Annotated in this window: 49 protein-coding genes, 2 rRNA genes and 1 pseudogene (2 of these 52 cut by a window edge); 29 read left to right on the forward strand and 23 right to left on the reverse strand. The window is 57.0% G+C overall.

Annotated features, from left to right (window positions below; translation table 11 throughout):
• A protein-coding gene (locus tag FTW19_RS23910) for a sensor histidine kinase (RefSeq protein WP_147650071.1) crosses the window boundary here: on the forward strand, positions 1-1,034 show its 3' portion. The gene continues 400 nt to the left of window position 1, outside the view; the window shows 1,034 of its 1,434 coding nt (coding positions 401-1,434); the start codon falls outside the window, past its left edge; it ends in the stop codon at positions 1,032-1,034.
• A 130-nt stretch (positions 1,035-1,164) separates the two neighbouring features.
• Here FTW19_RS23910 and FTW19_RS23915 read toward each other — a convergent pair whose 3' ends face one another.
• The 3 genes from FTW19_RS23915 to FTW19_RS23925 form a co-directional block, all read right to left on the reverse strand.
• Positions 1,165-2,790, reverse strand: coding sequence for a Na+/H+ antiporter (locus FTW19_RS23915; RefSeq protein WP_147650072.1), 1,626 nt, complete (start codon positions 2,788-2,790; stop codon positions 1,165-1,167).
• 510 nt (positions 2,791-3,300) lie between these two features.
• Complete coding sequence (locus FTW19_RS23920; protein WP_147650073.1) at positions 3,301-4,323, reverse strand: sugar phosphate isomerase/epimerase family protein; 1,023 nt, start codon at positions 4,321-4,323, stop codon at positions 3,301-3,303.
• A 129-nt stretch (positions 4,324-4,452) separates the two neighbouring features.
• Positions 4,453-5,250, reverse strand: coding sequence for a tetratricopeptide repeat protein (locus tag FTW19_RS23925; RefSeq protein ID WP_187143154.1), 798 nt, complete (start codon positions 5,248-5,250; stop codon positions 4,453-4,455).
• A 712-nt stretch (positions 5,251-5,962) separates the two neighbouring features.
• Here FTW19_RS23925 and FTW19_RS23930 point away from each other — a divergent pair.
• From FTW19_RS23930 to FTW19_RS23995, 14 genes and pseudogenes are all read left to right on the forward strand, one after another.
• Positions 5,963-6,337 (forward strand): hypothetical protein, encoded by a 375-nt coding sequence (locus tag FTW19_RS23930; RefSeq protein ID WP_147650075.1) that lies wholly within the window; start codon positions 5,963-5,965, stop codon positions 6,335-6,337.
• Complete coding sequence (locus tag FTW19_RS23935; protein WP_147650076.1) at positions 6,330-6,575, forward strand: hypothetical protein; 246 nt, start codon at positions 6,330-6,332, stop codon at positions 6,573-6,575. Before FTW19_RS23930 ends, FTW19_RS23935 begins: the two co-directional genes overlap by 8 nt.
• 31 nt (positions 6,576-6,606) lie before the next feature.
• Positions 6,607-6,846: pseudogene (locus FTW19_RS26525) on the forward strand (hypothetical protein); the annotation flags it as partial.
• Between the two features lie 229 nt (positions 6,847-7,075).
• Entirely contained in the window at positions 7,076-7,861 is a 786-nt protein-coding gene (locus FTW19_RS23945) for a hypothetical protein (RefSeq protein ID WP_147650078.1), read from the forward strand.
• 120 nt (positions 7,862-7,981) lie between these two features.
• Positions 7,982-9,625, forward strand: coding sequence for a hypothetical protein (locus tag FTW19_RS23950; protein ID WP_147650079.1), 1,644 nt, complete (start codon positions 7,982-7,984; stop codon positions 9,623-9,625).
• A 551-nt stretch (positions 9,626-10,176) separates the two neighbouring features.
• Positions 10,177-11,124 (forward strand): hypothetical protein, encoded by a 948-nt coding sequence (locus FTW19_RS23955; RefSeq protein WP_147650080.1) that lies wholly within the window; start codon positions 10,177-10,179, stop codon positions 11,122-11,124.
• A 4-nt stretch (positions 11,125-11,128) separates the two neighbouring features.
• On the forward strand, positions 11,129-12,499 hold the full coding sequence (locus FTW19_RS23960) for a hypothetical protein (RefSeq protein WP_147650081.1): 1,371 nt from the start codon (positions 11,129-11,131) through the stop codon (positions 12,497-12,499).
• A gap of 14 nt (positions 12,500-12,513) precedes the next feature.
• Complete coding sequence (locus FTW19_RS23965) at positions 12,514-16,164, forward strand: hypothetical protein (protein ID WP_147650082.1); 3,651 nt, start codon at positions 12,514-12,516, stop codon at positions 16,162-16,164.
• Between the two features lie 102 nt (positions 16,165-16,266).
• Positions 16,267-16,488, forward strand: a complete 222-nt coding sequence (locus FTW19_RS23970) for a hypothetical protein (RefSeq protein ID WP_147650083.1) — start codon at positions 16,267-16,269, stop codon at positions 16,486-16,488.
• Entirely contained in the window at positions 16,485-16,994 is a 510-nt protein-coding gene (locus tag FTW19_RS23975; protein WP_147650084.1) for a glycoside hydrolase family protein, read from the forward strand. Before FTW19_RS23970 ends, FTW19_RS23975 begins: the two co-directional genes overlap by 4 nt.
• Positions 16,995-17,246: 252 nt before the next feature.
• Positions 17,247-18,299: a hypothetical protein gene (locus FTW19_RS23980; protein ID WP_147650085.1), complete on the forward strand. Its 1,053-nt coding sequence runs from the start codon at positions 17,247-17,249 to the stop codon at positions 18,297-18,299.
• Complete coding sequence (locus tag FTW19_RS23985; RefSeq protein WP_147650086.1) at positions 18,299-19,708, forward strand: MBOAT family O-acyltransferase; 1,410 nt, start codon at positions 18,299-18,301, stop codon at positions 19,706-19,708. The genes FTW19_RS23980 and FTW19_RS23985 overlap by 1 nt, the downstream gene beginning before the upstream one ends.
• A gap of 285 nt (positions 19,709-19,993) precedes the next feature.
• Entirely contained in the window at positions 19,994-20,548 is a 555-nt protein-coding gene (locus FTW19_RS23990; protein ID WP_147650087.1) for a hypothetical protein, read from the forward strand.
• Between the two features lie 34 nt (positions 20,549-20,582).
• Entirely contained in the window at positions 20,583-20,891 is a 309-nt protein-coding gene (locus FTW19_RS23995; RefSeq protein WP_147650088.1) for a hypothetical protein, read from the forward strand.
• Here the strand turns inward: FTW19_RS23995 and FTW19_RS24000 are convergent.
• The gene (locus FTW19_RS24000) at positions 20,809-22,104 is read right to left on the reverse strand and encodes an acyltransferase family protein (RefSeq protein WP_147650089.1); all 1,296 of its coding nucleotides are present in this window, start codon (positions 22,102-22,104) and stop codon (positions 20,809-20,811) included. The genes FTW19_RS23995 and FTW19_RS24000 overlap by 83 nt on opposite strands.
• Positions 22,105-22,459: 355 nt before the next feature.
• On the opposite strand from FTW19_RS24000, the gene FTW19_RS24005 reads away from it, so the two are divergent.
• Positions 22,460-23,050: a hypothetical protein gene (locus FTW19_RS24005; protein WP_147650090.1), complete on the forward strand. Its 591-nt coding sequence runs from the start codon at positions 22,460-22,462 to the stop codon at positions 23,048-23,050.
• Positions 23,051-23,317 (forward strand): hypothetical protein, encoded by a 267-nt coding sequence (locus FTW19_RS24010; protein WP_147650091.1) that lies wholly within the window; start codon positions 23,051-23,053, stop codon positions 23,315-23,317.
• Between the two features lie 192 nt (positions 23,318-23,509).
• Here the strand turns inward: FTW19_RS24010 and FTW19_RS24015 are convergent, their stop codons facing one another.
• From FTW19_RS24015 to FTW19_RS24030, 4 genes are read right to left on the reverse strand one after another with little or no spacing between them, the layout of a single operon-like run.
• Positions 23,510-25,330: an FUSC family protein gene (locus FTW19_RS24015; RefSeq protein WP_147650092.1), complete on the reverse strand. Its 1,821-nt coding sequence runs from the start codon at positions 25,328-25,330 to the stop codon at positions 23,510-23,512.
• 2 nt (positions 25,331-25,332) lie between these two features.
• A complete protein-coding gene (locus FTW19_RS24020; RefSeq protein ID WP_147650093.1) occupies positions 25,333-26,520 on the reverse strand; it encodes a biotin/lipoyl-binding protein in 1,188 nt (395 codons plus the stop codon).
• A gap of 15 nt (positions 26,521-26,535) precedes the next feature.
• Positions 26,536-26,772, reverse strand: coding sequence for a YtcA family lipoprotein (locus tag FTW19_RS24025; protein WP_187143155.1), 237 nt, complete (start codon positions 26,770-26,772; stop codon positions 26,536-26,538).
• A 23-nt stretch (positions 26,773-26,795) separates the two neighbouring features.
• Positions 26,796-28,229, reverse strand: a complete 1,434-nt coding sequence (locus FTW19_RS24030; RefSeq protein ID WP_147650095.1) for a TolC family protein — start codon at positions 28,227-28,229, stop codon at positions 26,796-26,798.
• A 102-nt stretch (positions 28,230-28,331) separates the two neighbouring features.
• On the opposite strand from FTW19_RS24030, the gene FTW19_RS24035 reads away from it, so the two are divergent.
• Positions 28,332-28,931 carry a TetR/AcrR family transcriptional regulator gene (locus FTW19_RS24035; RefSeq protein ID WP_147650096.1) on the forward strand — a complete coding sequence of 200 codons (600 nt, stop codon included), beginning with the start codon at positions 28,332-28,334 and terminating at the stop codon, positions 28,929-28,931.
• Between the two features lie 380 nt (positions 28,932-29,311).
• On the opposite strand, the gene FTW19_RS24045 is transcribed toward FTW19_RS24035, so the two are convergent.
• The 4 genes from FTW19_RS24045 to FTW19_RS24060 all read right to left on the reverse strand — a co-directional run bounded on the left by FTW19_RS24045 (position 29,312) and on the right by FTW19_RS24060 (position 36,927).
• Positions 29,312-29,689 carry a DUF779 domain-containing protein gene (locus FTW19_RS24045; RefSeq protein ID WP_147650098.1) on the reverse strand — a complete coding sequence of 126 codons (378 nt, stop codon included), beginning with the start codon at positions 29,687-29,689 and terminating at the stop codon, positions 29,312-29,314.
• A complete protein-coding gene (gene exaC / locus FTW19_RS24050; RefSeq protein ID WP_281292408.1) occupies positions 29,689-31,224 on the reverse strand; it encodes an acetaldehyde dehydrogenase ExaC in 1,536 nt (511 codons plus the stop codon). Before exaC ends, FTW19_RS24045 begins: the two co-directional genes overlap by 1 nt.
• Before the next feature lie 188 nt (positions 31,225-31,412).
• Positions 31,413-34,946 carry a carboxypeptidase-like regulatory domain-containing protein gene (locus FTW19_RS24055; RefSeq protein ID WP_147650099.1) on the reverse strand — a complete coding sequence of 1,178 codons (3,534 nt, stop codon included), beginning with the start codon at positions 34,944-34,946 and terminating at the stop codon, positions 31,413-31,415.
• A 1,051-nt stretch (positions 34,947-35,997) separates the two neighbouring features.
• Complete coding sequence (locus tag FTW19_RS24060; protein WP_147650100.1) at positions 35,998-36,927, reverse strand: type I phosphomannose isomerase catalytic subunit; 930 nt, start codon at positions 36,925-36,927, stop codon at positions 35,998-36,000.
• 32 nt (positions 36,928-36,959) lie between these two features.
• On the opposite strand from FTW19_RS24060, the gene FTW19_RS24065 reads away from it, so the two are divergent.
• On the forward strand, positions 36,960-38,189 hold the full coding sequence (locus FTW19_RS24065; RefSeq protein ID WP_147650101.1) for an SGNH/GDSL hydrolase family protein: 1,230 nt from the start codon (positions 36,960-36,962) through the stop codon (positions 38,187-38,189).
• Positions 38,190-38,456: 267 nt separating this feature from the next.
• Here the strand turns inward: FTW19_RS24065 and FTW19_RS24070 are convergent, their stop codons facing one another.
• From FTW19_RS24070 to ndk, 3 genes are all read right to left on the reverse strand, one after another.
• Positions 38,457-39,086, reverse strand: coding sequence for a TetR/AcrR family transcriptional regulator (locus FTW19_RS24070; protein WP_147650102.1), 630 nt, complete (start codon positions 39,084-39,086; stop codon positions 38,457-38,459).
• A 63-nt stretch (positions 39,087-39,149) separates the two neighbouring features.
• The gene (locus tag FTW19_RS24075; protein WP_147650103.1) at positions 39,150-40,199 is read right to left on the reverse strand and encodes a hypothetical protein; all 1,050 of its coding nucleotides are present in this window, start codon (positions 40,197-40,199) and stop codon (positions 39,150-39,152) included.
• Between the two features lie 420 nt (positions 40,200-40,619).
• Positions 40,620-41,036, reverse strand: a complete 417-nt coding sequence (gene ndk, locus FTW19_RS24080) for a nucleoside-diphosphate kinase (protein WP_147650104.1) — start codon at positions 41,034-41,036, stop codon at positions 40,620-40,622.
• 120 nt (positions 41,037-41,156) lie between these two features.
• On the opposite strand from ndk, the gene FTW19_RS25960 reads away from it, so the two are divergent.
• The 3 genes from FTW19_RS25960 to FTW19_RS24090 all read left to right on the forward strand — a co-directional run bounded on the left by FTW19_RS25960 (position 41,157) and on the right by FTW19_RS24090 (position 43,073).
• Positions 41,157-41,309, forward strand: coding sequence for a hypothetical protein (locus tag FTW19_RS25960; protein ID WP_187143156.1), 153 nt, complete (start codon positions 41,157-41,159; stop codon positions 41,307-41,309).
• Positions 41,310-41,532: 223 nt separating this feature from the next.
• Entirely contained in the window at positions 41,533-42,162 is a 630-nt protein-coding gene (locus FTW19_RS24085) for a carbonic anhydrase (protein WP_147650105.1), read from the forward strand.
• Positions 42,159-43,073, forward strand: a complete 915-nt coding sequence (locus FTW19_RS24090; protein WP_246153472.1) for a bestrophin family protein — start codon at positions 42,159-42,161, stop codon at positions 43,071-43,073. Before FTW19_RS24085 ends, FTW19_RS24090 begins: the two co-directional genes overlap by 4 nt.
• Before the next feature lie 95 nt (positions 43,074-43,168).
• Here FTW19_RS24090 and FTW19_RS24095 read toward each other — a convergent pair whose 3' ends face one another.
• Together FTW19_RS24095 and FTW19_RS24100 are read right to left on the reverse strand one after the other, a co-directional pair.
• The gene (locus FTW19_RS24095; RefSeq protein WP_187143157.1) at positions 43,169-43,921 is read right to left on the reverse strand and encodes an ABC transporter ATP-binding protein; all 753 of its coding nucleotides are present in this window, start codon (positions 43,919-43,921) and stop codon (positions 43,169-43,171) included.
• A 14-nt stretch (positions 43,922-43,935) separates the two neighbouring features.
• Complete coding sequence (locus tag FTW19_RS24100; RefSeq protein WP_147650106.1) at positions 43,936-44,292, reverse strand: hypothetical protein; 357 nt, start codon at positions 44,290-44,292, stop codon at positions 43,936-43,938.
• Positions 44,293-44,409: 117 nt separating this feature from the next.
• On the opposite strand from FTW19_RS24100, the gene acpS reads away from it, so the two are divergent.
• From acpS to FTW19_RS24135, 7 genes are all read left to right on the forward strand, one after another.
• Entirely contained in the window at positions 44,410-44,796 is a 387-nt protein-coding gene (gene acpS / locus FTW19_RS24105; protein WP_147650107.1) for a holo-ACP synthase, read from the forward strand.
• A gap of 111 nt (positions 44,797-44,907) precedes the next feature.
• A complete protein-coding gene (locus FTW19_RS24110) occupies positions 44,908-45,993 on the forward strand; it encodes an MlaD family protein (protein WP_147650108.1) in 1,086 nt (361 codons plus the stop codon).
• A gap of 93 nt (positions 45,994-46,086) precedes the next feature.
• Entirely contained in the window at positions 46,087-46,569 is a 483-nt protein-coding gene (locus FTW19_RS24115) for an IS630 family transposase (protein ID WP_147650109.1), read from the forward strand.
• Positions 46,521-47,120 (forward strand): IS630 family transposase, encoded by a 600-nt coding sequence (locus tag FTW19_RS24120; protein ID WP_147646881.1) that lies wholly within the window; start codon positions 46,521-46,523, stop codon positions 47,118-47,120. Before FTW19_RS24115 ends, FTW19_RS24120 begins: the two co-directional genes overlap by 49 nt.
• Before the next feature lie 589 nt (positions 47,121-47,709).
• Positions 47,710-49,755, forward strand: a complete 2,046-nt coding sequence (locus tag FTW19_RS24125) for a M13 family metallopeptidase (protein ID WP_147650110.1) — start codon at positions 47,710-47,712, stop codon at positions 49,753-49,755.
• Between the two features lie 182 nt (positions 49,756-49,937).
• On the forward strand, positions 49,938-51,236 hold the full coding sequence (locus FTW19_RS24130; RefSeq protein WP_147650111.1) for a lactonase family protein: 1,299 nt from the start codon (positions 49,938-49,940) through the stop codon (positions 51,234-51,236).
• 92 nt (positions 51,237-51,328) lie between these two features.
• Positions 51,329-52,549: a lactonase family protein gene (locus tag FTW19_RS24135; protein WP_147650112.1), complete on the forward strand. Its 1,221-nt coding sequence runs from the start codon at positions 51,329-51,331 to the stop codon at positions 52,547-52,549.
• Positions 52,550-53,108: 559 nt separating this feature from the next.
• Here FTW19_RS24135 and FTW19_RS24140 read toward each other — a convergent pair.
• From FTW19_RS24140 to FTW19_RS24165, 6 genes are all read right to left on the reverse strand, one after another.
• Positions 53,109-54,251: an acyltransferase family protein gene (locus FTW19_RS24140; protein ID WP_147650113.1), complete on the reverse strand. Its 1,143-nt coding sequence runs from the start codon at positions 54,249-54,251 to the stop codon at positions 53,109-53,111.
• A gap of 32 nt (positions 54,252-54,283) precedes the next feature.
• Entirely contained in the window at positions 54,284-54,667 is a 384-nt protein-coding gene (locus tag FTW19_RS24145) for a hypothetical protein (RefSeq protein WP_147650114.1), read from the reverse strand.
• Between the two features lie 4 nt (positions 54,668-54,671).
• Positions 54,672-55,376 (reverse strand): UMP kinase, encoded by a 705-nt coding sequence (gene pyrH, locus FTW19_RS24150; RefSeq protein ID WP_147650115.1) that lies wholly within the window; start codon positions 55,374-55,376, stop codon positions 54,672-54,674.
• Between the two features lie 588 nt (positions 55,377-55,964).
• A complete protein-coding gene (locus FTW19_RS24155; RefSeq protein WP_147650116.1) occupies positions 55,965-56,963 on the reverse strand; it encodes an NAD-dependent epimerase/dehydratase family protein in 999 nt (332 codons plus the stop codon).
• Positions 56,964-57,250: 287 nt separating this feature from the next.
• Positions 57,251-57,367: ribosomal RNA gene (rrf, locus tag FTW19_RS24160) — 5S ribosomal RNA — on the reverse strand.
• 124 nt (positions 57,368-57,491) lie between these two features.
• Positions 57,492-57,671 (reverse strand): 23S ribosomal RNA (locus FTW19_RS24165); it runs 2,755 nt beyond the window's last position.

Consider the following 57,671-nt stretch of genomic DNA (forward strand, 5'->3'; position numbering starts at 1 on the left):
ACCATGTTGTCACCATGGATGGCCGGCAGCTGCGGCTCTCCCTCTCCGGCAAGATCGATGAACATGCCGAGATGATGGAGAACGTCCGCAACTCCTATCTGCTCTTTTGTCCGTTGTTGTTGATTGCCTCCGCCGCCGGCGGCTTCGTTCTCAGCGACCGTGCTCTTCGTCCTGTACGACAAATGACCGCCGAGGCCCGCAGCATTGGCATTCATGACCTGAAACGCCGGCTTCCCATACCCAACACTTCCGATGAGCTGCAGGTACTCGCCGAAACCTGGAACGAGCTGCTCGAACGTCTCCACACCGCCGTCAGCCGGCTGACACAGTTCACCGAAGATATCTCGCATGACCTCGGAACCACCATCACAGTCATGCTCACAACGGCCTCTCTCGCGCTGCATCGCAAGCGCACGGCGGAAGAATACCGCGCCGCGCTTCGCACCATCACCACGGAATGTGAGGCAACATCCCGCCTGCTGCAGGACCTGCTGGCCGTTACCCGTGCCGACATGGTGCAGCAGCACATCGATATGCAGCTCGTCCCGCTGTCCGAGCTCGTCTGCGAAGTCGCGGATAATCTACGAGCCAAAGCGAACCTCAAACATCAGACGCTGCAAGCCAGCATCGCTTCCGACGCCTGGACCATGGGCGATCCATCGCTGCTGCGCCGCATGGTCGGCATTCTGCTCGATAACGCCATCAAGTACACGCCAGAGCATGGAGCGATTGCTGTCTCGATCACCTCCGACCTGCAGCACATCCATCTCAAGGTTCAGGACAACGGCATCGGCATCGCCCCCGAAGCTCTGCCACGCATCTTCGACCGCTTCTACCGTGTCGATCCCTCCAGAACCCAGGAAGAAGGCAGTAGCGGCCTCGGCCTCGCCATCGCACAGTGGGTCGCCGGTGTCCACGGCGCCGCCATCACCGCCGCCTCTACTCCAGGCAATGGAAGCGAGTTCTCGGTCACCATGCCACTTGCGACAGAGATCCCATCAGCAGAACTCATCTCATTAGCCGCAGAACAATAAAGGCTTGTCATCCTGAGCGGAGCGAAGGACCCGCTTCTCTGCTTCTCTAACACAGAGCGCCCTCAGCGGCTTTAGTCGCTGAGGGCAAATCCATTTACGCCGAAGCACAACATCTCGCTTTGGCGTGACATCACAAATGCCGCATCAATTCACTCGCTGCCGATCCGGTATGGATATGACTCTCCAACAGATCCAGGTCCCGCTGAATCGCCCGCAGCACATCATCGCTAATAGATGCGTCATTCCGCAGCTTCAGCAATGTCTCCCGCTCCACCTGCAACACCTCCAGCAGCAACGCGTCACGCTGCATCCTGCTGAAGCCTTCTACCTCTTCCACATCCTCTGCCGGCAACGCATGAAGCCGACGTTCATAGGTTGATTGCAGCTCGCGCACCACACCCGGCTCGTATCTGTCCTGCACGCGCCGCCGGTTCAAATAGCGCAACGCGTCTTCGACCAATCTCCGCCGCGCCCGCCGTTCCTCCACTTCCTCTTCGTTGCTCCCACCGATCTGCGTCAAGCGAATCAGCCACGGCATCGACAATCCCTGCAACACCAACGAGGTCACGATCAAGCAGAAGGTCAGATAGATGATCATGCTGCGCTGCACAAACGCAGCCCCATTGCTCAGCGTGTACGGCACAGAAAACGCCGCCGCGAGTGAGAGCACGCCACGCATACCACCCCAGGCAAGCACCAGCAGCTCCTTCGGCTTTGGCACAGGATTATTTCCAACCCGTTGCAAGTGCCGATAGAAGTACACGGCATACGTCTCCGCAAAGATCCAGAACAGCCGCAGCACAACAACCGCCCCGCTGAACAGAGTTCCTGTCCACAGCAGCCGCCACATCCCAATGCCTGACAACTGCGCCCTCACCAACGGCAACTGCAGACCAATCAGAATGAAGACCACGCCATTCAGCACAAAGGTCAACACATCCCACACCACGGCAAACTGCAGCCGGACCTGTGGTGACATAAAGCGGTGGCTTTCGCGGCTCATCAGCATGCTGCAGGCAATCACCGCCAACACACCAGAGGTATGCAGATACTCGGCAAAGATGTACACCGCATAACAACTCAGCAGACTCACCACAATCTCGATCGGCGCATCGTCGATCCAGCGCTCAAGCATCGAGACGGCCAGGCCCACCAGCAAGCCAACCAGCACACCGCCGGCGGAAAGATAGACCAGCCGGCCAACACCTTCCACCACGGTGGGCGAATGCCCGCTGAGCAGAATCGCCAATCCAAACTGAAAAGCCAGCAGACCGGTTCCGTCATTCACCAGGCTCTCTGCCTCAAGAATGTCCACGATCCGCCGCGGAAGCCCCAGCCGCCGCGCAATCGCCGTCGCCGCTATCGCATCGGTCGCTCCAATAATGGCTCCCAGCAGCAGCACCGACTTCACATCGAAGCCCGGCAGAAGCTGTGTTCGTGCCGCAATCAGAACCACAATCGTGAAGGTAACCAGCCCCACGGCCAGCGCAAAGATTCTGCCCAGATTGGCACGAAACTCACGCCACGAAAGCTGCCATCCCGCAGCAAACAGCAGCGGCGGTAGAAAGACATAGAAGACCAGATTCGGTTCCAGCGCGATGTTGGGAAAGACCGGCAGCAGCCCCAGCACACCGCCAATGATGGTCAGCAAAATCGGATAAGGCACACGAAGCCGCCGCGCCGCTCCCGCAAACACCGCGATGAAGAGCAGCAGGAGCAGAAAGATGCTCTCTTTTCCAACGAACCCGGCTTCCATCCCACCGATTCTATCGGTTGTACAAAGCTGCCGGGACTTCTATCGGTGACGCACGCGAGAACCCATGCACCTGAATCTGTCATCCTGAGCCGCAGGCGAAGGACCCGCTTAGTGAGCCCATGCACTGGGTACACCATCCGCTGATAAAAGCGCTGAAGGCGCGCTCTATACCAGCCTGGGGCAACGCCCCAGGTCTCGGATAGTTAATAGGTCTGAGGGCTGAAGGCCCGATCTATACTCCTCATGCCAAATGGCTGAAGGAGCCCATCTGGGAAAGGAAAGCCCAACTTCTTTGGACTGTAAACCGTGGACTAAAGTCCACCACTCCTACTCGTCCCCGCATTCGCACTAATCTCCCTTCACTGCAGAGTTATAGCGCGGGCCTTCAGCCCTTTAACATCTTGTGGGCACTGAGACCTGGGGCGTTGCCCCAGGCTGGTATAGAGCGCGCCTTCAGCGCGTATAGTGCCTGCCCGAAAGCCCGCTGCTCCCACCACATAAGGCTCCTCCCTACAACATCCCCCTCAGATTCCGATACGAAACCCGCACCGCCGCCAGCGAATCTCCATACGCCGCGGCATTGTCCTGCTCCACCACAAAATGCTTTAATCCAGCCAGCTTCGCCTGCGCGAAGATCGGCTTGTAATCAATCTGCCCCGTACCCACCGGCACCAGCGACATACTGCTCACCCGCTCGTTCGGCGAGAGCGACTTGTTGACGGTCTCCAATCCGAAGACATCCTTGATGTGCCACAGCTCATAGCGCCCCGGATTCTTCCGGAACATCGCAACCGGATCCATTCCGGCAATACACGCCCAGCCGATATCAAGCTGCATCGTCACCAGCTCCGGATCAGTCTCCGCCAGCAAAACGTCATACGTCGTCTGATCGCTGTCCAACAGCTTCTCAAACTCACCCGTATGGTTATGGACAAACAACTTCATCCCAAACTTGTGCGCGATCTTTCCATTCGCATTCAATTCGGCGGCCCGCTTCTTCACGGCATCCAGCTTCACCTTCGGCTGATACGGCCCAAAGGCTCCAGCTTCTTTGAATGCATTATGTGTAATGCCGGTCCCCTGGTCGTAGTAGGCTCCCGGCTCCAGTTGCCGCCGCTGCTGCGTCTGTGCCGGCGCACCCGCGGGCCGGATCTCCGTATACCTCACACCCATCACCTGCAGCGCCTCAAGCTTGCGCTCAATCTCCGGATCATCCGCCGACAGATATCCCGTATGCGTACTCGGCATACTCAGGCCATAGCGATCCAGCAGAGCTCGAAACGCCTTCGCATCCATATTGTTGAAGCCGGTCGCCGGCTCAACCTCCTTGTAGCCGATCTGCGCCACCTTCGCCAGAACACCCTCGAAATCATCCGCCATCACATCGCGGACGGTATAAAGCTCCAGCCCGATCCGGTCTCTCCAGACCGGCTCCGCTTCCTGCGCCGTCGCCAGCCCATCCCGCAGCAACACCGCGGCTCCCACCACAGCACTCTGTTTCAGAAACGCACGACGTGAGGTGTTGTCGAACATACCTTCTCCCTTTGCCTGGTTGTGCCCCGCCCCTGTCCGGCTTCCTGAATCGACCGTACACGGAGCAATTTCCCAACCCAAGCTATATATCACGTGGAGCGCAGGTATGTATCGTCCCGTTTTCCGTTCTCACTGAAACGCCGCAGCCATCATTCCCTTCGCCTCCGACTTTCTTCCCGCCATCTCCAGCACATGGGCATACTCCTTTACGGCAAAGACATAATGCGGATCGTTCCGGGGCTGCGTCATATGCAGAATCGAGATCGCTGCCTGTAGCTCCTGCAGAGCGGGTTCTGGCCTTCCCGCAATCGCCAGGCCCTGCCCCAGCAAAAGATGCGCCCATCCCGCATCCGGATGACCCGGGCCATTCGCTGCAATCCAAAGCCGCAGAGCCTCACGGAAGCACGGCAACGCCGCCTCCGGAGATCCAGCGAGTTGCATCTCCGCACCTTCCAGCGATAACAACATCGCACGATCGTCATCGCTGAGCGTCGCGGTCTGTGCCGCTACCCGCGCCATATCGAGATAATGCGATGCCTCATCCTTCTTCTTCTGTGTGAACAGAATCGTGGCAATCGCAACCGAAGCGCGGAAGACATTAGCGGCATCCTTCGCCTGCTGGAAGCCCTTCAGCGCAATCAGCTTCTGCTGATAAGACTTCTTCATCTCTCCCGCAGCCATGTAAAGGTCGGCAAGATCATTCGCCAACCTCACCGCCTCCACCTGCTGTCCACATCGCTCATAATCCCGCTCCGCCTGCTGATAAAGACGGATCGCTCCCTGCCGATCTCCGGTTCGCTCCAACGCCTTGCCGGAGTCTTTTAGCTCCGCACCACGACACGGTTGCTGGGCAGGGAGCGGTGACACAACAACTCCACCCATGCAGACAAAGATCATCAAACAGATTGAACTCAAACGAATGGACACATTGCCTCCTTTGCGTTGCTGCATCGCATCAGATAGCCGTCCAGGGAGAACTATGAACTTATTTACATCTTTAATACGAAAGAATTCGTATTTCTGTCAAGTGCTCGGGGGCCTTTTGTTTGCTATTTCGTAGCGACCACGGGGGCGGAGAAATCCGCTTCTTCAACACTTTGCCCCCAGCGGCTAAACCATCCTGTGATGGTCGTAAGGAATAGGTACGTCCTAGAGATAGAAAAGTTCCCACACTGCCGGGTACCTTATATCTCGGCCTCGTCGAGATGTGGGAATATCGCGCTACGCGCGATCCAGGTGGGAGCTGTGGGCTTCAGCCCACAGTCATTCAGCCTTAGAAGGAATGGGCTTTAGCCCTGGGCTTTTCGCCTGGCCATAGAAAATGCCCAGCGCTAAAGCGCGTTTATTAGAACGCCCCAAATCAACGGGCTGAAGCCCGCTGAACACCCCAGTCAGCAAAGCTGGCCAGGGGCCCCGCTGCTCCCACCGCGTCCGACCAAACGATTCATCCTCATAAGCCCCGACGAAATCCCGCATTAACACCCTCAAAACCACACCTACTACCACCGCTAGTAACCCTCCAGAAACCGCTTGTCCCCACGCCATAACCGTCCTACCTTGAAGAGGTAGCCGAGAGCGATACGCCGCACCGGCAACCTGGAAGTCACCGCCAGTCTTCGGTTTGACGACCAACACACTTATGAATACCTCTGTCTCCTCATCGCCCTCGTGCGACGTGGCCGTATTTCGTCGCGGCCAAAGAACCAACTCGCTCCCTTCCGCCCATATCCCGCGCGAGCAGGCCAAATGGATGGTCGACTGCGGCGCCGCCCGCTGGGTGAACAACCGTTACAAGAGCATCCTTCTGCTGGTGGAACCGGAGAAGGCTAAACTGCACGACCTCTCCTCCGTGATGGGACCCAGCGTGACCTTCCTCAACGCCGCCGGCTCCCGCTATCACGCAGCTCTGGTGGAGGCCTGGCAACCTACCTCGATTGGAGCTACCCCATCAAATGCTGGAACGCATGGACACCCTGCAGGCACTGCGCTGCAAACGCTGCCGGCAGGTGATTGAGATTCCTCGCCCCGTGGCCGTCGACCCGGAACTGAATGCGCGCTTCGCCGAAGAAGCTGCACAGATGCATCGCTGCCAGAACCGCACCGTACGGCCCTACGTCGCTCACACACCCACACCACCGCCCACCTTCTCTGACCGTGTCACGGCCGAGATGCAACAGGCCGGTCTTCTTCCCTCCGGCGTCAACAGGAGTGCCCCGCATGGCAAAGCCCGGACGTCCATCCAAGTACAGTGACGAACTGGTCGAGACCATCTGCGCTCTCCTGATGGAAGGCCAGAGCCTCGTCCGCATCTGTTCCCTCGACAACATGCCGTCACGCCAGACCGTCGCCCGCTGGCTCGCGGCCAAACCTGACTTCCAACAGCGATACAAGCAGGCCCGCGAAGTACAGGCCGAGTTCATGGCAGACGAACTGCTCGAACTCGCCGACGATGCAACCGAAGACTTCTACGGCGAAGGCCAACCCAACCGTGTCGCCATACAACGCTCCAAGTTGAAGATCGACACTCGGAAGTGGGTTGCATCGAAGTTGCTCCCACGCAAGTACGGTGACCGCATCGACATGAACGTAACCGGCGAACTCTCGCTCGCCGAGATGGTGAAGGAGGCACGTGCGCGCGCAGGCAAACACGCTCGCGCAGTATTACAGCCAGACCGACAGATACAAGAACGATCTGGCTCGCAACAACGGACGAACCTATGGTCAAAACCGCATTTACGTCTAAGGAGCATGAATGGGAGCTTACGTACCGATTCAACAAAGCCGCGAACCGGGATGGTTCGAGACGCTCGGCCAGGCATACCAGAACCGCGCCCAGCAGCAGCTCATGCAGGCCCGCGCGCAGGAGATGCAGCAGCGCGATCTGGATCTTCGGCAGCAACAACAGGACTTCCACGATAACCAGGAGATCCGCCGCGCCCTTCGTCCTCAGATGAATGCAGATGGCAAGCCGCAGCCCTCCGAGGCTGCCGGCCAGATTGCAAATCTACGAGGACTCGGAACACCGGCAGCCAGAAAACAGGCAGACGCGATGGAGCAGGCCGAGTTCGAGCGGCAGCAGCAGCAGTATCTGCTCCAGCAGCAACAGCAGAAGATCCACGACCACGACATCGAGGAGGTCTCCTCTCTTGCTGCCTCAGCCATGCATGCTCCTAAAGGTATGGAGCAGACCGCATGGACCGCCTTCGTGAAAAAAGCCCGCGAAAAGGGTTTTGATCTCGAGAACCATCTCAGCGATCTCTACTCTCCCGAGGCAGCACAATACTACGGCAACCTCGGAGCCTCCGCCTTGGAGCAGATACGGCAACAACGGGAACAGGATCAAGCCTCCGAAAACACTCGTCATCACAAGTGGCTCGAACAAAATCAGGCGAATCAGTTGGCCGAAATGCAGCGTTACCACAATGGGATGCTCGCCACCCGTCGCGGCTCTAGCCGTGTACCGGCGCCTCAAGCACCGTCCTCGCCACAACCTGGCATCAACCTCGGCGACTATCTTCCGGACAGGCGCTGGCAGTAGTGAAACCACTCCTTCCACTCACAGGAGTTTGATTTCATGCCGAAGATCTCAGCCATTCCCTGATCGGTAGCTGGCAATCGCTTACCTAACAAACACACAACAAGATGGAGCATCTGACGCATGGCAAATACCGACATCGCATCGCTATTGAACAATTCACAACGGGAAGGCACGTATCGGATGCTCACTCCGGGCACAAAGGGAAACTACGTCATGGTTCCCTACAGCAACGTCCCCTCATTGCAGCAACGAGGCTTCGTTTTAGATGACGGAGAGATCCATCGCTACCAGGGAGACGTTGAAGCTGCGCATGCTTCTCATCCTTTACACACGGGCGGTCAGATCGCGCTGGATGTAGTGAAAGGAATCGGAAAGGGCGCACTCACTGGTGTCTCGGTCGGTGACCGATGGGCACGGGAGCACCTTCCGCCCTTCTTCACCAATTCAAACCTCGGCTTCGGTCACCCAGCGGATCTCGACAAGCTCGACGAGATGAAGACCGCACACAATACCGCGCAGCGCGTCGGCAAAGGCATCGAACAGACGGCAGAGTTCCTGATTCCCGCAGGCGGAGAAGCCGCGCTGGCAGGTGAAGTCGCCAGGCTTATTCCCAAGGCTGCTCCAATCGCCGGCATCGCCGCCTCAGCTCTTGGCTCGGGCCTAGTCAACAAATATCAGGGACAATCCTTCGGTGAAGGTGCACTCTGGGGCGCAGGCGGCCATATCGCTGCGGATGCGATTAAGAAAGCCGCACCTTATCTGGCGACGAGGGCAATGGATTCAAGGCTCTTTGCCGATACTCGTGATAAAGCAACGAAAGTAAAAGATATCGGTGAAGCAATTTTGAAAGACACTACCGGTATCGATCCGGGTAAGATCGTGGACCAGGCCAAAGCACTCCTGACTCACTACCAGGGCACTCTCGAGAGCGCCGCAAAGAACTCGCCGTTGTTTGTCGATCTGGACACGGTCAGAAATACACTCAAGCCGTTTTTCGCTCGAGCCCGACGTGGAAACCAAGAGAGCGTACTCAATGATCTGAATACCATCCACAAACAGCTCTCCTCATACCAGGGATCCGGGGCTTCCATTCCCAATCAGGTTTCGGTAGGTGACGCGTTAGGTTTCAAAGACGGTCTCGATGGCCTCTCCCGGCAATGGGGAAAAAGAAAGGAACTTCAGGACCATGCACTTGAGGCAGTTCGGGATGCGCTTCACGACAGCCTCAAAACCGCACTCCCTGAATATGAAGCTCTGCAACAGCGAATCTCTGCGCTACATCCCGTAGCGCACGCCCAGGGAATCGAAGGTCTTCCTAACAATATCAAGAAGCAGTTTGCCGATAACTTAGTCGATCTTGTCAAAAGCGGCGTTGGCTATCTCGGCGGTTTAGAACTTGCCGATGCCCTCCATGGAGGCGCCATACCTCACATCGCCGCAGGTGCAGCAGGCGCGATTCTCCCAAAACTTATTCCTGAGTCTCACGTCCTGATGTCTGGCGCTCGCGCCGCCTCCAGCACGTCCCTCCCCGCCGCCGCACGTATAGCTACTGGTGCGACACTCGCTGGCGTCCGCGGACCTCAACGATGGATGGACAACGGAGCTCGTAATCTGGCTCTTTCCGGAATCGATGACGACACCATTAACAAGTTGCGAGCGACCGACAAAGGCCAACAAACCCTGATGGAAGCAGGAGATCTCTCCTTCGGCTCCCGCAGGCTTGCAGCCATTACCAATCGCCTGCTACAGGAGAGTAAAAAATAGCTGGATGAGAGCATTTCCCTGTAGGGAATAGACTAGGCTTCCGCATCTATGGGCGTTTCTGCAATGAAAACGCCGCTGTACCCCTCTTTCGGGGTGGCCCAGCAACAAGGAAAATGCTCTAACGGTCGCGAAGCATCTGGTCTGGCGTATGACGCCCGCTATCAGGTTCGGATGCAGGAAATACTGGCTTGGAGAAGTAAGAGGCGCCGCCAGGTTGACGACGTGAGACTTGGACGAGCTCATCCAGCAAAAGCCGGATAGCCTCAAGCTTTAAAACAATTGGCAAAACTATCCTCCGTTCGATGTAAAGGCAAACCACACCGATAGAAACGCCAACTGTGAAATTCATCAGAAGATTCGAGGCCATAACTTCGTCAGTCTAGCACCGGCCCTTCCGGCCCGGAAGAAAATCCATCACACGACGTGCGGCTCTATGGCTGGCAATCTTGCTTTGCGCAGGCTCTTCGGCCTATGGCCAAACGATGTACCCGACGATCAACACACGTTCGATGATCTGTAGCCCTCCCGGATAATCCCAGAAAGGACAACTTATGCTTCGAAGCACAGCCCTTGGGCTGGCGCTCCTGCTTTTCGCGGGATGGCCGGCGGCTTGCGCGCAGGCGATCTATCCACCGATCAATACGCCTGTCTTTCGCGCACTGGATGCCAACGGCAAACCGCTCTCTGGCGGCAAGCTCTACACTTACGTCGCCGGCTCCAGTACACCGCAGTCCACCTACGCCGATCCGGCCGGCACAAGCCCCAACACCAATCCAGTCATCCTCGACTCCACCGGCTCAGCAAAGATCTTCCTCGCGCCCCAGAACTACAAGTTCGTGCTTCAGGATGCCAACGGTGTGCAGCAATGGACCGTAGATAACATCACCGGCGCTCCGCCGCAGTCTGACGTCACCAGTGTCTTCGGCCGCAAAGGAAATGTCGTTGCTGTAACTGGGGACTACACCTGCTCCCAGATCACCGGCGCCGTCTGCTCCGTCCCGACGATCTATTACCAGACGATCCGCGCCGGAGGTACAGACTTGACGCAACGATCAAAGCTCAATCTGATCGCCGGCAGCAACGTTAATGTGACGTGTTCCGACAACGCAGGTGGAAACTCGACCGACTGCACATTCGCGTATTCAGGCGGTTCCGGACCATCTCGCACTTGCAATGAGAACGGATGCTACATCCAATACGCCGACGGAACCATCGATGCCTGGGGACGTACCAATAATGCTCCCGGTGGCGGTTCCATCGCTTCGCTTACGGCTACATTTCCGGCCTTCTTCTCCACCACGGCGAATCTTGAGATCACAATCTCCCCCATAGGCGCTGCTATCGGTGACGGTAATCCGCACCCGATTGAGTGCCATGTTGACTCCTTTACGACGTCGGGGTTTTCAGCCTACATCTCTCTGCCGACACAAGTGGGAGGTTCCGGCTATGACCACTTGAGTTCGTCGCAGTACTGCTCCTGGCACGCGAAAGGGCGTTAGCGACATGATCAAGAAATTACTTTACTGGGTTGCGATCGGCTTGGTTCCCGCCTCGGCGATCGCAGCAACCTCTACCGTCACCGCCAACGTAACCGATACAGACGGTCAGGCCTGGAGTTATGGCACAGTCACCGCAAAGCTCTCCCTCCCCGGCGGGCCGTTTGGAAACATCCAGGTCCCTACGATTGGAGGCGTTGCGGTACCAACAACCGTCTCCAGCATTATGGATGCCGCGGGCGCATTTTTATTGTCGTTAACCGATACCGCCAGTCTCGACCAAAACGGCGGACAGTGGACCATCACCGCCTGCCCAAACGCCAGCATCACCGCGAACTCCACAACCGGCTGCGCAATTGTCACGACAGGAGTTGTAGGTACAAACGTTAATCTCACCTCGCGCTTCACGGGAGTGGTCGCTCCACGCTTCCCTGCCGGCCCTGATGCCTTCGGCTATCTGGATATCGAAGTCTCGCCAACACCCGCAATTCCCGGAAGCCGCTACTACAACACCAGTACCAGCACAGCGCTTCAGGGGCTGCGGCTATGGGATGGCAAACAATGGACCGGCGTCGGTGGCATCGCGGGAGGCGCGGCTGGAGGCGACCTCGCCGGGACGTATCCGAACCCGAGCGTCGTCAAGCTCAATGGGAATCCCGTCACGAACACAGCGCCAACCAACACAAGCATGACCCCGGTCTGGAATGGCGCCGCCTATAGCGCCAGGCAACTCAGCCTTGACGATCTGACACCTGCATTCGCCATCAACAGCTTCAGCGGAGGCCAGACAGTAGAAATCGGCGCAAGTGTCGTGAATCCCGCATTCACCGCCTCGTACTCCTACATACCGAGTACCGCCGCCATCACGAATACAGACAACATCAGTTCACCCACGAACCTGATCTCACCATTCACCAACGGAACCATCGCCGGCACCTTCTTCAAAACGACACAGACATCGACGACCTTCACGCTAACCGCAACCGGGGCGACAACAAAGACTGCGACGCAAACCATCGCATGGTCGCCGCGCGTGTTCGGTGGGGTGGGCTCGACCGGTGCGACCTCGGCAACGGCATCCGGAACGAACGCAGTTCTTGGCGGGGGCGGAAGTGGAACACTCTCAGGCGCTGGCATATCCAACAGCCAGGTCAATCAGATATTCGGTCCCTACTCGCCGGCCAACCAGAAGATCTACCTGCTCATCATCGGCAACGCTCACTCGAACATCGTCGATAACCTCACGGGTTTTGCGATGCCGTTCAACACGCCCACTGCGGTGACTTTCATCAACCAGAACGGCGCCGGCGTGGCGATGTATCTCTACGAGTCCACAAACCTGCTAAGCGGCACTTTCAGTCCGAAGGTGGCCAACTAAGGAGACCCCTCGCAATGCGTAAGCTGTTTACGTTATGCGCCCTGCTGGGCGCTTTTTGTGCTGCTCACGGCCAGATCAACCTGGCCGGTCACTCGGTGGTCCCGTCGACGACTGACTCGGACCACGGTCTTTCCTCTGTTGTTATCAGTGATGCTGACTGTAATGTCACATCCCCCAGCGGATGCACCGTCCCGAGCGGAACCGGTCCCTATCGCGGCACCTTCATCATCACAAGCTCTGTCGCCTTGACCGCCGATCGTTGCTTGATTCTGCCGCTGTCTCCCGGCCGCGCTGTCTACGTGAAGAACTCAACATCAGGCGGCAAGCAGGTGTGCATCAAGGGAGCCACTGGCGGAGCCGCATATTTCGCCAATGGACAGAGCGGAGTGGCGTTCTCGGATGGAACGAACTATAACGTCATCTCGGCGAACGGGAGTAGCACTGCGGCGCTTGGCCTGGTCATCGCTGACGGCGTGATCTATACAACCATCCACGCTGCCTACACTGCGGCCTGCGGCGCCGTCCCCAATCTGAATGTCTATGTGCCGGCAAACTCGACGGTAACAGACACCATTGGCAGCACACCGAATTACATGATCTCAACCTGCACTGCCCAGGTCACGGATGATCGATCGGGCACCACGTATGGCAGTCGAGGCAACAATCTCTTCCAGGCAACAACACCGCGTAAGGATTACTTCCCGCGCGAAGGGACGCTCAAGTCGCACTGGATCGACTTGCTCAACAACGGCGTTAATCCAGCGACCACCGGCATTCCTTCTGTAGTGCAGTGGCCGGTCGCATGGCACGGCGATTCGGTGAGCGGTTTTGCAACCTTTTACACCCTCATGCAGTCGTCCTTCGGATTGGGTGTCGCGGGTTTTTATAGCAGTGCGGCGCATGTAGGAACCGGTAACAACGAAGGTTTTTATGGGCTTGGACAAGGCTCAATCAATCTCACTTCCCTAACGAGCGGGACCGCTACTCTTTCCCCCAATGGCGCAGCAGACCCAACTACCCCGAACGGTTCTTCCCTCATTTTGGGGTCGTCAAGCACTACCGGAACCATGACGTTCTTTTTGGTGGCATCGCAGCAAGGCACTGAAACGCGCTACCGCAACATGCAGCAGGCTTCAGTCTTCTACCTGTGCGACGGCAGGCCTGCAACTATAAACGTGCAGACCTCTCCGGATGGCATCACCTATTACAACGAGACCATTACTAGCGCACAGCCAAACACATGCCCTTTGACGGGCGGCGTTGTAGCTGTCGGTGTCCAAGGCGTAGGAAGCGGATCCGGCTGCGGAACGCTGACGCTTGGGGCGACTGGAGGAACCGGATTTGTCGGTACAGCATTTCCCAATTCTCTAGGTCAGATCGATCACGTCGTAGTGAACAGCGCCGGTAGCGGCTACAACCCATACACTTCGACCATCACGGTCACATCTGGGTCCTGCTCAGGCTCACTGCCAACATGGGGAAACTTGCTCACCTCGAATATCAGCATCCAGCAGGCCACGATCACGCATGACGGCATCGGCATCGTGAAAGTAACGAACTCCGGAGATTCTGTAAAGATCGTAGGTTTTGGTTTGTACAACCCGAATCAAAGCGGCATGGTTCTCGAGGATATGGGATTTGGAGGCAGCAGCATTGATAGCTTGTTTGCTGCCCCGGACTCTTATACGACTCCCTGGTACAGCGGAATGCCGGTACCCGATACCGTTTACATTCAATTCCTCGACAACAAAATCGTAGGCGGCAATTCTCTCAACGCGTGGTTCCAAAGGGACTATGACCGAACTGCAGCGCAGCACGCGACAAAAGCCGCGATCTTCGGAACCTTATCGGCCTGTAACGCTGCTGGCTACGGATGGGATACCCAGTGCCGCCCTTACAACCCGGATATGGTTTGGGTCTCCGCCTATCAAGGCGGAAACACCACGACGCTGAGCGATGGTAATGGCGGCGGCGACCTACTGGTGATGCAGCAGGTCAACCAGATCAATCGTGCGGGAGGGAATGCTATTTATGTCGATGACACTAACTCTCAACCGAACGGTCAAGACAGCTTCCGCCGCGTGATGTTTGGTCAAGCCGACACAACTCATCAAACGCCCGGTGGTCGCGCCCTACAGAACACGATCACGCAGCAGATTGGCGGGATACCGCAGCAGGACCTCTATGCAAGTAAAGCATTCACCGCTGTTCACGTCGGTCAAGGCTCTCTGACGGCCCCGAGTATTTCCTTTGTTCGAACGGGTGGAGAAGGCTTTATCTACAACAGTGGGTACCGACAGATTATGGCGCTCGGCGGACTTGTCGGCGAAGGATCAATTGCCATTACGCCCGGAACCTATGCAAATCCCACGACCTATATTCCAGTGACCGGCTCAACGTCCGCGACATACATGATTTGTGCAGCGGGGGCTACGAATCTTCAGCCTATTGGGTGCACTCCAGCAGTGTCCATTACCACTGGACCAACAACCCTGAGTTCAACCAACTATGTTCAGGTTTGCTTGGCGCGGCCGATTTTGGGAGCCGCTTATTATGCGCTAATCCGCACTGCGGGTTACAGCGGCCCGATCGTCGTTTACAGCACCGTTTTGTATACAAATGCCAATACCCCGCCTTGCATGAACGACACTGGCCAGACTGGTTCGACCTATACCGCATCTCAATGGAATCCTTCCGGATATTTGCGTATAAACTCGCCGACTGCTCCGGTTGATTTTGGCGGTTGGGCGTCAGTCCGTACGGCAGACAGCTTGTATGACCTCCAATTTGGAGAAGGAAGCAATGCTGGTCAAACAGGTGGTTTCGGCATTGCGATGCGTACGGTAGCAAATGTCAATAACTTCTGCCGCTTCTCTCTTGGCGTTAGTACGAGTTGGGCGGGAGCACTAGGATGCGCTGGAACCTATGCAAACGCTCCTTTCAACTTTCTCAATCCTATTTACATCAATCCAGGAAGTACGACAGCACCCAATATAGACATTGCCACAGCATCAGGATTTATGACTGGCACCGTGCCGATGTTCAGAATAAGAGCAAATAGCAGCGCTGGAGCCTGCCCTTCTGGCGGCTGCGGTCTGTTTGTGAGCTCAGACGGAGCCTTTGCTGGATACCTAGCACTATTCGACTTCAACGGCGCACGGAAGTTCGGCATCAAGCCCTCTGGACTTGAGTTCTTCGGCAACACGCTCTACCCGATCACAGCCGTTCCAGGTACGGGAGTGAACCTGCTGCGCTCCATCGGTGCCCTCAACAACGGAGACCTTGCCGCGTTCGATGCAAACAACAATGCGGTTGATAGCGGTCTGGCAATCTCGAACACCTGCCAGAGCAGCGGTTCTGGCTGCAGCTTCTATCACGATCCGGTGCACTACGGCGCAACCATCACTTCAGGGACAACTTTCAACGCCGGCACGTGCGGAACGGCAGGAGGAGGGAGTGCTCCTTCATGGTGGACCGGCAGCTCGACCGTTACGTTCAACTGGATTACTGATCCAGGTTCCGCTGGTGGGTTAGGTCTCGTCGCCAACGCCATCAACACCGGCAGCGCACCCGGTTGGACGATATGCAACTTTACAGCCTCGAATATCACAACCACAGCAACCATCAACTACAGCGTGACTGGCTTCTACGTTCCAGTTCCATAAGACGACAGGCGCGATAACGAGATGATTTGGCCCCCAAAAAAGGGGGCCTTTTGCTGTCAATCAGAGGACCACATGGAAATAGATCGGGAGGTACTTGGAGACATGATCGAAGCCCGCACCGCCGCTGCAATTCAGAAATACGACCAGACGATCATCATTCCGCGTGAAAACGCGGTGCAGGCCACCAGCCAGGCAACGCTCGAAGAGCTTGCACGGAAGGTTGGCATTCTCTGGGACCATCTGCAAAGCGCGAAGGGCGCGTGGTGGATGATCGGCGCGCTCGGCACGGCTGCGGTCATCCTCGCGAATCACTTTTGGAAATGACAGCGATAGAACTGATTGAGCCCGTCGAGGGCCGCGTCCGCTGGATGTACCTCGACACAGAGGGCCTTGTAACCGCGGGAGTAGGCGAATGCCTGGAAACTGCGGCCGAGGCCTGTGCTTTCTTCGGGCGCGATGTGACAGCCGATTATCACCACGTGGCTGCGATGCCAAAAGGCATGGCTGCCAGCCGATACTGGTATGCCGGTTGCCCGACCCTCACAGACGCCCAGATCGATGCGCGCCGTGATCGTTCGATAGCCAATGCGGAAGGCGATGTCAGGAAGCTGGTGCCGTCATTCCCTACTCTCACCGCGACACGTCAGGCGGTCTTGATCGACATGGCCTTCAACCTGGGACTCAAACGCCTCGCCGGATTCAGGAAGACGCTTGCGCTGCTTGCTGCCGGTGACTTCGCTGCAGCCGCAAATGAAATGCTCGATTCCGCGTGGGCGAGGGAAGTTCCTAAGAGGGCGAAGCGAGACTCCGACCTCATGCGGGCCGGATAACAAAGGAGAACCATGTCACAAATGTGCGGCTCTGGCTACATGGTCTTGGTGCGACTTTTATCGCCGCGCCGCAACCTCACTCGCAATGATCCTGGTGGACAGCGTGGAACAATTTCATCCTGAGAATATTTACTGGATGAGACACGCCCTAGGTTACTTTGGTAAGCGGTTGACGGATTTTTACTATTCTGTTGAATCTCGTCGCTATACTAGCCACACATCATAAATCTTATTTCCGCAGCGGAGCCGTACGTGGATATACCTGCTCAGGTGCTCACCAGGAAGGCGATTGTTCTGGCCTGTGCTTACTGTCTAATCGCATTTGCGACAGTAGTTGCCGTCATACACTTTTCTTTACCAGACAGATTGAAGCTCTACGCCGACATGCGTAGCGAGAAGATAGCATTGATGGAGAGCTCGCAGGCCTGTTCTGCGGCATTCGGTTCAAGTCACATCCATTATGGATTCGACCCACGCGCCTTCGATGCAACGCTCGACAACACAATGGCAACTCACACTATCAATTTAGGTGTGGGAGGGGGCTCGCAGGTCGAACAGCGAGTCCTTGCGATGAAATTCGCCCGAAAACTCGACGCACATAGCGCACAAAATTGTTTTCTGCTGCTGGAACTCGACGCTGGAGTCAATTTCAATTTCAGATTCCTTGTGCATCCACGAACAATCAACGTCTATGACGCGGATGCTGTCCGGTTCGTCAAATCATTGACACCGCTTTCGCTCGGTTTACGGCGAGTCGTAGGCCGAATGGGATATGCTCTGCTGGCCTCTGTCATGTACTACAGCAACACGGGAATGGAGAGCAATCGAATCTTTCCCCCAGACCTGAACGCACAAGCCATTCAGGATGAGAGCCGAAACGATAGGCGTGGCCTGCTTACCCCCATTGAACCATTGAGCAAACTCGATCAGGTGAGACGCGAGCTTACATCAACTGAGCCTCTTCACAAGGAAGTATTTATCCTACCTCAGGGGGTCCCGCAGTTAGCGGACGAGATCGCCTCCCAGGCGCATGTGCCAAATCTGCATATAGCTTATGTTGTTTTTCCCCGTGCCCACGATGTGAGTAGCCAGTCGGAGTTTCCGGACTCTATCCCTACGCGGTGCGGGGTGGTTCCGATATTCAATATGGCACAGCCTGCCAAATATCCCGACATATACGTTGTACAAAATTGGGCTGATGATGCGCATTTGAGTGAGGCTGGTGCATCTATCACTTCTCGTCATCTCGCGGAACAGTTAAACGCCTGGTTTACCGTCCATCCTCAGCCGATGGAGTGTCACTAATGCTATTCGTCGAGCCTCGTTTTTTCCTCTTCTTTGGGATTGTCCTCACAACCTATTGGTCCCTTCGTTCCAACGAGCAGCGCAAATGGCTTCTTCTCTTCGCTAGCTATTTCTTTTATGGGTGCTGGGACTGGCGTTTTGCCATCATGCTCGCCATACTCTCCGCAGCAGACTACTTCTTTGCTTTGCGCCTGACGCAGACCGAGAATCAGAAATTCCGCAAAATTTACGTCGTCGCTAGTGTGGCAATGAACCTCAGCGTGCTGGCTTTTTTCAAGTACTTTCACTTTTTCGTCAGCTCAGCGGTTGCTCTTGCGACCGCGATGAAATTTCATCTCTCAGAACCAACTATAAAAATCATTCTTCCGGTAGGCGTCAGCTTTTTCACTTTTCAGTCCCTTAGCTACACCATTGATGTCTATCGCCGAGAGATCCCCCCAGCTTCGAGCCTTCGCGAATACCTTACGTTCGCAGCGTTCTTCCCCCAGCTCGTTGCCGGTCCGATTGTCCGCCCAAGCTATTTCCTTCCACAGCTGGCGGAGAAACGTCATATCTCTCTTCAAGAAGTGAAACAGATGCTCTATCTCTTTCTTCTTGGCTACATCAAGAAGAGCTGTATTGCCGACAACATCTCCCCTTACGTCGACAAGGTGTTCCTCCATCCAGCGAATTACAGTTCTATTGCCTCGATAACAGCAGTCTGGCTCTACGCAACGCAAATTTTCTGCGATTTCTCAGGCTATTCGGACATGGCTATCGCAGTTGCCGGACTGATGGGATATAAACTCGTTCTAAATTTTGACGCTCCGTATTTGGCAGTATCCATTCAAGACTTCTGGCGGCGTTGGCATATATCCCTTTCGTCTTGGATTCGCGACTACATCTATATCTCTCTCGGAGGAAGCCGAGGCAGGACCCGCTGGTATACCTATCGCAACCTATTGCTGACAATGCTCGCAGGCGGCCTCTGGCATGGTCCTGCGTGGACGTTCGTCGCGTGGGGAGGAATGCACGGTGCAGCGCAGGTAGCCCAGGCGGAGTTCAAACGGGCACTCCCTCCGAAGCCATCTCAGGAACCATGGAGAAAATTGTTCTCCTGGTTTATTACTCTTCAATTCGTGTGCCTGACTTGGATCTTTTTCCGTGCACCAAATTTCGCATCAGGCTGGATCGTATTCCGCCACTACCTATTCTTATCTCCCAGCGGATCGTCTACGCTGCCGATATGGCTTATCTTATTGCCTCCAACACTATTGCTCGGCCAGCTCCTCATGCGACGTATAGATCTCCAACATCATCTATGCGCCGCAACATTGCCGCGGTTCGCTGCAGCATACGGAGCGATATGGGCCATCGCGATCTCGCTCCTGCCTCTTGGCTATCGCCCGTTCATCTACTTTCAATTTTAGAGCTGCTGCAACGCGAGGGTGATCGCACGCACAACATCCATCTTCGCGGGTTTATTTTCGCCGCGTCCTGCGCATCTGGCCCCTTTACTTCTTCGCATTATTTTTCGCGCGCCTGTTGGAACTAATAAATTCGAGCATTGCTCGAATTGTTAGCGAACAGAGTTCGCTGGGAGCGCCGATCAATGCCGCGAAGCTTTCCGCTTTTTTCGCAGTGAACGAAGGCATCTGCTTCTCTACCCAACTCACTCGACACTTCCACCTTCCTCAGTAAATCAAGGAGAACCTATGTCAAAAAACATGCGGCTTTGGCTGCACGGCCTTGGTGCGGCCTTTATCGGCGGTGCTGCCACTTCTCTCGCCACGATCCTGGTGGACTCTGAAAAATTCAATATCGACACGCTCCTGGGACTACAGCATCTTGCAGTTGTCGCCATTGTTGCCGGTATCGTCAGTGCTGCCGGATATCTGAAGCAAAGCCCGCTTCCTGCCGTCGAGGAGAGCCGAACGGCAGGCTCGAAACTTGCAGCACTTCTTGTCGCCTCTCTACTACTGGGATCATTCGGATTGGCCGGCTGCAACGACTTTGAGCGCAAGACATTTCAAACACTGTCCGCCTCCAAAACCCTTATCGACAAGGCCCAGATCGACTATGAGACGGGTACGCTGCCTCACACGCAAGCGTCCTACGACGCGATTAACAAAGCAAAGGATGCGCAAACCGCAGCCGTTCGGGGCTTCCAGTTGTACGAAGCGGCAAAGCTGGCCGTGAATCAGAACAGCGATGTGACGGTGCAGATAGCTGCATTGAATAGCGCACTGTCCAACCTGGGCCGGTCGTAGCGGGAGTCAAACACATCTATCTCGGAGCGAGTCAATGAGCACTGAAACAACAGTTGCAGCCATCATCAGTACGACCGAGGAGATCCAACGCGATACGGTGATCGTGCTTGAGATCATCAGGACTACCTATCCGCAGGTTTCGGATGAAGCGACCGTCGCTGAAAGTATCCTGACGATACTGACGGCACTCGTTACCAAAGCGCTGGCAGCGTATGCTGCCGCCTCGGGTACGCCTATTACACCTGCGAGTATCGAGAGCCTTATGCCAAATCCATCGGCGTTGCAATTACAGATGCTCGGAGCTTTCTGTTGGCGGAACCTCGGATCGTCCAGCGTTCCTTGAGATTGAGAATGGGACTTTCGAGGAAGCGGTAGCTCAGCCAGGCCAGCACTATCGTGGCAAGCAGAGCCAGAAGAGCAGTGAGGCATCGGGTTTCCAGAGACCTTGCGTACAGGTCGTGAGCAGTACTGGCATTCCGGACGGGAATGAGGCGGTCGGCCAGCGCGGCGTAGGCGTTGTGCGGGATGTCATGGAAGACATAGAGGCCATAGGTGATCCGCCCGAGGGCCCGAAGAGCACGGACATTCATGAGTCGGTGGACAACGCACTGAGGCTGGATGGCGACGAGGATCATCGATCCCGCAATAAAATCGATGGCCGTCAGACCCCAGGTGAAATGCCAAGCCGGATATTGATAGTGGTGGCGCCAGATATGGCCATACGGACTGAAGACACCCCAGAGAGCCAGAAGCGCCAGAAGCGCGGGAAAGAGATACCTGGACAGGGTGAGCAGGGCTTGTTTCCAGCGGCTGCGGATAGCGAGGGCAAGGAGCCCGCCGAAAAGAAGGGCGTCGATGCGGAATGGAGTGGCGCGGTAGAGAACCTCGTTGTCGAGCATCCATCCAGGCAGAAAGGCGTGACCAGCAAGCCGCAAAGACAGTGCAACAGGGACGGATAAGGCGCAGATGGAAGCGAGCTTCCTGCGGTCGCAGATCCAGAACACAAGCCATGGCCAGACGAGATAGAACTGCTCTTCGATGCAGAGCGACCAGAAGTGGCCAAGATTGAGTTGCAGGGAGTGATGTCCGATGAAGCCGCGCAACTGGAAGTCTCCCAATGCCTGCACCGGATCGCCGTATTGCGAAGGTCCGAGGAATCGCGCGAAGTTGCCGAGGTAGGCCGGCCACACAATCCAGGTTTTGCTCCAGTTCCAGTGGGCGACCGGTTGAGCTAGCAGGAGAACGAGCATGACCGAGTAGTAAAGGGGAAAGATGCGCAGGGAGCGGCGCACGTAAAAGTTACGAACCCGGTGTGTGTCGTTGCGGCTGTCGTACAGGATTCCCGTGATGAGAAATCCGGAAAGGACGAAGAAAAGATCGACTCCCGACCAGCCCCATGGAATCGACAGATAATGCTGAGCGAACACCATGAGGAAGGCGACGGTCCGGATGCCATCGAGCGCGGGATAGAAGATCCGGTTTTCTGGCAGAGTTATATCGGTGTTGCCGGCGACAACAGGGACGGGGGTCTGCAGAGGGATTGTCGTGGGACTCACCAGCACAGTCTAACGCCTCCGTCGATTTTCCTGCCTGCCTTTATTCATCCCGTCTTCCATGCATAAAAGCGTCTCTGACAGCTTTCGCAGCGATAGGGCCGCAGGAACAGAAAACGCGGAAGCAGGTCAAAGAGGCGCGGGTGCGATTCACGCACCGCGTGGGATGACAAGCATTGGGGACACCGATACGGAAAGAGCGACATGGCAGTTTTTGACTCTCGGCGCCTTGCGGGAAAAGAAAACAGATTTTTGCTTTAGTTTGTGCACTGTAGCAGCTGGCGAGATCACATACCGCGAATTATAACCGTGGTCTCACGGCAATTACTTCCATCTCGCAGTAAATCAAGGAGACAATATGCCTCAGAATGTGCGGCTTTGGCTGCATGGCCTCGGTGCGGCCTTTATCGGCGGCGCTGCCACTTCTCTCGCCACCATCCTGGTGGACTCTGAAAAATTCAATATCGACACGCTCCTGGGACTACAGCATCTTGCAGTTGTCGCCATTGTTGCCGGTATCGTCAGTGCTGCCGGATATCTGAAGCAGAGCCCACTTCCTCCCGTCGAGGAGAGCAGAACGCCAGGCTCGAAACTTGCAGCGCTCCTTGTCGCCTCTCTGCTACTGGGCTCATTCGGATTGACAGGCTGCAACGACTTTGAGCGCAAGACATTTCAAACGCTGTCGGCCTCCAAAGCCCTTATCGATCAAGCCCAGATCGACTATGAGACAGGTACGCTGCCTCACACGCAAGCGTCCTACGACGCGATCTACAAAGCAAAGAACGCGCAAACCGCGGCGGTCCGGGCTTTTCAGGTGTACGAAGCAGCGAAGCTGACCGTGGATCAGAACAGCGATGTGACGGTACAGATAACTGCCTTGAATGGCGCTTTGTCCAACCTGGGGCCGGCGGTAGTAAGCGTCAAGCAGATCTATCTCGGAGGACAGTAAATGAGCAACGATACACCTGTGGCAGCCATCATCAGCACAACCGAGGAGATCCAACGCGACGCCGCGATCGTGCTTGAGATCATCAAGACTACCTATCCGCAGATTTCGGATGAAGCGGCTGTCGCTGAAAGCATCCTGACGATACTGGCGACACTGGTCACCAAGGCGCTGACAGCGTATGCTGCTGCCTCGGGCATACCCATTACGCCGGCGAACATCGCGAACCTTATGCCGAACCCAAAGGCATTGACCCCGCCCAGCAGCTAGGACCTTGAATCTGAGGCATTGCCGTATTTCTACAATCCCAACGTCGATTTAGAAGAGATTGATAGGAGTGCTCGGGGAAATAAAGGCCGGGCCCATGTCCCCGAGAAACATGGGACACGCCGTGCATGGGCAATCTGGAAGATGTCAATACACCCTAACGTTGAGAGCGCATCAAATTTTACTCGGTGCAATCTATGCCGGGATGCGGCCGGCTTCACGATAGAACTCGGCAGCTGCGCCTTCGATCTCACGCAGCAGCCGCCGCGTTCGAACCAGCTCACGTTTGCGATGGCGGCCGATCTCGAACTGTGCAGCGAAGTCCATCTGCTGCATGTTCGTCAGCTCGACAGAGACCATACCGCGCAAGCGCTGAAACTCGGCTGCGACAACCTCGGCAGCGTCAGCCTGAAGCATCAGGGTATGCAGTCGCGATGTTGCCCCATTGATCTTCCGCAGAGCGCTGCCGAGTGCATCGCTGGTGCGTACCGGCCAGAGCTGGTCGAAGACAAACCACATCACCCCGATGCCCAAAGCGATGCCGATGACGCGATCGCGCGCAGGGTTGAGCTGAGTCGGCGGACCGAAGCCCTGCAGCGTTGAGAGGAAAAAAGCAAAGCCGATCTGTACGCCGACATACCCGATACGAGGGCTACGCATCACCCAACCGGAGAGAAAGACTACCGGCGCAAGCACTGCCACGAGTGACGTCACTGAGTCCATATTTGGAAACAACAGTGAGACTGTCGCGATGCCAAGGACCCCCCCGATCACTGCTCCAGCAAAGCGGTAAAGCTGCTTCTGCTTCATTGCACCTGTCGAGTTCAGCCCTGTAAAAAGCACCGTCACGACGCACGTCAGGATTCCCGGCCATGCCACGGCGTTATAGAGGATATAGCAGGTGAGTACAGCGAGTGTGAGCTTGAGCGCATAGATTACCTGCTCGCTCTGCTCGAAGACTCCTGGCTGAAAGAATCGGAAACCGTTCGAGCGATGACGCTCCAAAGCCTGACGGCCTGCAACATCCACCGCAGCCGCTGAGACCTCGCGATATTGCTGCAACTCGCGGAAGATCTCTTCGAAGGGTCCGCGCGGCGCACCTGCGAGCGCTACATGGTCGACACGCTGCCCGGCTGCGGCCAGATCGCACAGTGCCGCCAGCGTGCGGGCGCCGGCTTTCAGTTCATCGCTGGCATCCGCTGTGAACGATGTAAATCCAAAGACCACGCTCTTACGAATCACACGTGTCAGAATACCGATGCGGTACTGTAGACCAACCGGCATCCGCGCTGCCTCTTCCGATCCCTGCAAACGGTCGTACAGTTCGTGCAGGCGGAAATCACCAGCGTGTTCAAGCTGCAACAGGTCCCGATGCGCGCGGCGGAGCGCCGGCGGCCGCGTGTCAGGGTCATCCTGCGCAAGGGCGGCAAAGAATCGGGCTAGCGCGGACAGCCTGCGATGCAGTTCTTGATTGAGCTCTTCGGCGGGGTGACGCGAGGCGAATAGATATTCCACCGCCGTGGCGCATGCCAGCACCAGAGCGAGCGAAGCTACCTGGAACAAGCAGTACGAGACACCGGCACTTGCAGTGTGATGGCCGTCCCAGTAGGCGAGATCGACAAATCCGTAGAAGCCGAAGATCGTCCACAGCATCGGCAGGGTACTTGCCGCCATGCAGAAGGCGGAGACGAAGACACAGAGCGCAACACCGAGGAAGCGGGCCACTTCGTTACCATCGGTCAACTGCACCCACACGATCGATGCAATTGCCGCCAGAGCGCAGCCGGCAAGAATCTGCAACCCGGCCCGCAATGTCAGACCAGGGCGCTCGCGCTGCATCAGCAACAGCAGCGCCGCCGAGAGCGAGAAGCCGGGGAGCTGCAGCGTCATGGCGATCACCACGGCAAGCACGATCCCCAGCGTGTCGCGCAGAGCGCCTGCCGTTCTACCGGGATACGGCGAAAGCTCGTCCTGCAACAACTCCAGCATGGTGCCGCGATGGAAACGCGTCGACATAACTAGCGCACCACGGTGATCGCGGTCGCACCCACGCGGAAGAGGTCGGGATTTGGATCCGTCACGCGGATGCGAACCGGGAAACGTGCCGACAGATGAACCCAGTTCAAGGTACGATCCACGTTAGGAAATCCGTTCGTGACGGCGCCATCTTCCGGAAAGACGCCTCGGCCGACGCTGTCGACAACACCGTCAAAGCGTTGACTGGGATGTTCCATCAGGTACACCTCGACATGATCCCCTGGCCGGATATGTTTCAGTTTTGATTCGCGATAGTTGGCTAACACCCACCAGTTGCCCGTATCGACCAGCGTGAACATTGATGTTCCCGGATGCGCATATGCACCCTCAGAGATGTTCATGTTGACGGCATAGCCATCGAAAGGGGCGCGCACCTGGCACCACTCCAGGTTCAGCTCGGCCTGATGTACTTTGGCAGCACGGCTGGGTCTCTGTGCCTCCAGCGTTTCCAGCGTATCGACGGTATGAACGGCCTCGCCAAGTTTTGCCTGCGAGACCTGCAGACCAGCCTGGGCTGCCTGCTTCGAAGCCATCGCCATGGATTCCTGCGCCTGTGCCTGCAAAAGCTGCGACGAGGCCTGATGCACCGACTCCTTCGCCACTCGCAGAGCTGTCTCCGCCTGGTCTACCTGCTGGGTAGTGACATAGTGCTTGGCGAGGAGCGGGGCGATGCGGTCGTAGTCGTTCTGCGCGAACTTCATTTGTGCATCGGCAGCAGCCTGCGCCGCCCGGGCGCGTTCCACAGAGGCTGTTGCCGCCTGATAACTTGCCTGGGCTGCGCTGATACCGCTCTGCGAATTCAGGATACCGGCACGTGCGGCAACAACCCCGCTCTGCTCAGTAGCAATGCGGCGGCGTTCGTCGTTGATCTGACCTTCCAGCATCGCCTGGTCGGCGCGCGCCTGCTCCAGGGCATATTCATACGGGCGAGGATCGATCTCGAAGAGCAGGTCGCCCTTATGGACGACCTGATTATCCTTCACCAGCAGTTTGGTCAGGCGGCCTTCGACTTCAGGAGCAAAGGCGATGGCGTTCGCCCGTACCGTAGCATCGTCGGTGCGGGGATGGCGGTCAACCTGCATCACAGCGATCGCAAGCGCAATCACAGCTATTGCCACGATGCCAATGCCGATCCGGCGGCCGAGAGTTTGTCTGTCGTTGAGATTCATAATGCAAGTCCTTGTTTAGGCAAAGAAGCAAAGCCACAGCAGGCAGGTAAGCAACACCACCAATGCGGGATGAATGATGGCTGGGTGTCCGACCGAGTGCAGAAGACCCTGACGCCGCAACAGCAGATGCGCCAGCGCCGTAAGCGCAACACCGAGCGCGAGCGAGATCATCCAGCCGGGAAAGTACGACCCGACAATCTCAACGTTGGGATTACGTGCGCAGCCGGCTGTCAGCACGAGAGTCAGGAGCATAAGTACGGACCTGAAGAACGCGTTCACGGTTTCCATCCTGTTGTAGAAGCATTACCCGAAGGCAGATTGCCGATTGCATAGCTAAGCGCCGCAGCGCTTTGCTGCACGCGGGCGCGGGCGCGCACATCCTCAAGCCGCGCCTGAGCCAGTTGCCGCTCTGCCTGCACGACATCGACGAGCGACCGCACGCCATATCGGAAGGCATCAAGCGATGACTCGTAGGAGACCGTAGAAGACGTAAGAAAGCTCTGTGACGAGCGCTCCTGCTCGATAGCGGTCCTGTAGTCCACATACGACTCCCATACCTGGCGAGTGACCGCGTCCTGGGTTGCACGTTGTTCTTCGGCAGCGGCCTTCTGTTCAGCCAGTGCAGCGGTTACCTCATGTCGACGCGCCCCGTTGAAGACCTCCCAGCGAAGCTGGACCGCAGCCGACCAGGTGGATACACTCGCTGGACCAAGCTGTCCGTAGTCCGCTGTCGGCCACATGTTGGTCTGTCCGCCGGTTGCAACCAGGCCTACCCCCGGCAGATATTTCGCGCGAGCCGATTTGACGGCATCGTTGGACCGCTTGAGATCCTGCATACGCGCCAGCAGGTCGGGCCGATTCTTCCAGGCCTTATCGATCAACTCTTCCACGGGCGTATCGAAGGCCTCCGGAGATGCGGAGCCGACCGCCACGATCCCGATCGTGGCGGTCGGCTCAACACCAATGGCTTCGGTCAACGCCAGCTTTGCCTTCTGCACTTCACCTTCGGCGGTGGCGAGATCATACTGTGCACCGGCAGCTCCAGCCTGGGCGTTCTGTACATCCGGCAGTGTTGCACGCCCGTTGTCGAACTGCGACTGTGCATTCGCAAGCAATGTCTGCGCTGTCTGCAGAATCTGCCTGGCCGCGACAAGCTGGCCCGCTGCCTGCTGCACACGATAGAACTGCGTCGCAGTACGATACGCGACAGTCTGCTGAGCGCGGCCGAAGCGGAGGGCTGAAGCAACTTCAAACGCCTTGCTCCCTTCCAGGCGCGGTCCGCGCGCAAAATCCAGAAGCTGGTACTGCAGCTCCATTTGCGCGACGGCGGTAGGCACCTCGACAGTTACATATCCGCGCGGCGCCAGCGGTTTAGGAAAAGGATTGATCGCACGTAGATCGCTTCCCTGTGCGACAAAGGTCAGCAGCGGCAGATACTCTGCGCGCTGCACTCCTGCCGCTTCCATGGCTCGCTTTGCCTGCGCCCATGCGATTCGTGATTCAGGACTGGCACTCTCAGCAATATCAATCAGCTCCGCGAGGCCGTAGCTGTGGGAGTCATCGAGCTTTGGAATCGAATGAAAGCTCGAGGCCACACCGATACAGTGCCCGGCCTGCCGGGCGGTAATGACCTGTTCGCAACCTGATGTTGCTGCCTGCTGCGCGGGAAGAAGCTGCGGGCCGCTTAAGAAAAGTGCGGCCGCGGCCATGCCTGCGCGAAAAATATTGCCTGGCGTGTTCTTTTCGAATTTGTTTACGCCGTACACAATAAGAAGTATACACCGTAAACAATGAAATGCTAAGATATTTTCATGTCACCCCGGAAACCGACAGAAAACGAGTCGCCCGGCCTTCGCCAGCGCATCATCGATGCCGCCAGCCAGATCTTTGTCGAGGAGGGGTACGAGCACCTTTCGATGCGGCGGGTCGCCCAGATCGTTGGGTGTTCGCAGATGGCTGCTTATCGACACTTCGCGAATAAAGAAGCGCTGACCCAGCATTTGTGCGCCCAACTCTATACCGACTTCAGCAGCCGGATGTTCCGTCAGATGGAAGCCGCGGATGAGCCCTGGGAGCAGATTCGCATCTTCATTTCCGCGCTAGTAAACTTTGCCGTCTCGTATCCGGATCACTATTCTTTGGTCTTCCTGGTCCGGCATGCGGATGAGAGTGTGATCGCGGAACGCGAACGTCTGGGCGAAGAGTTCCTGCAGACGATTCACGAGCTCATCCGCAGAGTGCTTCCGCAGGATACGCCGGTCGCTACCTCGAACATGCGTCTGCGGCAGGTGCTCACCTGCCTGCATGGCACGGCGGCGCTGCTGATCGCGCATCCTCGCGCTTATGGGCTTACGAAGGTGAAGGCCATTAAAGACGCTGAGGATACGATCATGCGGTTGTTGCGGGATTGAGCTGTGCACTTGATGAAGAAGTACCTGGAAAGAGCATGGAGCGGTTCGCGGCTTTGCTCAACCGGCCGTTGCGCAGCGCGCAACCATTTCGCACCGAAGGTGCGAATGCCTTGCTTAAGGGGACGGCTTCAGCCGTGCCGTACAGGCTTGAGCAGAAGGCGGCTTCAGCCGCTGAGGGCAGCGCGTTAGCAGAGAAGCGGATTTCTCCGCTATCGCTACGAAATGACAAAAGAAAAAGATGCGGTGGGGGATGTAGTGCCTCGACACCGTGATTTGACCTCAGCGCTAAAGCCGCCGTCTTTTCGCCGCGCTGTATCGGCACGGCTGAAAAAGCAGGTCCTTCGCTTACGCTCAGGATGACAAAGTTATAGGCGCTCGTCTTAGATGCGCCCAGCATTGCGGAGAGCGCCGATCTCGTCGTCGGTAAAGACACGCGACCGGGTGAGGAACTGCAAGCCTCCGGGGCCTTCCAGGGAGAAGGCTGCGCCGAAGCCTGGAACCACATCAATGATGATCTGCGTGTGCTTCCAGTACTCAAACTGCTGAGGTGAGATGTAGAACGGAAACCCACCGATCTCTCCTACCTTTACGTCGCGGCTGCCGATGCGGAACTCTCCCTCAGGGAAACACATCGGCGCGCTGCCCTCACAGCAGCCGCCCGACTGATAGAACATCAACGGCCCGTGCGCGGCCTTGAGCTCATCGATCAAGCTCAAGGCCGCCGGGGTAGCCGTTACCTGTTGTGGCAGATCAGACATTAGAACAACCCGAGTTTCTTCGTGCTGTAACTCACGAGCTGGTTCTTTGTCTGCTGGTAGTGCTCCAGCATCATAAGGTGATTTTCGCGCCCGATACCGCTCTGTTTGTATCCGCCGAAGGCAGCGTGCGCCGGATAGAGGTGGTAGCAGTTGGTCCACACGCGTCCTGCTTCAATCTCACGGCCGAAGCGATAGGCGCGATTCAGATCACGCGTCCACACGCCTGCGCCCAGACCGTAGAGCGTGTCGTTGGCGATCTCCAGGGCTTCATCATCGTTCTTGAAGGTGGTCACCGAGAGCACCGGACCGAAGATCTCCTCCTGGAAGATGCGCATCTTATTGTTGCCCTTGAAGATGGTTGGTTGGATATAGAAACCGCCGGCGAGTTCGCCATCAAGCTTTGCGGCATCGCCGCCGATCAGGATCTCCGCGCCTTCCTTCTTGCCGAGATCGAGATAGGACATGATCTTCTCGAACTGTTGTTTTGACGCCTGCGCGCCGAGCATCGTGTCGGCATCCAGCGGATTCGCCTGCTTGATGGCTTTCACGCGCGCCAAAGCACGCTCCATAAAGCGGTCGTAGATGGACTCATGAATCAGAGCGCGCGATGGGCAGGTGCAGACCTCTCCCTGATTGAAGGCGAAGAGCGCAAGACCTTCGAGCGCCTTGTCGACAAAGTCATCGTCTTCGCTCATGACATCGCTGAAGAAGATGTTCGGGGATTTGCCGCCAAGTTCCAGGGTCAGGGGAATGATGTTCTCTGACGCATATTGCATGATCATGCGTCCGGTCACGGTGGAACCGGTAAAGGCCACCTTATTGATGCGGGGATTAGAGGCGAGTTCTTTGCCGACCTCGCGGCCGAAGCCATTGACGACATTCAGCACACCGGCAGGCAGAAGATCGCCAACCAGTTCCAACAACATCAGGATCGATACCGGGGTTTGCTCAGCAGGTTTCAGGACAATGCAGTTACCGGCAGCGAGCGCCGGCGCAATCTTCCATGCAGCCATCAGCAGCGGGAAGTTCCAGGGAATGATCTGACCGACGACGCCGAGAGGCTCGTGGTAGTGGTACGCGATCGTGTCGTGATCGATCTCGGAGATGCCGCCCTGCTGCGCGCGAATGGCGCCGGCGAAATAGCGGAAGTGGTCGGCGCTGAGCGGAACATCGGCAGCCGTAGTCTCGCGAATGGGTTTGCCGTTGTCCCAGGTCTCGGCGGCGGCCAGCAGATCGACATTCTCTTCAACCCGCTGAGCGATCCTAATAAGGATGTTGGAGCGTTCGGTGGTGGAGGTGCGGCCCCACGCCTTCTTTGCCTTGTGGGCGGCGTCCAATGCTTTTTCCACATCGGCAGCGCCAGACCGCGGAACCTCGCACAACACCTTGCCGGTTACCGGGGTGATGTTTTCAAAGTATTGTCCGGAGACGGGTTCTACCCATTCCCCGCCGATATAGTTGCCATAGCGTTTGCGAAACGGAACGGGGTGTCCGTAGTGCATTGGATCGAGCTGAACGGCTGGTGAAGTAGCCACAGTATTTTCCTTCCTTTCCTGCTTCCGGGTGAAGGCGGAAGCGGTCCTTTTTCACGGGAAATACTGCTCCCCGGCAGGCATGGTTGCCAAGTGGTCTAGGCAACTCTTCTCGATTAAAGAAAGAAGGGGCGAGCCATCCGGCTCGCCCTTCGGTTGATAGAGGCTTCGAACGAAGCCTCCGGTTCTGTTTACCAGGTCACCTTCACCGCCAACTGAATGCTGCGGTTATCCAGCGAGGTCGACGTCACCTTACCGACAGCGGTCGGAGCAGTGATGTTTGCGGCCGGATTGGAGAAGATTGCCCGGTTCAGGATGTTGTAGGCTTCAGCACGGAACTGCGCACGGAACCGCTCGTGAATCACGAAGTTCTTGATTCCCGAAAGATCGACGTTGGCAGTGCCTGGTCCACGGAGTGCATTACGTGTCACCCAGCCCTGAATTCCAGGGTTGGCAGTGCTGGCAGTGCTCGCTACACCGTCGTAGCGAGTGGTGAACGCGGAAGGATCAAACCAGTTGAAGGGCGAGGGGCTCGAACGATATGCATCCGAAACCTTCTTACCCGCAGCCAGGAAGACGCGGCATCCGTTATAGGCGGCGAAGTTGCAACCAGAACGGGAGACGTTGAAAGCATAGCCTCCACGAAGCTGGACGGCAGGCTGTAACGACCAGCCACCAGCAATGGCATTGGCCACGCCACTCTGAGCCCACTTCTTACCCTTACCGAACGGAAGCTCGTAACCACCCGAGATAACGGCCTTGTTGCGGTTATCGAAGTTGGAGTACGAACGGTCGAAACCCATATCGGTAGCGAACGACGAATCGTTTGCAGCCGCTTCGCCAGAGAAGTTGTCGAGGTTCTTCGAAAACTGGTAGCTACCAAGGTAGAAGAGGCCGTTTCTTGCACGCTTCTCGATCTTGATCGAGCCGCCGTGGAAATTGGCATCACCCCGGGTGCTGCTGGTCAGGATGCCCTGGCCGAACGCCGGGTACGGACGAAGCGAGTTCACGCACTGACCCGTAAGTGCCCACGAAGGCGCTACGAACGGATACTGAACACACATGTTCTGGTCATAACGCTTCCAGGACTTGTGTGTCTGGCTGCCGGTGTAAGCCAACTCCATGACCAACCCCTTGCCCAGATCCTGCTGCAGGCTCAGGTTGTACTCTTCCGTGTAAGGACGGCTGTTCTTCGGAAGGATGGAGAACGGCGAAGGCACTTGGGTTACGCCCACCGCTGCAACCGGATCAGGCCAGAGCTGTGCCACCGGATAAGCACTGAATGCCTGCTGGTAGTACAGAGGTGCGGCATAGCGAGTGAACTGAAGCTCGTTCGTATTCAGATTGTCGAGATAGATACCGTAACCGGCACGAAGGACCGTTCCAGAACGAGCCTCCCACGCCAGGCCAACACGCGGCATAAAGCCCTTATAGTTCGGCTCGATGATGCCAGGACGGAAAGTCTTGTTGACTTCGTACGATCCGGACGCCAGGTAGAACGCCGGGATGCCAGACGGAACCTTGCTGAACGTAACCTTCTGGGTAGACGGATCGAGCGTGCCTTCCAGACCGTTCTGCTCAACAAACGGGCTGTTGTACTCCCAGCGGAAGCCGAGCGTGAAGGTCAGGCCATGACCGAACTGCCAGGTGTCGTTGAAGAACGCGCCATACGTGTTGTCACGATAGTGGCCCATCGTCGTTCCGGCATTGCCGTTGCAGCTCGATGTGCAGAAACCACGAGCGTAGTTCTGGAACTTGTTATAGAGGACCGGATTACCGGTAGCAGGGTCCGTATAGGTGCTGTAGTCAACTCCGTTGTAGATGCAGTTGGTCTTCGTGCAGTTATCGAAGGTAGCTGCACCGCGCGAATTGTTATCGGCAATCTGCCACAGGCGACGGTTCTGATACTGGAAACCGGTCTTGAAGGTGTGCTTGCCATGCACGATCGAGAGCGAATCACCAATGCTGATGATATTTTCGTGACCACCCTGGTCACCTGAACCATCACCAACGTTGCCGTACCCGTTGATGGTGAAGCCTGCGCGGCCATTCTGACGAGTGCTGTTCAAGGCCGTAACATTCTTCAGACCCGAAACTGCAGCCCAGTTCTTGCTGCTGTCCTGCAGGACACCCAGGGTGATGTTGTAAAACTCATTCCAGCCCACACGGACTTCGTTCACAATGTTCGACGAAATCAGGTAGGTGTTACCAAGCACAGCATTACGGCCAAGCAGCGGATTGGAAGTAAAGCTACCGCTCGCTGCGGGCGTCTGCTGCGATGAGTCGAAGTTGACATAGCGTCCGAAGAGAGAATTCTTCGTGGAAACCACCCAGTCACCACGAATGGTGTACTGGTTGTAGCTCTCAGTAAACGAACGGGTGAGAGCATAGTTATTGGTGCCGTATCCGCTGACATAGCTATCGCTTGTCAGGACAGGGTAGGTAGCCGCCAATACACTGGATGCCTGATTCGATCCCAAAGCAGCTGGATTCCAATTGGCAGGCATGTTGATGCCAACACAGTTGTTGCTATTGGTCGAGTTCTGAACGCAGGGCGTTGCTGGTTTGACTGCGGTGTTGCCGGCAACACTGGGGTCGGCATTCGCGGCATTACCAGCCAATTCTGCCTGCGTTGGGAATAGAGCGAAAGTCGGGTTATCGCGCGTCAGCTTCAAACCTTCAAAGCCGCCGAACAGAAACAATTTATCTTTGATGACCGGAAAACCAACTGTGCCGCCATACTGGTGACGCGTGAAGTTCGGCTTCACCGGATTGGCTGCAACGGTCGTGAAGTAGTTACGAGCATCAAAAATCGCATTACGAGCGAACTCATAGCCCGAGCCGTGAATCGTGTTCGTACCTGACTTCGTGACCATGGAGACGACAGCCTGTCCCTGGCCATACTCGGTAGAGAAGGTCGAACGCAGCAGGTTGAACTCCTGGATTGTGTCGGCGTTCGGCTGAAGCGACATGTTGTTGAAACGCACCGATCGAACATAGGTGCCATCCAGTACGTAGTTCGTCGACGAAGCGCGTCCACCGTCCACTGAGATGTACAGCTGGCGGCTGGTGGTCTGCGTACCCGTTTGGGCCGGCGTACCAGTCTGGCCGCTCTGCGGCGGCGAAACACCCGGAGCCAGAGTAGCGAGCTGAAGTACGTTACGTCCGTTCAGCGGTAGGTCGGTGATCTGCTTCTGGTCGATAACCTGGCCAACCGTGGCTTCCTGCGTCTGCAACTGCGGAGGCAGCGTGCTGACTTCGACCGTGTCCGTCACTTCACCGACGCTCAGCGTGACTGAACCATTTGCCGTCTTGCCGATTTCGATGTCGAGCGAGGGAATCTGGGCGGCTTTAAAGCCCTGCTTCTCGACGCGAATCTTGTAGTTGGAGGGCGGAACGTTGGGGATGGACCAGTCGCCTTCGTTGTTGCTGGTCGCGATACGCTCGGCGCCGGTACCGTTGTTGACCAGGTGGATCGTTGCGCCCGGAACGGCGGCGCCGGTCGCATCGGTCACCTTACCGGCGGCGTCGGAGCTTGAGCTGGCCTGGCCGAAAGCTGCCGGCGAAGCAATGTTGAGAACGAAGAGAGGAGCTGCGGCGAGCATTACACCGAGCAGCGATCGCCTGGCGGCGCTGGTAATACCCCTGGAAGATAAGAACGGCCTCCGCAAGACAGCGTTTGTTCCGCTGCCAGCAGAAGCTGTTGGCTTGCTGTATCTGATCATGGTTAGCCTCCAAAATCATTTCTTACTTCGGGTCAGAAGACCCTGGTAGTGCAGAATTGAGACGCCTCAAAATTAGCGCCTGCTTCCTTTGTTTACGTCGCCCCGAATCGAGAATTCTTCTTTCGGCTTTGCTTGCAAAGCCGATTCCTTCGCTGCAGAAAAATTGCGGTTCGTTTTGACTGCGGGCTTATATCACAACCAAAAAATCGTTGTGAAGCGTTTTTCTTTTTACTTTTTCTGGTGTTTTCGGCGCTGCCTGCCGCTCACCACGAGAGCGGACTTCGCCTGGAACACCCACGAAGCCGGTTCACTTGATATCGCTGCATGGCACCCCCATCTTCCGTAATGCGGCAATTCTGCCGCGTAAAACCATTCCAGCGGAGCAAACCATTCATTGAGACGAATCAATTCACGACCGCTTGCCTCCTCTTTTTGAAGGCGAACGGCATCCTACGCATGCCACAAATCGGGTGTCAATACCGCATTTACAACGAGTGTGAAAAAGGAGGTGCGACGAACGTTGTCGGCGCACCTTGGGGTTTACCATACAGTTTCCTCAGGAGCCCTCCAGGACATGCGACAAGCGGCTGTTCTGGAGCTCCCGGGAAACGCTCTGCGAGCCAACATCGGCTCTGAAATACGGGTAACGTAGCCTGCATCTGCCTGCTCGCTGGAAGGTTCTCAACAGCCGATACCCGGAAACCGGACGGCATCCTACGCGCGAAAAAACGCACGTGTCAATCGGCATTTCCCGAGAGGATGAAACATGCCTTCGTTCCAGGCGACGATTCTAGCGAAGTTCGAATCGTGTGGGAGCTAAGGGGCGCCAGCCCGCCTTGATGGATGGGGTGTTTCAGCGGGGTTAGCCCGCAGATAAAGCGCTGAAGGCGCGCTCTATATAGAGCGCGCCTTCAGCGCTTATAGTGCCTGTCCGAAAGCCCTTGGCTCCCCGGTTCAGGCCCTTCCGGATACCCAATAGCGAGGAACATGCTCTAAACCGCGAAAATGGGGGCAATGAGTGTCCACTGCTTCGGAATTTGTCGACGCTCCGCTAGACGATTGCGCGCACAACCACGCAGTCGCTGCCTGCCTTGAGCACGGCCTGCTTCGTGGCGGCGGGTATCACGACAGCCGAGGCCGGTGTCAGCTCAAGCGTATCGCCCCCTTCAGAGGTCAGCGTAGCTTCTCCTGACAGCAGTACCAGGCACTGCGGCTTCCCGGGCGCCGCTACATCCAGCATTGCTCCGGCAGCAAGTTCAACGCGGTCGACGCTGAAATAGCGCTCTTCGACCAATCGTGTGAAGCCGTTTTTTTGAACCGGAGCGCGCTTCCCCGCCGCCGTCGCGGCCTTCATCACCGCCAGTCCCTCTTCGAGATGAAGCTCGCGTGGACGGCCGTAGTCATACAGGCGATAGGTAATGTCAGAGGTCTGCTGGACTTCCAGCAAGGTGACTCCCGGCCCGATGGCATGGACAGTGTTGGCATCCACATACACCAGGTCACCGACACTCACCGGCTCAAAGTGCAGCAGGTCTTCGAGCCTCTCCTGCTTGATGGCCTCGCGCACTTGCTCGACAGCAACCTTCGGATCCTTGAAGCCCAGAGCGACAGTGGCTCCCGGCTCGGCATCGAGGACGTACCAGCACTCGGTCTTTCCCTGGCTGTTCCTCTTCGCGGCCTGTTCGTCGTTCGGATGCACCTGCACGCTGAGCTTGTCATCGGGAAACAGCAGCTTCAGCAGCAGCGGGAACTCGCCAAGAGCTTTGCTCTCTCCCAGAAGCTCTTCCGGGTATGCAGCACTGAGCTCGCGCAGAGTCTGGCCCGCAAACGGACCACCCTCCACGGTGCACTGTTCCCCGGTCAGCCACGACTCGCCGATCTTTTCTACGGGGCGATCGGTGTACCACGGCGCGAGGTTGGTACGACCCCAGATGCGGGCCACGAGTGACGGCTTCAAGCGGAATGGATTCAGGGAAGGCATAGGATTCACGTGAACTGGTTATAGTTTAGCCAATGCGTTACACACAGAAGAAGACCTCTCTCCTCTGTCTGCTTGCCTTGGCGCTTGGGTGCACCGCCGGTGTGGCACAAGCTGAAGACCGCTGGATCGGTACCTGGGCCGCCTCACCCGTCTCCGTGAAGAATGAAACCGCGCTGGGCTCCGCTCCGATGACGATTCGCCAGACGGTTCACATCAGCCAGGGCGGCGAGACGTTGCGTCTCTCGTTGACCAACGAGTTCGGCACGGAGCCGTTGACTATCTCCGCGGCATCGGTGGGCTTCTTCGCAAGCGACGATACTATCGTCGACGGCACAGCGCATCCGGTCACCTTTTCCGGCTCGCCCAATGTCACCATCGCACCGGGCCAGTTCGTCACCAGTGACGACATCAAGATCATGCTGCCCATCTTCTCGGATCTCTCCATCAGCCTGGAGGTGCCGGCGCAGACGATTACGACCTTGACCGAGCATCCGCTGGCGAACCAGAGCGCGTATCTGGTTCCAGGCAACCAGGGCACGGTCGTCGATCTTCCTGAGCCAGAGGAGATCCGTAATTGGATCTTCCTCAAGAACCTCCTGGTGCCCACGACCAGTAAGCGGTCCGCCGCGATTGTCACCTTCGGCGACTCCATCACCGACGGCGCGCGCATGTCGATCAACAGCAATCATCGCTGGCCCGATCTTCTGGCCGCGCGGTTGACGACAAACAAGAAGACCAAATATCTCAGCATCCTCAATGAGGGCATTAGCGGCAATCGCATTTTGCACGACGCCGCAGGTCCCAAAGCTCTCGACCGCTTCGATCGCGATGTTCTCTGCGCTCCGGGAGTGAAGTACCTCGTGATCCTGGAGAGCATCAACGATATTGGCCGTACTTACTTCGCGCGCCCCGGCACCCAGCCCGGCGAAGAGGCCGTTACGGCACAGCAGATCATCGATGGTTTGAAGACGCTGGTCGATCGCGCCCATGCTAAACAGATCAAGGTTTACGGAGCTACCCTGACGCCATACGAGGGTGCAGCGTATTTCAACGCCGAAGGCGAGAAGGATCGCCAGACGGTCAACGAATGGATTCGCACCAGCAAGGTCTTCGATGGTGTCATCGACTTCGACAAGATGGTCCGCGATTCGGCAATGCCTTCGAAGTTTGCGAAGAAGGCTGACAGCGGAGATCATCTGCATCCCGGCGATGTGGGTTATCAGATGATGGCCGATGGCATCGATCTGCGGCTATTTCGGTAGCGCGTTGCACTTTGGATCTTTGGAGCGAAGCGGCTCGTTTGCATACGGCGGGTTGCGCGTCATTCAACCGTTTCGCACCGAAGGTGCGAATGTCTTGCTTAAGGGCATGGCTTTAGCCATGCCGTATAGAAGAGCCCGAGGTGCGGCTTTAGCCGCTGGGGGCATAGCTTGTGTACCTCAGCGGCTAAAGCCGCATCTCTTCTGCGCCGATGCGGCACGGCTGCAGCCGTGCCCTTAAGCAAACCTATTCTGTGAAATCAATATCTACTACGCCCCGGGTGGCAACAGCGCCTCAAAGATCCGATCGACAGCCTTCGTCAGGATTTCTTCCGTAAGGAATGACTCGTCGAGGCTCGACTCGACGATGAGCGCTGAGACCATCGGCTGAATCATCATGACGGCGGCCGCTCTACTGATCGCATCTTTCTTTCGCCCGGCGGATCCCAGGATTGATGTCAGTTGCTGTTCACGGCTGCCAGGATGCAGATTTGCCAGCCGCTGCTGCAGTCTTTCCTTTGCTTCCGGATGACGCAGTGAGAAGAGCTTGAACTCCAGCATGAGTTGGCCCCAGATTCTGTCTTTCAACAGGCCGAGATAGAACTGTCGCAGTGTTTCGCGGTTCTGTTCAACGCCGGTGGAGTGGGCGAGCCGCTCTTCCATCTGGGTGCGATAGCGCAGCGCATGGTGTTCCCACAGAGCAAGAAAGATATCCTCCTTGCTCTTGAAGTGTGCGTAGATCGCGCCCTTGGTGCGTCCCGCCAGGGCTGCTATCTCGGAAAGGTCGGCGGCTTCATAACCGTCGCGGGCAAAGATGGTCTCGGCAGAGCGTAACAACAGCTCGCGTGTCTCTTTTGTCCTTAGTTCGTGTTTATTCGGTTTAACTGCCGTCATCGTCATCTATGCTAGCCGTTCTTCGCCGCCGGGGTGGCCTCCCTGAAGAGGCGGCGTTTGTCTTTGTGTTTAGCGCTGTGCCGCCGATAGCTGGGTTTGTGAGTTAGCTTTCCCGGATTGGCTGAATACGATCTGGCTCTTTTCGAACTTCGCTCGCTCTAAGACATAGCGTTTGGCGACGTTTTTCGCCACGCTGTCGGCAATATTCTTGCTCTCGGACTCGCCGCGCACAGTCGCCTTTACATCGTCATTCACGTTCCACACGCCTGCCTGATCGCTCATCGTGACATGAAAGTTCATCTGCGTTGTGCCGGTGAAGAATCCTGCCGGCCCCATCATCGCCCGCTTGACCTGGCTTCCCGGCCGGAAGCCGGCAATTGCGATGCGCACTGTTGACTGTGGGCAACCGTGCTGTGCTCCGGGTTCTCCTTCGCGGTAGACCTGGCTTACGCCCTGAACGCGCCGCATACGATCCACCAGGTGTTCATACACAAGAGCACGATAGGACGCCGGCACCTCCACCTGCTCCCAAACAGGAGCAGCAATCAGGACGCTGCCCGGCTTGACGGTGGCGCCTTCGCACACATTGGCAACCGGAGCGGTGATGTCCACCGGCTCCGCTGCTGAGGCTGCGTCATCCGTGCGCGGAGCGAAGGTGGCCATTGCCAACGTAGCATCGGCCGGCGGCACAACAAATACCGCCGCATGATATCCGCCGCGCGGATCGCGGAACTCCACCGTTAGCGAGCTTTCTTTGTGATGCATGAATCCGGCGGCTGCCAGCCCGCCGCCATTGGGAATTGCCATCCGCAGCAAGCGCCCCTTCATGCCCCACATCTCCACGCGTTCTGAGCCGTCGCTGATGGCAATGACTGAAGCGCGCGGAATGCGATAGACGGCCTTGCCGGTGAAGGTGATGTTCTGGCTGTCCAGGGTAAGCGTTCCCTTCTGCTTCGGCTTCACCTCGGGAAGGCCGTACGCGTGCTGTGCGTGTGAGATCGTCCATGAGTCCTCGGACGATGGCTTACGGGACGACGTAACAGGCCGTTGCGGCTGAATGGCAGCAGACGCGAAGGCCTGATGCGGAAGAAAAAGAATTGCCTGTATAAGGACAAGCAAAGAAGCTCCGGAGCGCCAGAACATAAGGGGAAATACCTCTCTAAATAAAATACCTACTAGTAGGTATTTCTTAATACGCGCCGAATGTCAATCCGTAATCGCCCATTCCGAAAACTTTTACGAAAACGCTAGGGCATTTTTCCTGTAGGTGTGGAGCCGGGCTTCCGCATCGATGGGCGTTTTCCGCAAAGAAACGCCGCTGCACATTGCTCACGAGATACCCAGCCAACAGGAAAAATGCGAAAAAGGGGCGCTTCCCTTCCGGGAGCGCCCCTTTTCCTGCAGGTCTTTCTAAAGAATCCGTTTAGAGCGCATTTTCCCTGTTGCTTGGTATCCCGAAAGGGGCGTGCAGCGGCGTTTTCATTGCGGAAAACGCCCATAAATGCCGAAGCCCTACAAGACACCTACAGGGAAAATGCTCTAGACCAGTTCAAGACCGGCGAAGAAGTAGCCGATCTCAAAAGCGGCCGTCTCTTCTGCGTCCGATCCGTGGATCGCGTTCTCTTCGATGGAACCGGCGAACTTCTTGCGGATGGTGCCCTCTTCGGCATTTGCCGGGTTGGTGGCGCCCATCAGCTTGCGCAGGTCGGCAATCGCGTTGTCCTTTTCCAGCACCATCGGGATGATGGAGCCCGAGCTCATGAAGTCCGTCAGGGAGCCGAAGAACGGGCGCTCCTTATGGACGTAGTAGAAGCCCTCTGCCTGTGTCTTCGAGATGGAGATCTTCTTGATGGAAACAATCTTGAATCCGGCCTTCTCGATTTCGGCCAGGATGGCGCCTGCGTACCCCTTACGGACGGCGTCGGGCTTGATGATGCTGAACGTGCGCTGTGACATGAACTGCTCGGGCTCCCTCGCAAATGTGCGATTTTTCTTGGAAATAGTCCTAATCAAGTGTAAAACAAGGTCCGAAAACGCGGCGCCCTGCACCTGCGTCTCACTACTATGAGGCCATGGATGGTGAGCATCTGGTATATCGGTTGCGCAGTCTGGCTGGGGAACGCCTGGCTGGCGATCTACAGCGGCTCGCGGCTGCACGCCCTGGTCAGCCTTCTGCTTTCAGCCACCTTCTTCGCGGCAGGCACCTACTACCGCAAGCGCAGCTCCTGAGCGACCCTAAGCATTTTTCCTGTCGCTGGGTATGTTCCCGGGATGCCGTTTCTTTTGTTTGTCATCTCGTAGAGATCTGCTTTTCTCTGATTTTTCTCCAAAAAGCTAAACGGAGAGAGCCAGGTCTCGGCGGCTTTACACGCCTACACAAGTGCGTGCGGCATCGCACCCATCAGCTAAGATGATCGAAGCCCAAAGAGACCCTATTTTCCAAGGAGTGTTCATGGACGTCCGCGAGCATCTGAAGCAAGGCATTCACCGTTTTCAGACAGAGATCTACCCCGAGCTCCGCGAAACCTATCTGGAAGCCGTCAGCAAGCCGCAGGAGCCGCATACGCTCATCATTACCTGCGCCGACTCGCGTATCGATCCGGAGCTGATCACGCAGTCAGGGCCGGGAGAACTCTTTGTCATGCGCAACATCGGCAATCTCGTCCCCCCTTACGGCGAGATGATCGGCGGCGTCTCCTCTGTGATTGAGTACGCCGTTACCGCGCTGAAGGTAAAGCACCTTGTCATCTGCGGTCACTCCGATTGCGGCGCCATGAAGGCTCTGCTTAAACCGGAGTCGACCGAGAAGATGCCGACGGTCCGCCGCTGGCTGCGCAATGCCGAAGCTGCCCTGAGCGTAACGCGAGAGATCGCTCCCGAAGCGAATATGCTTCCCAATCTCACCGAGCAGAATGTGTTGATGCAGATGACGCATGCGAAGACCCATCCTGCAGTGGCCGGCGCCATGGCACGCGGCGAGTTGACGGTCGGCGGCTGGGTCTATGACATTGCCAAAGGCGACGTCCGCATCTACGACGACCAGAAAAACAAGTTCGAATCGACGGTTGGAGCCGGCGCTTGATCACGATCAACCATCCACCGCTGCGCCAGATGGCGAAGTACGTCGGTCTGCCCTTGGCGCTGCTGTTCGGCTTCGATGTGATTGTGGTGGTGGCCTTCAAGGTCATGCATCTGCGGTGGATCGCGCAACCAGCCATCCCTCTTAGCCTGCTGGGATCGGCCATCGGCGTGATCGTCGGCTTCCGCAACAACTCCTCCTATGGACGATGGTGGGAGGCGCGGACGCTCTGGGGTGCGATTGTGAACAACTCCCGCACGCTCGCGCGGCAAGCCGTTACCGCCATCCGCCCCGTGACCGAAGAGGATGTCCAGAACGTGCAGTACCTGCAGCGTCGCATCGTGCTGCTGCAGATCGCGTGGGTTAACTGTCTGCGTCAGCAACTGCGTGGTCTGGAACCGTGGTGGGAGTTGAAAGACATTCTTCCCCAGGAAGAGATCATGCTGCTGAAACATGAGAAGAATGTCGCCCTTGAGATTCAGAAACGTATCGGTCTGCTGGTCACCGAGGCCTATGAAAATGGCTGGATCAACGAGCGCCAATGGGCCAACATGGATGACACCCTCAGCCGTCTGTGCGATGCCCAGGGCGGATCAGAGCGCATCAAGAACACGCCGATGCCGCGCCAGTACGACTACTTTCCGCGGATCTTCGTGCATCTCTACTGTTTGCTGCTGCCGATCGCCATGGTGGGGAACCTGGGCTGGTGGACACCCCTCGGCTCCACCGGTGTGGGCCTCATCTTCCTGGCGCTGAACCAGATCGGAACCGATCTCGAAGACCCCTTCAGCAACACCATCTTCGATATCCCGCTCACAGCCATCTGCCGCACCATCGAAGTGAATCTCCGCCAGATGCTGGCCGAAAAAGAGATCCCGGCCCTGGAACGGCCGATCGACGGGGTACTTTGGTAAGAAAGAAATTGAATGATTGAATAAATGAATAATTGAATGAAGGGTCGCTCCGACCCGATTCTTCAATCATTCCATTCTTCAATTATTCAATTCGCCTAGTAGGCGTTATGCACAATATCCATTGAGCTGCGGCCGAGATCGATTGCCACGACTTCACCGTCGCGTACCGTGATCACCCGGTCGGCGATCTGGGCGGCTTCAGGATTGTGGGTAATCATCATCACGGTCTGGTTCATCTCCTTCGATGACTGGCGCAGCATGGCCAGCACCACATCGGAGTTCTTCGTGTCCAGATTGCCGGTTGGCTCATCGGCCAGCACAATAGAGGGCCGCGTGATCAGAGCGCGCGCGATGGCAACGCGCTGCTGTTCGCCGCCCGAAAGTTCATTCGGACGATGCTCGAGGCGCCCCTTGATATTCAGCATCTCCGAAAGATGATCGAGCAGATGACGATCCATCGGCGCTTTCAGTCCCGAAATATCGTAAGCCAGCTCGATGTTGCCGAGCGCGGAGAGCGTCGGCAACAGGTTGAACCGCTGAAAGATAAACCCGATATGTGACCGCCGCAGCCTGGTGCGCTCTGAATCGGAAAGATGGGCGAAGTCGACTCCATCAATCTTGATGGAGCCATGCGTCGCCTGCGTCAATCCCCCCAGCAGATAGAACAACGTGCTTTTTCCGGATCCGGAAGGTCCTACGATGGCGACGAACTCACCTCGCTCTACCGAGAAGTTCACATTCCGAAGAGCCGGGACTTCCAGTTTGCCAGAGCGGTACGTCTTGCCGAGGTTCTGTGCTTGAATGATGGGCGGCACCTCGGTCAGTGTACAGGCTCCAGGGTGTGCCATCCAACCCCCTGCCGTCAGGCAGCGGGGCCACTGGTCGCGAGCAACGACTCCAGGCTGATGCCCTGCAGCAGGCTCACCTCGAGACGAAGGTGCACAAGGTCGCGAGCCTGCCGGGGACGGATATGGCGCTGCACGGTGCACAACTCTGCGAGAGTTGATTGTCCAGAGCGTGAAAACTCCAAGCCTGAACGCACCAGTTCGCCGTACAGGTCAATGATGCAATTCAACGGCAGTTCCAGCTCCATACCAAAGGCATGTTCGCTCAACGGTTCTTCCCGCAACAGCTGGCCGCCGCTCTTTCGAATTGCGCGCGCCAGGTTCACCACCAAACGCCCCTGGTCTTCGTATGTGTAGCTATGAATCGCTCGCATGGAAAGCAATTAACCTCTTGCCGGTTCATCGGCCTCCATGGAGAAGTCATCACACCACCGGAGGATGAAATAGTTACTCTTGGTTACCAGACACACCCTCGGTGTCACAATGGAAGGGTGATTTTGGGGATTGGCACGGACATGACAGAGATTGACCGAATACGGGACAGCATTGCCCGATTTGGTGACCGCTTCCTTCACCGGATCTTCACACCTGGTGAAATCGCCTACTGCCTCCGCAAAAGAGCCTCGGAAGAGAGTTTTGCCGCCCGTTTTGCAGCCAAAGAAGCGGCAGCCAAGGCTCTGGGCACTGGAATCAGCCGCGGTATCAGTTGGCAGGAGATCGAGGTCCGCCGGCAACCGGGCGAGCGGCCGACGATTCATTTCACAGGCCGCGCCGCTGAGCGCGCTGTAGCCATGGGAATCGCCGCAGCCCATCTCTCACTGACGCACACCCGCGGGATGGCGCTCGCCACGGTTATCGTGGAAGGTCCAGGTTGCTGATTTTGAAACCTTTAGCACCTGAATGACATCGCATAAAAGGAACCCTGATCCCCGCATGGTCTAATGCTTCCTGAAGCACTAGATAAGACGCGTAGTTATTAAAGGAGAGATATGCCCAGCACCCAGGAAGTGCGTTGGTCGCAGTTGAAAGTCGGCGTGATTGTTCTGATCTCGCTCACGCTGTTGATCGTCCTCATCTTCCTGCTCACCAGTTCTCAGGGCGCCAGCCTTTTCTCTAAAAAGCTCATGGTGCGCGTCTACTTCGATAACTCCGCCGGCCTGAAAGTCGGAGCACCGGTAACCCTGCAGGGTGTCACCATCGGAAATGTGACCGGAGTGCGAGTCGTAGACGATCCCGCGCGCAAGCTCATGCCTGTGGAAGCCAGCCTGAGGCTCGACGCCAAGTACCAGTCACTGTTGCATAGGGACACCACTGCCGCGCTCTCCACCGTCGGTGTTCTCGGCGACACGGTAATCGATCTCAACAGCCAGGTTGCGACCGGACCGCTGTTGCAGGACGGAGATGTCTTGAAGACCCTCGATACGCCCAACCTGCAGGATGTCGTCAAGTCCAGCCAGGGCACGATCGAGAGCCTGAACGTAATTCTTGCCAAGCTTGACCGCATCGTCGATACCATCGCCAGCGGTAAAGGCGCTATCGGCCAACTCATCTATGACGATTCGCTCTATGTCCGGGCGAACAAAACCGTTGCCGAATTGCAGCGTCTGTCGGAGAACCTGAACAACGGACAGGGTTCGATCGGCAAGCTGTTGAAGGATGACGAGGTGTACAACCGCCTCAACTCCACAACGGCAAAGATCGACCACATTGCTTCAGAGCTCGATGCCGGCAAGGGCAGCGCAGGCAAGCTACTGAAAGACGATGCTCTATATAACAACCTGAACTCCACCCTCGCGCACGCGAACTCTATCCTCGCGGAAGCGGACGCGGGTAAGGGCGGTCTGGGGCTCCTGCTGAAAGACCCTACTTTTGCCAAGAAGCTGAATAACACCGTTACCCGACTGGATGACCTGATCACCGGCATCGATGAAGGCAAAGGAACGGCAGGCAAACTCGTGAAGGATGACGCGATGTATAACAACGTGAACACCCTGCTGACCAGCTCCAACAGCCTGGTCAACACCATCCGCAGCGACCCGAAGAAGTACCTGACCATCCACTTCCGGGTGTTCTAAGAGTCTTTATCGTTCTCCAATACATGGCCCTCAGCGGCTATTGCTTCCTGCACAAATAATGTCCTATTCTATTATCCGAGCAGTCGAGGAGGCATGATGCGTCCAGTCGGCAGTCCGGAGGAGTTGGAGCGCAAGCGTCAACGCGCGATCACACTCATCGAACAAGGCATTACCCAAGCTGAGATCGCGCGTGTTCTGGGAGTAGAGCCGCGCAGCGTGCGGCGTTGGAAGCATGCGTGGACCGAAGGAGGCCGTGAGGCGTTAGGGGCGACTCGGGCGACCGGCAGGCCACCGCGTCTGAGCGCGAGGGACCGGCAAAAGCTGGAGAAGCAACTTCTCAAGGGGGCTGTCTCTGCTGGTTTTCCGACTGATCTATGGACTTGTCCCCGGGTAGCCGACTACATCGAGCGAACCTTCGGGGTTCAATACCATGTCGATCATGTTTGCCGCCTGTTGCATGGGATGCACTGGAGTCCACAAAAGCCAGTCCGCAAAGCTGTTGAACGCGATGAAGAGGCGATCCAGCAATGGGTCAAACAGGACTGGCCCGCTCTCAAAAAAAAGCGCACCGGCTGAAAGCCTGGCTGGTTTTTCTCGATGAGAGCGGCTTTTTGCTGGCTCCCTTGGTGCGGCGCAGTTGGGCTCCTTCCGGCCAAACACCGGTGATCTATCAGCGCGGACGGCATCACAAGAAAGTCTCTGCTATCGCTGCACTATGTGTTTCTCCGGAGCGTGACGAGGTTCGACTCTACTTCCGTCTCTATCCGGGAGGCGATGTCGATTCCACACGCGTGATCGACTTCCTGCGCGCACTCAACCACGAGTTGGCCGTCAACTGGTGCTTGATCTGGGACAGGCTCAATGCCCACCGCTCCAAGCAAACCAGCCGGTGGCTTGCCGGTGCACAACGCCTGCGGACCTCCTTCTTCCCTCCCTATGCTCCTGAGCTAAACCCGGTCGAGTATCTCTGGTCATGGACCAAGATCAATCCCCTCGCCAACCGCGCCTTCTTCGACATAGACGACTTGGCGGTTGAAGCAAGACATGCCGCCCGATCCTTGCAACACAAACAATCCCTGCTACGATCCTTCGTGCAACACAGCCCTCTTCTTCTACGCCTCAAATAGGACTTTAGTTATACAGGAATCAATAAAGCCGCACGTACTCTCACGTCAATTCGGCACGGCTGAAGCCGTGCCCTTAAGCAAAACATTCGCGCGTTGCGCGAACGAGAGACAACCTTTGCTTATGGGCCGATCTTCCGTACGTTGATCACGGATATGGTGAAGTTGACAATGATACCGACAAATAGATCTTCCCTGTATCGCGTGATGATGGTTGCGCTTAGCGCTACCGTTTCGCGCCGGAGGTGCGAATGCCTTGCTTAAGCGCACGGCTTCACAGGCTGCGGAAAAACTCTATATGAGGGGATAATCGGGTCAAATTTGGGGATAGAAAATCATCACCCAATGTCCCCGGATCGCTTATAGGTCATTCTGACGCGATCGTTTTTTTTGCGCTTCTCGAAAATCGAGTTTTTCCGCAGCCTGTTCAGCCGTGCGATAACAAGCCACAAAAAAACGGCGGCTTTAGCCGCTGAGGGCAGATCCATCCCAACCAACTCCGCTGGCCATAGCGAAGGACTCGCTTTTCCCCGGAACCCGCGCCGCCACTCCGGCGTATTCTCTAGGAATCAGTTTTTCTAGAGGAGTTCCCATGCGTCTTTCCCTTCTGGCGCCGGCGCTGCTGCTTGGCAGTCTCCCGGTTCTCGCGCAGGTTTCTGCCCCCACTGCTGAGCCTAAACAACCTGTCAGCTTCGATCTTTCCGGAATCGACAAGACCGCCGATCCATGCACGGACTTCTATCAGTACGCCTGTGGCAACTGGAAGAAGAACAACCCGATTCCGGCCGACCAGACTCGCTGGGGCCGCTTCAACGAGCTTGCTGAACGCAACAATTACCTGCTCTATCAGCAGTTGAAGACCGCGGCCGACTCCCCCAAGACGCCCCTCGCGAAGAAGTACGGCGACTTCTTCGCCGCCTGCATGGACAAGCCGTTGGCCGATAAGCTCGGCTATACCCCTCTCGATGCCCAGTTCAAGACGATTGCCGCCTTCAACGATCCGAAGAAGTTCGCCACCTTCGCGGGCATGATGGAGGATAAGTACGCGCAGGGCTTCTTCTTCGGTTTCGGCTCCGATCAGGACCAGAAGGACGCCTCAAAGGTTATCGGTGAGGTTGACCAGGCCGGTCTCGCGCTGCCGGACCGCGACTATTATCTGCAGAACGATGAGCGCATGACCAAGATCCGGGAGCAGTACCTGGAGCACATGAAGAAGATGTTCGCGCTCATCGGCGACACGCCCGAGCAGGCTGCTACCGAAGCAAAGGCTGTGCTTGCGGTAGAGACCGCGCTGGCACAGGGCTCCATGTCACGCGTTGCCCGCCGTAATCCCAACAACCTGTACCACATCATGACCATCGCGCAGCTCCAGGATCTGACGCCGGGCTTCGACTGGAAGGTCTACCTGGCCGCGAAGAAAGAGTCGGCGCTCCCGAGCCTGAATGTGGCGACGCCGGACTTCTTCAAGTCCATGAACATGCAGCTCGCCGGTGAGAATCTCGCTGCGCTGAAGAGCTACATGCGCTGGCATGTGCTGCATCGCTATGCCGCCAATCTTGACGAGTCCATCGCAACGGAGAACTTCAACTTCTTCGGCGCGACGCTTACCGGCCAGAAAGAGCAGACACCGCGCTGGAAGCGTTGCACCTCGATGACGGACCGCGCGCTTGGAGAAGCTGTCGGACAGGATTGGGTGAAGCAGTACTTCCCGCCCTCTTCCAAGGACAGCATGGAGAAGCTGGTCGATGCCCTGGATAAGTCTCTCGGAGAAGACATTAAGGGTCTGGACTGGATGAGCGACGCCACCAAGGCCGAGGCGCAGAAGAAGCTCGATGCCTTCCGCCGCAAGATCGGCTATCCCGAGAACTGGCGCGACTACTCGAAACTGGAGACCAAACGGAACGATCTGGTCGGAAACCTCGCCCGTTCGGCTGCGTTTACCGATCGCCGCGACCTGGACAAGATCGGCAAGCCCGTCGACGAGCGTGAGTGGCTAATGACGCCGCCGACTGTCAACGCTTACTACAACCCGGCGCAGAACGACATCAACTTTCCAGCCGGCATCCTGCAGCCGCCGTTCTTCGACGCGAAGATCGATCCGGCTGTGAACTTCGGCGGCATCGGCGTGGTGATCGGTCACGAGATGACGCACGGTTTCGACGACGAGGGCAGCCAGTTCGATGCACAGGGCAATGTGCGTTCCTGGTGGACCGATGAAGATCGCAAAAAATTCGAGGCCCGCACCGACTGCGAAGTAAAGGAGTATGACGGCTTCGAGGTCGCTCCCGGCCAGAACCTGAACGGCAAACTGACTCTGGGCGAGAACACTGCGGACAACGGCGGCCTGCGGATCGCGTATGCCGCGCTGATGAGCGTTCTGGCGCAGCAGGGCGGCGATGCGGCGTCAAAGCAGGTGGACGGCTACACGCCCCAGCAGCGCTACTTCATCGGTTTTGCCCAGGTATGGTGCGAAAACACCCGCGAAGCGACCGCTCGCCTGCGGGCGAAGACCGATCCGCACTCCAGCGGCCAGTGGCGCGTTAATGGCAGCGTGCAAAACTTCGAGGAGTTCGGGAAGGCATTCGGGTGCAGGAAGGGGCAGCCCATGGTGCCGGTCAACGCCTGCCGCGTCTGGTAGCTCGCCCTGAAATCATCAAAAGCCCGGCTAACGCCGGGCTTTTTCTTTCCGTCAAACGAGCCACTCCCGGTGGCACAAAGTATCCCGCCCTTTTACAATGGAGCGAGGAAAAGAACCCACAGATTGGACGGCCTGAACGGCAGCAAGCTCCGCCGGTCGGCTCTTGAGGTAAAAGGAAGCGCATGAAGTTGAGTCTGTCTGGCCGGCTAATGCTGGCTTGTGTAGTGTCACTGGCACTGATCAGCGGTATGACCGCCTGCGGCGGTGGCACCGTAGGTTTTATGTGGGTTCTGGGCACGCAGTATAACCAGGTTGACGGTTTCAAGATCGACAACTTCACCGGAAACCTGACGAAGGTCGTGCACGCTCCATTCAGCTCCGGCGGCACCAACCCGGTTTCGATCGTGGTTCGTCCCGGTGGACGCTGGGTCTACGTCGTGAATAAGGGCGTTGCCCCCACCTACGACAAGAACGGCGCGCCGGTAGCCAACACAGGCACCGCCGGTACGATCTCGATCTATTCCGTGGGTGGAGACGGCGTACTGAGCTATCAGCTCAGCCAGTCCAGCCAGGGAACGAACCCCATCTGGGCACAGATGGACTCGTCTGGAAACTACCTCTACGTCCTCGATGCTCTCTCGAACCAGAATGACAGCAGCCAGTATGTGGTCACCTCGGCGAATCCAAACCCGGTAGGCGCCATCACGGTATTCAGCATCGCCGGCGACACTGGCCGTCTTACCCTGGTACAGAATCAGCAGACGAAGTGCACCACAAGCGCCTGCAACGGCCAGCAGCTTACCTACTTCCCGGTTGGCAAGAATCCGACGATGATGAAGTTCTTCTCCTCGGGTTACCTCTTCACGCTGAACGCCGGCGACTCGACCTCAACTGGTCCCAGCATCACCACCTATCAGCAGAACAGCACCAATGGTCAGCTCACCCTGGTTGCTAACAGCACGACGCAGCTCGCCCCCGCCGGTACGAATATCTCCTCCATTACCAGCAACGGCACTTACGTCTACCTGACGGACGTCACCAACAACCAGATCTATGCGTACACGGTGAGCAGCGGAGCATTGCAGCCGGTCACCGGCAGCCCCTTCGCCAACCTGTCGCCGGCAACCACGCCGGTCTGGACGCTGGTCGATAACAAGGGCAAGTTCCTCTACGTCCTGAATCAGGCAACCTCTAACGTGCAGAACGTCTCCAGCACCATCTCGGCCTTCACCATCGACACGCAGGGCCGTCTGGCCCGCCTGGCCGATACCAGCAACCCGTATCCGGTTGGCTCCGGCCCGGTCTGCATGCTGCAGGATCCGTCGAACCAGTATGTGTACACCTCGAACCGTAACGACTCCACGGTTTCGGGCTTTATCATCAACCAGAACACAGGCCAGTTGTCAGGTCTTACCCGCGGTTCGACGTTCCCGACCGTTGGTAATCCGACCTGCCTCGTCGCTAGCGGCAACGTGAGGTAATCGATCTGGCCATGCAGAATATTTCTTACAGCACGCAATTTCAGGAAGGGCAGGACGGGAGCTCCAACGGCTCCCGGAAGATGGGAAAACGCATGAAGTGGAGTAAGTTCGGCCGCAACGCGCTGGCCACTGTCGTATCTCTTGGCATGGGCCTGGGCATCACCGCCTGCAGCCGCGACTACGTCGTCGCGTTCCTCTACGTTGCCTCTTCCGGATCGAGCACGGGCCTCATCAATGCCTACGAGGTCGACTACCAGGTCGGCGCTCTGGTGCAGATGGCGACCTCGCCGGTCGACACCGGCTTCCGCAACCCGGTGGCCATTGCCGCAACCTCGAATGGCAAGTTCGTCTATGTCGTACACCGTGACGACTCCAAGATCGTGGAGTACGCGGTTGGTACAGACGGGAAGCTCTACGGACAGAACTCCTATGACGCTGTCGGCGGAACCTATCCGGTGGCATTGAGCGTTACGCCCGACAACAAGTTCGTCTATGTCCTGAATACTTACCAGGGCGGCTTCTCGCCGGCCAGCATTGGCCCGGGCAGCATCTCGGTCTTCAAGATCGCTTCGGATACGGACGGTTCGCTCACGGCACAGCCCTCGCTGACCGTCAAGATCGGCAACAACCCGGTCGGTGTTGTCACCAGCGCGTATAACAACTTCCTCTACGTGGTGGAGCAAGACTCCAACGCGAACAACAAGAATCTGCTTGGCTTCTCGCGTGACACCTCCAGCGGTGCGCTTACTACGCTCTCTGGCACTACGCTGGGCAATAACTCGACAACCTTCACCTCCGGCTACTACTCCGGTGTGGCGGCAAGCTCGGTGGTCGAAGATCCGCGTTCCCGCTTCCTGTACGTAACGGATCGTGACTCCAGCCAGGTGATCGGCTACACGCTCGGCTCCACCGGCGTGCCGGCCCTGATCTCCTCCAGCCCCTGGTCTACGGGACTGCGTCCTCTGGCGGCCACTGTCGATCCTCGCGGCTACTATCTGTACGTGGCCAACTACAGCGCCAATAACGTCTCGGCCTTTGTTATCGACCAGGCGACCGGCGCCCTGACCGGATCGGCAGCCTCCAGCTCCACTTCGGTTGGCACCGGCCCCCAGGGCATCACGATCGAGCCGGCTCTGGGCAAGTACATGTTTACGGCGAACTACCTCGACAGCACTACCAGCGGCCTGCAACTGGACTCGCATAACGGCAGCCTGAAGAGCATTCAGAACACTCCGTTCGCAACCTCCAGCCGCCCGAGCGCAGCGGTGGCTGTCGCCAACGGCGCACACGCCACGCAGACTGTGAACCCGTAAGGACGAAGTAAGTCATACAGCAAAGGCCCCGCCGAGCGCGGGGCCTTTGCTTTTTGGTGGATAAGGCGTGTGTCGACACGCTTCAATATAGCTATACAGTGGATGCCCCATCCACGCGTACGCGTGAGGGGGACATTCGAGCGAAGCTCGAACCGGGTGGGAGCCGTGGGCTTTTAGCCCACGGTTTATCGGTGTGATAAAGACATCGGGCTTTAGCCTAATGTCACTTACTTTCGCAACCAAGAGTGGAACAACGGGCTTCTTGAAGCAAATGGAGAGAAATTAGGTTGCCAAACCCTACAGCAGGAACCAAGGCCGGTACCGTTTTCTCAGTGAAAACTAAACTCACATTCATTTCCAGCTCACCCCCTAAGAGTTCCGTAGTGCAATCGGAACGCATTGGGGGCCTCAACTCCTATGGAAACTGAAAAGTAAGTGACATTAGGCTTTAGCCCTGGGCCTTCTCTGTGAATGAGGAAAAGGCCCAGGGCTAAAGCCCATCCTTTTGAAGACTTCCATCAGCGGGCTGAAGCCCGCTGCTCCCACCCATACAACAGCCCTACGCGGCCGCTGTCTTCTTCGCCCCGAACGTCGCCAGCACCCACTTACGTGCCGGATTCTCATAAAAGACATACAGCAGATAAGAGAACGTCCACAGCAGTACATACGATGCCCACGGGTCGAGGGCTGTGTAATGCAGCTTCTCCGCCAGATGGAAGTCGCGCATCATCTGCAGGCCGTTGAAGTGCAGCAGGTAGATGCAGAGAGTCGCTTCACCGATCGTCACAAACGGTTTCCAGCTGAAGAACGACGCAACGGGATTCCTTCCGCTCACGCCCAAAATCAGCATCGCGAACAGAGGCGTCAGCAGACCGCCGTGCATCAGGATGTAGGGTGTGTGATCGGCGGCGAGATATAGAAAGCCCAGAATGCCCGCGACAGATGAAAATGCCAGAACAGCACGCACCCTCTCACTCATCTCACGAACACCGTGCAGGCGGCCCAGAACGATGCCAACGAGGAAGGTACACACATACGGCAGCGGCGTGAACTTCAATCCGCGCAGGTAGTAGCCGTACGAGTAACGGTCAAGATGAGGCAGACCATCGGGATTCGTCAGCATGTAAATACCGTGCGGAATCAGACCGAGGATCCAGATACCGAAACCGAGAGCGACCAGGTTCCCTGCTCTCTCCGGCCAGCGCCAACGCATGACAAACGGAAAGATGACATAGAGAAACGCCTCGGTGGAAAGCGTCCAGGCCACGGTATTCCAGAAGGTGGCAAGCCATGGACTCCATCCCTGCAGCAGGAGCGGCGTCATGATGGCGCCCCGGAAGAACTCTCCCCGAGTGCGGATATGGAACTCTTCCATCAGCACCGGAATCGAAATCACCAGCGAAATCAGGTAGACGGGATACAAACGCGCGACGCGGGCAAGATAGAAATCCTTCACCTTGAGGGTGCGGATGCGGTCGCCGTAGTTATAGCTCAGGATGAAGCCGGAGATCAGCAGGAAGAATCCGACGAAGACAAAGCCATGCCCCACGATCGGGGTGATCCACTCAATGTGCGGCGGAGTGAAGTGAAAGAGCATGATATTCGCCGCCAGAAACGTACGTACTCCCGTCAACGCAGGAAGCGCAGGTTTGCGGGTGGTACGCGGAGCAGCCGGAGTTGCCTCGGCGGCGGGGGTAGACATGGTTTCAGTCACTGCCAATGTTGGTTAAGACGTTACTTCTGCCGCCGGAGTTCCGGGAAATCCATGGCCGCGCCGACAATTACGGCCGCCGGCGTGGCGATGGTAAGCGTCAGCAGATACCAGACCGGCTGTGGCCCATTCTGCAGCTTGAAGAAGGCATTGACGCTGAATCCAAACAGAATCGCGGCAACCACGCCGGCATGCAGGATCGGTTTATACGGCGCGATTATCGCCGCGACAAATCCGCCTACCATCGCCGCGACCAGCAGGACGGCGATACTGGCGATCAGGTAGCCGGAGGTCTCCGCCTTACCGGCGAAGACGAGCTGCAGCAGATTGCTTTCCAGGGACCGTACGATGTTGAGCGCCAGAAAGCCCACCATCACGCTCATCACGCTACGTAGCGCTGGGGGCATAACTCTAAGCTGTCACCATCGATCCGATGGTCTCACCCTTCACCACGCGCATGATGTTGCCCTCCTCACGCATAGAGAAGATGATCATCGGCATACTGTTGTCCTTGCACAGCGATACGGCGGTCGTATCCATCACCTTCAGACCCAGCTTCAGGATCTCCATGTAGGTGATGGTCTGGAACTTCACCGCATCGGGTACCTTCTTGGGGTCGGCGGTATAGATGCCGTCCACGGAGGTCGCCTTCAGCAGGACATCTGCCTTGATCTCCATGGCGCGCAACGCCGCTGCCGTGTCCGTAGAGAAGTACGGATTGCCGGTGCCGGCGCCAAAGATCACGACCCGTCCCTTCTCCAGGTGACGGATGGCGCGACGGCGAATGTATGGCTCGGCAACCTCATGCATCGCGATCGCAGACATCACCCGAGTCGCTATTCCCTGCTTCTCAATCGCGTCCTGCAGCGCAATGGCGTTGATCACCGTCGAGAGCATTCCCATGTGGTCCGCTGCAACGCGGTCCATATCGATGGCCTGCTCGGCGACGCCGCGGAAGAAGTTTCCACCGCCCACCACGATCGCGACCTGGGCGCCGGTCCGGGCTACCTGGGCGATCTCTTCCGCTACCTTGTGAATGAAAATTGCGTCAATTCCGAAGCCGCGGCCAGCCGCCAGGGCTTCCCCACTCACCTTGAGGAGAACGCGTTTAAACATGCTTCTTTGAGTATCGCATACCGGTATCGCCTTCCAGGCTGTTGTGGAGTTCCCAAGGATTTGGGCGCGCATATCAAATTGCCCCAGCGGATAAAGCCGCTTTCCGGGGAGACGTATACGGGACGGCTGAGGCCGTCCCCTTAAGCAAAACATTCGCACTTTCGGTGCGAAACTGGTTTCGCTACGCGCAACGGTTATCGAGTAACGTAGTGAGCCTGTCTGCGTCACCTCTTTGTCAACTTTCACAAGTATCCGGGTGGGCAAGATCGTCCAGTAAACAAAGCTTGCCTCTCGTTCGCGCACCGCGCGAATGTCTTGCTTAAGGACACGGCTTCAGCCGTGTCGTACCGGCGTGGACAATCATGTGGCTTTAGCCACTGAGGGCAATTGTGGACCATGAAGAGCTCAGGGACTGGGTTGGCGACGAGTTCAAGCCACACACATTTTCCATCGACGAGGTCAATCGCCTTCTCTCACCAGCACGCCGCCGAAGCAAAACCGCTGCAGGCTGATACGCGATCTTGTCTTTGCAGCAAAAAGAAAGACGCCACGGTTCTCCGTGGCGTCTTCTTTGGATTGAAATCCGGTTTATGCCTTGGCGGCTAGCTCGCCCTCTTCGGCCTGAACCTTCTGGACCTGATCTGCGATCCAGGCGTAGGTCTTCTCCAGACCGGTACGCAGCGGCTGGCTGGGTTCCCACTGCAGCTTCTCGCGGATCAGGTGATTGTCGGAGTTACGTCCACGGACGCCGAGAGGGCCGGGGACATTCTTGATCGCCAGCGGCTTACCGGCGATATCCATCACAAGCTTCGCGAGCTGGTTGATGCTCACCATCTCTTCTGAACCGATGTTCAGCGGTCCCTCGAACGGGCCATCCATCATGCGGCGAATTGCCTCAACGCACTCATCGACGTAGAGGAACGAGCGCGTCTGTTTGCCATCACCCCAGACTTCGATCGAACCACCCTCGGGAGTCGTAGCCACCTTACGGCACATTGCGGCAGGCGACTTCTCGCGGCCCCCGCGCCAGGTGCCTTCCGGACCGAAGATGTTGTGGAAACGGGCTACACGAACGTGCAGGCCATAGTTACGCATATAGGAGAGGTACAGGCGCTCCGAGAAGAGCTTCTCCCATCCATACTCCGAGTCGGGAGCCGCAGGATAGGCGGAGTCTTCCGAGCACTTCGGATTATCAGGATCTTCCTGGTTGTAAGCCGGGTAGATGCAGGCGGAGGAGGAGTAGAAGAAACGCTTCACGCCAGCCTCGCGGCCATATTCAACAACGTTCAGGTTGATGGTGGCTGAGTTGTGCATCACATTGGCATCGTGCTCGCCGGTGAAGATGTAACCGGCGCCGCCCATGTCGGCCGCCAGCTGATACACATCATCGATACCGTCGACGACAGCCTTGACCACCTGCGGATCGCGCAGGTCGGCCTGGATGAACTCATCTGCTGAGGACTCGGTGAACTCGTGCTTCTTGATATCCACGCCCCGAACCCAAAAGCCTTCAGACTTCAGTCTGCGAACCAGGTGGCCGCCGATAAACCCGCCGGCGCCGCCGACAAGCACTTTCTTCTGTGACATTCTGTCCCCTTGGTTGGAAGGTTTAGCAATCTTTGCTGCGGATGTACGCTCTGACCTCATCATAGCCGGAAACTGCTATGGCTCGGCACGAAAGTAATCATCGCCGTGTTAAAGCATTTTTCCTGTAGGTGTCGCACAGGGCTTGTGCATCTATGGGCGTTTTCCGCAACGAAAACGCCGCTGCACGCTCCTCTCGGGATACCCAGCAACAGGAAAAATGCTCTAAAGGAAGGAGTTGGGTTTGAAAGCAAAATGCCCACTCCGAAGAGTGGGCATTTTCAAGAATATGCCGGCGATAACCTAATCTCCCACACAGTTTCCCGTGCAGTACCATCGGCTCGACAAGGCTTAACTTCCGTGTTCGGGATGGGAACGGGTGTGACCCTTGCGATATGCTCACCGGCAAATTGTCGAAGTCGCTCGCGCGATACTTCACAACTGAATAGATTGAGTTTGCTGCTTTTGATAACTACAGGGCTTGTGTTGAATGTCTCTGACAACAACTACTCTCTGTGCAGAGTAAATTCTATGGACAAGCCGAACGGGCGATTAGTACTGGTAAGCTACACACATTACTGTGCTTCAACCTCCAGCCTATCAACCAGGTGGTCTTCCTGGGCCCTTCATTTCCCTTTTGGGTTGGGAGATCTCATCTTGAGGCATGCTTCCCGCTTATATGCATTCAGCGGTTATCATAACCGAACTTCG

Origin of the sequence: Terriglobus albidus (assembly GCF_008000815.1) — a bacterium.
Lineage (GTDB): Bacteria > Acidobacteriota > Terriglobia > Terriglobales > Acidobacteriaceae > Terriglobus > Terriglobus albidus_A.

Excerpts from the sequence above, each read along its gene's own strand:
- FTW19_RS23915 (WP_147650072.1), bottom strand. The coding sequence starts at position 2,790 with ATGGAAGCCGGGTTCGTTGGAAAAGAGAGCATCTTTCTGCTCCTGCTG.
- FTW19_RS23920 (WP_147650073.1), bottom strand. The coding sequence starts at position 4,323 with ATGTTCGACAACACCTCACGTCGTGCGTTTCTGAAACAGAGTGCTGTG.
- FTW19_RS23930 (WP_147650075.1), top strand. The coding sequence starts at position 5,963 with ATGAATACCTCTGTCTCCTCATCGCCCTCGTGCGACGTGGCCGTATTT.
- FTW19_RS23945 (WP_147650078.1), top strand. The coding sequence starts at position 7,076 with ATGGGAGCTTACGTACCGATTCAACAAAGCCGCGAACCGGGATGGTTC.
- FTW19_RS23950 (WP_147650079.1), top strand. The coding sequence starts at position 7,982 with ATGGCAAATACCGACATCGCATCGCTATTGAACAATTCACAACGGGAA.
- FTW19_RS23955 (WP_147650080.1), top strand. The coding sequence starts at position 10,177 with ATGCTTCGAAGCACAGCCCTTGGGCTGGCGCTCCTGCTTTTCGCGGGA.
- FTW19_RS23960 (WP_147650081.1), top strand. The coding sequence starts at position 11,129 with ATGATCAAGAAATTACTTTACTGGGTTGCGATCGGCTTGGTTCCCGCC.
- FTW19_RS23965 (WP_147650082.1), top strand. The coding sequence starts at position 12,514 with ATGCGTAAGCTGTTTACGTTATGCGCCCTGCTGGGCGCTTTTTGTGCT.
- FTW19_RS23970 (WP_147650083.1), top strand. The coding sequence starts at position 16,267 with ATGATCGAAGCCCGCACCGCCGCTGCAATTCAGAAATACGACCAGACG.
- FTW19_RS23975 (WP_147650084.1), top strand. The coding sequence starts at position 16,485 with ATGACAGCGATAGAACTGATTGAGCCCGTCGAGGGCCGCGTCCGCTGG.
- FTW19_RS23985 (WP_147650086.1), top strand. The coding sequence starts at position 18,299 with ATGCTATTCGTCGAGCCTCGTTTTTTCCTCTTCTTTGGGATTGTCCTC.
- FTW19_RS23990 (WP_147650087.1), top strand. The coding sequence starts at position 19,994 with ATGTCAAAAAACATGCGGCTTTGGCTGCACGGCCTTGGTGCGGCCTTT.
- FTW19_RS23995 (WP_147650088.1), top strand. The coding sequence starts at position 20,583 with ATGAGCACTGAAACAACAGTTGCAGCCATCATCAGTACGACCGAGGAG.
- FTW19_RS24005 (WP_147650090.1), top strand. The coding sequence starts at position 22,460 with ATGCCTCAGAATGTGCGGCTTTGGCTGCATGGCCTCGGTGCGGCCTTT.
- FTW19_RS24010 (WP_147650091.1), top strand. The coding sequence starts at position 23,051 with ATGAGCAACGATACACCTGTGGCAGCCATCATCAGCACAACCGAGGAG.
- FTW19_RS24015 (WP_147650092.1), bottom strand. The coding sequence starts at position 25,330 with ATGTCGACGCGTTTCCATCGCGGCACCATGCTGGAGTTGTTGCAGGAC.
- FTW19_RS24020 (WP_147650093.1), bottom strand. The coding sequence starts at position 26,520 with ATGAATCTCAACGACAGACAAACTCTCGGCCGCCGGATCGGCATTGGC.
- FTW19_RS24025 (WP_187143155.1), bottom strand. The coding sequence starts at position 26,772 with ATGCTCCTGACTCTCGTGCTGACAGCCGGCTGCGCACGTAATCCCAAC.
- FTW19_RS24030 (WP_147650095.1), bottom strand. The coding sequence starts at position 28,229 with ATGGCCGCGGCCGCACTTTTCTTAAGCGGCCCGCAGCTTCTTCCCGCG.
- FTW19_RS24035 (WP_147650096.1), top strand. The coding sequence starts at position 28,332 with ATGTCACCCCGGAAACCGACAGAAAACGAGTCGCCCGGCCTTCGCCAG.
- FTW19_RS24045 (WP_147650098.1), bottom strand. The coding sequence starts at position 29,689 with ATGTCTGATCTGCCACAACAGGTAACGGCTACCCCGGCGGCCTTGAGC.
- FTW19_RS24055 (WP_147650099.1), bottom strand. The coding sequence starts at position 34,946 with ATGATCAGATACAGCAAGCCAACAGCTTCTGCTGGCAGCGGAACAAAC.
- FTW19_RS24060 (WP_147650100.1), bottom strand. The coding sequence starts at position 36,927 with ATGCCTTCCCTGAATCCATTCCGCTTGAAGCCGTCACTCGTGGCCCGC.
- FTW19_RS24065 (WP_147650101.1), top strand. The coding sequence starts at position 36,960 with ATGCGTTACACACAGAAGAAGACCTCTCTCCTCTGTCTGCTTGCCTTG.
- FTW19_RS24070 (WP_147650102.1), bottom strand. The coding sequence starts at position 39,086 with ATGACGATGACGGCAGTTAAACCGAATAAACACGAACTAAGGACAAAA.
- ndk (WP_147650104.1), bottom strand. The coding sequence starts at position 41,036 with ATGTCACAGCGCACGTTCAGCATCATCAAGCCCGACGCCGTCCGTAAG.
- FTW19_RS25960 (WP_187143156.1), top strand. The coding sequence starts at position 41,157 with ATGGTGAGCATCTGGTATATCGGTTGCGCAGTCTGGCTGGGGAACGCC.
- FTW19_RS24085 (WP_147650105.1), top strand. The coding sequence starts at position 41,533 with ATGGACGTCCGCGAGCATCTGAAGCAAGGCATTCACCGTTTTCAGACA.
- FTW19_RS24095 (WP_187143157.1), bottom strand. The coding sequence starts at position 43,921 with ATGGCACACCCTGGAGCCTGTACACTGACCGAGGTGCCGCCCATCATT.
- FTW19_RS24100 (WP_147650106.1), bottom strand. The coding sequence starts at position 44,292 with ATGCGAGCGATTCATAGCTACACATACGAAGACCAGGGGCGTTTGGTG.
- FTW19_RS24110 (WP_147650108.1), top strand. The coding sequence starts at position 44,908 with ATGCCCAGCACCCAGGAAGTGCGTTGGTCGCAGTTGAAAGTCGGCGTG.
- FTW19_RS24115 (WP_147650109.1), top strand. The coding sequence starts at position 46,087 with ATGATGCGTCCAGTCGGCAGTCCGGAGGAGTTGGAGCGCAAGCGTCAA.
- FTW19_RS24120 (WP_147646881.1), top strand. The coding sequence starts at position 46,521 with ATGGGTCAAACAGGACTGGCCCGCTCTCAAAAAAAAGCGCACCGGCTG.
- FTW19_RS24125 (WP_147650110.1), top strand. The coding sequence starts at position 47,710 with ATGCGTCTTTCCCTTCTGGCGCCGGCGCTGCTGCTTGGCAGTCTCCCG.
- FTW19_RS24130 (WP_147650111.1), top strand. The coding sequence starts at position 49,938 with ATGAAGTTGAGTCTGTCTGGCCGGCTAATGCTGGCTTGTGTAGTGTCA.
- FTW19_RS24135 (WP_147650112.1), top strand. The coding sequence starts at position 51,329 with ATGAAGTGGAGTAAGTTCGGCCGCAACGCGCTGGCCACTGTCGTATCT.
- FTW19_RS24140 (WP_147650113.1), bottom strand. The coding sequence starts at position 54,251 with ATGTCTACCCCCGCCGCCGAGGCAACTCCGGCTGCTCCGCGTACCACC.
- FTW19_RS24145 (WP_147650114.1), bottom strand. The coding sequence starts at position 54,667 with ATGCCCCCAGCGCTACGTAGCGTGATGAGCGTGATGGTGGGCTTTCTG.
- pyrH (WP_147650115.1), bottom strand. The coding sequence starts at position 55,376 with ATGTTTAAACGCGTTCTCCTCAAGGTGAGTGGGGAAGCCCTGGCGGCT.
- FTW19_RS24155 (WP_147650116.1), bottom strand. The coding sequence starts at position 56,963 with ATGTCACAGAAGAAAGTGCTTGTCGGCGGCGCCGGCGGGTTTATCGGC.